Genomic DNA, 41,504 nt, shown 5'->3' with positions numbered 1-41,504 from the left:
TTGAGCTAACCAATACTAATTGCCCGTGAGGCTTGACCATATAACACCCAAGCAATTTGATGCTCCTAGTTGAAGAAACGAAAGAGACCAGATTGCGGTGTGTGAAGACGAAAGAACCGAAAGTTCGAGATACTCACAAAACACCAAACTATCACATACCCAATTTGCTGAAGCGAGGCCAACCGGTCACGACTCAGTACCCGAATTTCTTGACGACCATAGAGCGTTGGAACCACCTGATCCCATCCCGAACTCAGCAGTGAAACGATGCATCGCCGATGGTAGTGTGGGGTTTCCCCATGTGAGAGTAGGTCATCGTCAAGATTAAATTCCGAAACCCCTATCTGCGTATGCAGGTAGGGGTTTTGTTTTTTTCCGCAGGAAAGTTCGTACAGCAACAGCTCGTGTCTCGTTTTGGTTCTCAAAAGGACGTCCTTAGAGGAAATCGGGCTAAAGTGACCGCACGGTTTTTGCTATGGTGCAGCTCGTTTTTTAACGGACTGATTTCAAGCCTACGGATCGGCGCGTCCTTCATAGTCAAAGAGTTGCTGTAGAAATGCCCGAACCGATACCCATCAAGGACCACGAGAAAGAGACACGGCTGGTCAATAAAAGGCTGATGGCCTGCGGCTTGTTCGTTGCCGCTGTCACCTGTGCGCTGGTAGTGCGCATGTATGTCCTGCAAGTAGTCGAGTTCGACTATCACTCGACCATCTCCGAAAACAATCGCGTACATGTCCTGCCGATTACACCGCCCCGCGGGTTGATCTATGACCGCAACGGCGTACTCCTCGCAGACAACCGTCCCAGCTACAACCTGACCATCACCCGCGAACGTGCTTGCGATGTAAACGAAGAGCTGGACGAGGTAGTCAATCTCCTGCACTTGCCCGCTGAAGACCGCTCGCAGTTCGACAAGGCGATGAAGCAGGCGCGTCACCCCTTCGTACCCGTGACGCTGTTCTATGAGTTGAGCGAAGAGCAGATCGCGGTTCTGGCGGTAAACGAATTCCGCTTGCCGGGCCTGGATGTCGAGCCGCAGTTCGTTCGACACTATCCGTTGGGCGAGCACTTCGCTCATTCGGTCGGCTACGTCGGACGTATCAACGAGAAAGAGTCAAAGGCTCTGGATACGGTCGAGTACCGAGGTACCCAATCCATCGGCAAGACCGGGATCGAAAAATTCTACGAGACGCAACTGCACGGTCATGTCGGTTATGAGGAAGTCGAAACCAATGCCCAGGGCCGCGTGCTGCGAGTGCTCAAGCACACTGACCCGGTGCCCGGCGAAAACATTGTCCTGAGCCTCGACGTCAAGCTTCAGGAAGCCGCCGAACAAGCCCTGGGTGATCGCCGTGGTTCGGTGGTCGCGCTGGATCCGTCGACCGGTGAAGTGCTGGCCATGGTCAGCAACCCGAGTTTCGATCCGAATCTGTTCGTCACCGGTATCAGCTCCAAGGAGTACTCGACGCTACGGGACTCCATCGACCGACCGCTGTTCAACCGTGTGCTGCGCGGTCTCTATGCGCCGGGTTCGACCATCAAGCCGGAAGTGGCAATCGCCGGCCTCGATGCCGGTGTCGTCACGCCACAGACCCGTGTGTTCGACCCCGGTTATTACCAACTGCCGGATTTCGATCACAAGTACCGCAACTGGAACCACAGCGGCGACGGCTGGGTGGATATGGATGCGGCGATCATGCGTTCCAACGACACCTACTTCTATGACCTGGCACACAAGCTTGGTATCGATCGCCTGCACGACTACATGGCCATGTTCGGACTGGGTGAGAAAGTCTCCCTGGACATGAATGAAGAATCCCCCGGCCTGATGCCATCCCAAGCCTGGAAGCGTGCCACCCGTCGCCAGGCCTGGTTCCCGGGCGAGACGGTCATTCTCGGCATCGGCCAGGGCTACATGCAGGTCACGCCGCTGCAGTTGGCCCAGGCCACGGCGCTGATTGCCAACAAAGGCGTGTGGAATCGCCCGCACCTGGCGAAAACCGTGGACGGTGTCGCGCCGGTGGATGAACATCCGATGCCGAACATTCTGCTCAAGGACCCTCGCGACTGGGAGCAGGTCAACCATGGCATGCAGATGGTGATGCACGATGCCCGCGGGATTGCCCGGGCCGCAGCGGCGGGGGCGCAGTACCGTATTGCCGGCAAGAGTGGTACTGCGCAAGTGGTGGCGATCAAGCAGGGCGAACGTTACAACCGGGAGAAAACCCGCGAGCGTAACCGCGACAATGCCTTGTTCGTCGGTTTCGCCCCGGCCGAGCACCCGAAGATCGTGATTTCGGTGATGATCGAAAACGGCGAGGCCGGTGGTCGCGTCGCCGGCCCGGTCGTGCGGGAGATCATGGACGCCTGGCTACTCGATCAGGACGGGCACCTCAAGCCGCAGTACGCAGCGCCGAGCAAGGCACCGGGCGATCCTCACGTCTGAACCCTCCTGGCTTCACAGCACAGGCTCACGGATGCTGAGCATGTGCTGGAAGCTCTCTAGGAACACCGTTTCGGCCTGGCTCATCTTCTGTTCGCGATTCCACAACAGCTGGATATCGAAATCCACCACCCCGTCTTCCGGTGGCAAGCGCCAGAGCAGACCTTGCTCGACATCCCGGCGCACCAGATGGGTGGGCAAGGCGCCGATGCCGTAACCTGCGCAGATCAGGCGGTAAATTTCTTCGAAACTGGTGGAAGAGGCGACGATTTTGCCGGTGAAACCTTGCTGGTCGCGGAACAGCGTCAGGGGTGAAAGATTGCCGCCCAATTGATCGCTGGTGAAGCTGACAAAATTTTCCGCCGCCAGTTGGTTCAGGGTCAGGTTCTCTTGCCCGAACAGCCGGTGACGCTGGCCACAAAAGTAAGCATACGTCTCTCGAAACAATACCCGTTGTTCCAGCCGCGGCTGTGGCAAGCGGCACAGGCCAACTCCGATGGTCGCAGTCTTTTGCAGCAGCGAACTGATGATGTTCGAACTGCCCATCACCTCGACTTCCAGCTCGATTTTCGGATGGGTTTCATGGAAATCCGCGAGGAAATCATCGTAATGCCGCGCCTGCACACCGCTGACGGTGAGGATGCGGATCTTGCCCACCACGTCGTCGTGACGGCTCTCCACCACCGTCCCCAGGCGTGAAATGTCCCCATAGATATCCGCCGCTATGCGTAGGACTTCTTCCCCGGTTTCCGTCAGGTCAAAGCGTCGCCCACTGCGGGCAATCAACACGCATTCCAGTTGTTCTTCCAGTCGTTTCAGCGCCTGGCTGACTGCCGACTGGGTGATGTGCAGTCGCGCGGCGGCGCGGCTCATGCTGCCTTCCTGGCCGATGACCAGATAGGTGCGCAGCAGGTTCCAGTCGAGGCGGTCATTGAGAAAGCGCCGGCCGACCCACGGGTTGGAAATGGAAGGCATAAAACCTCATGCAGTAGCAGTGCTAATAGTAAAGATAAGGATTTGAAAATTGACTAATCCTGGCATGGAAGCGATAAAGCCCACAAGCGCCATAGAGTGCACCGTCATCAGCCTTAACACCTGCCCAAAAACTATAAGTACACAGGGTCCTTGCATGCACACTACTCCCCAACCGCGCCGAGCCGCGGCCGCTGCCTTCATTGGCACGACCATCGAGTTCTACGACTTCTACATCTACGCCACCGCGGCGGCGCTGGTCCTTGGGCAAGTGTTCTTCCCCAGCAGCGACCCGGTCATGAGTACCCTCGCGGCGTTCGGCAGTTTCGCTGTCGGGTTTATTGCGCGGCCGATGGCCGGGATGGTGTTCGGTCATCTGGGCGATCGTCTCGGGCGCAAGAAGATGCTGTTGGTGACCATGGCCTTGATGGGCATCGCCACCGCGGGTATTGGCCTGTTGCCGAGCTATGCCAGCGCCGGCATCTGGGCGCCCATTGGCCTGATCGTGCTGCGTTTGATCCAGGGCATTTCGGTCGGTGGCGAGTGGGGTGGGGCGGTGTTGATGGCCAGCGAGCATGCGCCGGCCAAGCGCAAGACCTTCTATGCCTCGTTCGCGCAACTGGGCAGCCCGGCCGGATTGTTGCTGGCACTGATCGCTTTCCGACTGGTGACGTCCCTTGAGCCTGAGGAGTTCCTCGCCTGGGGTTGGCGCCTGCCGTTCCTCGCCAGCGGCGTGTTGATGATGGTCGGCCTGTTGATCCGCTCCGGCGTTCACGAGTCGCCGGAATTCGCCAAGGCCAGGGACAACAACGAGACCGCCAAATACCCTGTGATGGAGGTGATCCGCACCTGCTGGCGGCAGATCCTGTTCGCCGCTGCTGCCGTGACCATCGGCTCGGCCGGGTTCTTCTTCACCAACACCTTCATGATCACCTATGTCACCCAATACCAGGGCATTGCCCGTTCGACGATTCTCGATTGCCTGTTTCTGGTGACCGTCATCCAGTTGCTCTCGCAACCGCTCTCGGCGCTGATCGCCGAACGTATCGGCGAAGGTCGTTTTCTCAAATGGGTCGCGCTACTGTGCATGGTCACGCCATATCCGATGTTCCTGCTGGTAGGCACGCAGGACATTGTGTTCATGACAGCCGGCATTGCCCTGGCGGTGGTGATTCTCTCGGCGCTGTACGCGGTGATCGCTGGCTACATGACCCAGGCCTTCCCGGTGCACCTGCGCTACTCGGGCATTTCCATCGCCTACCAATTGGCTTGCGCCGTGGCCGGCGGCACCACGCCGCTGATCGGCACCCTGCTGGCCAGCAAGTTTTCCGGACAATGGTTGCCGCTGGCGGTGTTCTTCACCTTGCTCTCGGCCCTGTCCCTGATCGGTGTTTGCGGCCTGGCCCGCCTGCGCGCCAACCCGGTCGTCACCCACGCTGCTAAAGAGGTGTATTCGTGAGTAAACCTGCACACATCGACCCGGTTGAATGGCAAGCCCGTTGTGAACTGGCTGCGCTGTATCGACTGGTCGCACACTTTCGCATGACCGACCTGATCGACACCCACATCACCCTGCGGATTCCGGGGCCTGAGCATCATTTTCTGATCAACCGCTACGGGGTGATCTTCGACCGCATGCGCGCCTCGGACCTGGTGCGCATCGACCAGGATGGGCGGGTGGTCGACCCGGAGTACACAGGCCATCGGGTCAACGCCGCCGGCTTCGTGATTCACTCGGCGATCCACATGGCGCGTCCGGACTTGAACTGTGTGGTCCACACCCACACGGCGGCCGGCATGGCGGTCGCGGCGCAGAAGCAGGGCTTGCTGCCGATCACTCAGCACGCGCTAAAGTTCTACGGCAAGCTGGCCTATCACACCTACGAAGGCATCGCGCTGTCGCTGGATGAGCGCGAGCGGTTGATTGCCGATCTCGGCCCGCACCGGGCGATGATCCTGCGCAACCACGGATTGCTGGTGGGTGGTTCGGGCGTGGCCCAGGCGTTTCAGGAAATCCACTTTCTGGAGCGCGCCTGTCAGGCCCAGGTGCAGGCGCTGGCCGGTGGTTCCGCTTTGCATTACCCGTCGCCGGAAGTGTGCGGGCACACCGCCGAACAGTTTGACCGTGATGAGCAGGACAACATCATCGACCTGGCCTGGGAGGCCGCCCTGACCCTGATCGAATCCCAGCGCGAGTCCTATCTGTCATGAACACTGTGGTTCTGCTGTCTCGCGACACCTTGCTGCTCAAGCAGTTGCAGGCGGCGTTTGCCCGCAGTGCGCCGCAACTCACTGCCGTGCTGGCCGATGATCCCCGGGCCGCCAATGCGCAGATGGCGGCGTGCTGGTTTCCCTTGCCGGGCAGTCTCGGCGCGTTGCCGAACCTGCAGGTGATTCACTCGGTGGCCGCCGGTATCGATCACCTCGATCACGATCCGTCATGCCCGGACCTGCCGGTTTGCCGTGTGGTCGACCCGGGCCATCGCCAAGGCATGACCGAGTACGTGCGCTGGGCGGTGATTCACTATCACCGCGGTTTCGATCAGGTGTTGGCGCAACAGCGGGAGCAACGCTGGGAGCGGCCGCTGCAACGGGCGGCGGAGCAGTTCAAGGTCGGAGTAATGGGGCTCGGATCGCTGGGCAGCGCGATTGCTCTGGACCTGGTCGCGGCAGGTTACGACGTGCGCGGCTGGTCACGGCGCGGCAAGGACTTGCCGGGTGTGCGCACCTTCGCCGGGGCTGATGCGTTGCATCCGTTTCTCGACGGCGTCGAGTTGTTGATCAACCTGTTGCCCCTCACCCGCGAAACCCGCAGGATTCTCGGACGAGCCACTTTCGAGCAGCTCGCCAACGGCGCGGCACTGGTCAACTGTGGCCGGGGCGGTCATTTGAACATCGATGACCTCGAACAGGCCTTGGCGAGCGGGCAATTGCGCGGCGCCTTGCTGGATGTCTTCGAACAGGAACCGCTGCCGGTCGATAGCCGGCTCTGGACAATGCCCGGTGTGACCATCACCCCGCACATGGCTTCAGCGGCCTCCCATGACTGTATTGCCGAGCAAGTGGCGGAGAACTTTCGTCGATTGAGTCGCGGCGAACCGTTATTGAACTGTGCCGACCGATTGCTCGGTTATTAAACGTAACGTCAATCCACCTATAAGTTGTGCCTTGCAAACTCGCCCACCTGGTTGGGCGAGCCATAACAACAACCTTCGCCTCAACCGTTTTACTGCCAGTCAAAACAAGCAGGCCGTCACGCTCCAACCGTCGAATCCAAAGCCGGCAACCACAAGACGCTTGAAGAATGGATGAAGCCTCATGCGTAGGTGAGGGCTTTTTCTTCCAGCAGTTCCTCATACAAGGACGCCCATTTGCGACCCATTTCGTCCGCGGTGAACAGATTTTGATAGCGGGCCTGCGCCTTCTCGCCCATTTGCGCCGCCAGCACCGGGTTTTCCCAAAGCGTACGCATCGCCTCACGAAATGCCGATGGATTGCTCGGCGGCACCACGAACCCGGTCTCGTTATGGATGTTGATGTAACTGGTGCCGGTGCCAATTTCACTGGAGATCATCGGTTTGCCATACATCGCGCCTTCCAGCAGTGAAATGCCAAAGGCTTCGGAGCGCAGGTGCGATGGGAACACGATGGCGTAGCTCAGTTGCAGCAGCGCCACTTTGTCCTCGTCCCCCAGACGCCCGAGGAAGTGAACATTGCGTAAACCCAAGGCAGCCGCCTGGGCATGCAGTTCTACTTCCAGTGGGCCGGCACCGACAATCACCGTCGGGTAATCCAGGTCCTTCAGGGCGTCGAGCAGGATGTGCAAACCTTTGTAGTAGCGCATCACACCGACAAACAGAAAAAACTTGTCGCCGAGTTGTTGTCGCCAGTGGGCCGTTCGATCACTGTCAGGCTGTGGGTAACCTGCCTTGTTCAGTCCATAGGGAATCACTCGGGTCTTGTCCTGAAACTGTTGCAGCACATCACTGGTGTGCAGGTAATTGGGTGATGCTGCGACGATCCGGTCGGCGCTGTGCAGAAAGCGATTCATCAGCGGCCGGTAAAGTTTGAGCAGCTGTTTCTGGCGGATAATGTCCGAGTGGTACGTCACCACGCTGGGTTTGTTCAGGCCGCTGGTGAAATGTACCAGGTCCATGAACGGCCATGGAAAGTGGTAATTGACCACGTCGGCCTCGGCTGCCAGCTCGCGAAACTGTTTGAAGACGCTCCAGGAAAACCCGGTGGAGGCGAACTGAATGTCGAGCCTGGCTCGATGGACTTCATGTTGGGCGATCTGCATCACCGGCGGTGTCGGATCGGCACTGAGTGTCAGCACCTTGCCTTCAACGCCGTGCAGGGCACCGCTTTCGCACAACTGGAAAATCACTTGTTCGATCCCGCCGACCGAGTCAGGCAGGTACGTCTTGAAAAAATGAAGAACTCGCATTCAACCTCCCATTGCCTGGCGGTAAGCGCTGGCCGTGACTTGCGCGCAGCGTTCCCAGGTAAAAAGCCTTGCCTGTAGCAATCCGGCCTCTCGGCATGCCTGCCAATGCGCTAGATCCTCGATCAGACGACTCATTGCATCGCACAAGCCGTCGGTTTCATCCGGTTCAACATAGTTACCTGCAGAGCCTGCCACTTCGGGCATGGCCGAACGTCTGGTCAGAATGACCGGTGTGCCGCAGGCCATGGCCTCCAGCACCGGCAGGCCAAAACCTTCGTAAAGCGATGGAAAAATCAATGCCCGGGCACCGGCCAGTAGCTGTGCAACGTGCTCGTCAGGCAGATAGCCGAGCAAACAGACATGACCGCAGGACAGGGCCTGGTGCAATTCTTCGCTGAACTGCTCGCGCTGCCAGCCGGCCATGCCGACGATCAGCAATGGAAAACGCTGACGGACTGATTCCGGCAATCGGGCATGGGCGCGCAGGGCGAGGGACAGATTCTTGCGCGGTTCCAGGGTACCGACACAGAGGAAGTATTCCCGCGCTACGACGCCATGGGTCTTGAGTACGGCGTCGATAGCCTCAGGGGACCGCGGGCGAAAACGCGCGGCTACACCCAGCGGTGCGACGACAAATCGCTCGGCCGGTAATCCGAAATGCGCCTGGGCTTCGTCAGCAATGTATTGCGAGACGGTAAGAATCAGGCTTGCCTGTCGCACGCCGTCGGCCACGCGCCGTTCGATTTCTCGCAAGCGCGCCGGTGGCTGCGTTTGCGGATAGTGCAGGTGAGTCAGGTCATGCAGGGTGATGACGGTCGGGCCGTCGAACGACAGCGGCCACAAACTTGGTTCGTGGTAAAGGTCGATGGCTTGCCCGCGGCCTTGATCGAAGCGTTTCTGCTCCAGCCACCGTCGGGCCTGATAGGCCCCCGGAATTTGCCGCAGCAATGGTGTCAGTCGGGAATAACCGGGCATGGCCGCTTCAGGCAGCACAGCACTCCAGCCCCAGCCATGAAACAGCGCCAGTTCAATATCCGGCTCACCCGCCAGGGCGTTCGCCAGTTCGGCGACGTAGTGGCCGATGCCGGTGCGCGGGGCCTGGAGGATGCGGGCGTTAAGGGCAATGCGCATGCTGACTCTCAGGCACCTTCGCATCGCTGTGCAGGTTGCGCTGGATGCGTCCGACCAGTTGCGCACTCGCCTCGCGCCAGCTCAGCCAACGCCAGTTATCCAGGTTGAGGGGGGCGGGAAATGCGCCGCCGCTTTCCATGTCGGTGACCAGGTCGGCCAGGTTCTGCGGGTCGGCGAGGTCGAAATACGCCATGTACCCGCCACCGATTTCGCGGAACACCGGGATGTCGCTGGCCATTGCCGGCAGGCCTCGCTGCATGGCTTCCACCAGCGGCAAACCGAACCCTTCGACGTAGGAGGGGAACACCAGCGATGTCGCGTGGCAATAGGCGTGTTCCAGGCTCTTGTCCGAGAGTGTGTTGAGCATGAACAAGCGCTGGTTCAATTGTGGATGCTGGCGGATACGCTCGATCAGCGCCTCGCACTTCCAGCCAATCTTGCCGACGATGCACAACCGGGCTTTGGACCCGGCCGCCCAGGCGCGCTCGAACGCGTCCAGCAGATACGCATGGTTCTTGCGCGGCTCGATGGTGCTGACCATCAGAAACACAGGGTCCGGCGTCTTGAACATCTGCAGCAGCCCCGGGTCGACGGCGGACCGGGCATCGGTCAGGTCGAGTTCGGAGCCGAGGTGAAAGTAGTCGAACCAGCGTTGCTGCACCTGCGTGGAGCCGATCCTGCGGGTCATCTCCTGGCGAACCTGGTCGCGGATGGTGGTCGAGATCGCCACGTAACCATCGGCGGTGCGGGCGATCCAGTCGAACCATTCGTTGAACACCTTCACCAATCCTGCGTCGCAGAACTGCGGGTGGGTCAGGGGAATCAGGTCGTAGACGACCGAAATGATGCCAACCCCGTCACGCTTGAGTTGCTCGGCCAGGGGGAAGAAGTTGGCGTGCCAGGACGAATCCAGCAGCACCAGTTGATCGCCGGCGCGATGCTGCAACGGCACGCAGCGCTCGGGAACCTTCTGGCCCTTGAGTGCCCGATCGAGCAGGCGCATCGGCAGGCTCAGGCAGGCGAACGCGGTGAGGCGACAACCGACATAAAGCACCCGGCGGGCGAACTTCGATGTGCTGAAAGGACGGCGCCGCTCCAGTGCGCGATGGCGCAGCCAGTACAGATTGGCGAACTGTTCCAGCTTCACCCGCAGGCTCACCAGGTCCACTTTGACGGTCGGCAAGGGCGCCAGGCTTTTCACCTCGAACAACGCGCCATTGAGCATCACCACCGGAATGCATTCACGCTGGGTGTCTGCGGCCGGCAATTGCTGAATAACATTACGAACGACCCGTTGAATGCCCGAGTTGGCATCCGGGTGTTCGAAGACGTAGGTACATTCCACCAACAGTCTGGTCATCGTATTTCTCCAATGGATTCCACCCGACTCTCACTGGAACGGGTCACGCTGGTCTGTGCTTCGAGCCAGGAGCAGCCTACGAAGTCCTCCTGGCGATTGTTGATCACGTGGAAGACCAGCCCGTAGTCACGCCATTCGAAATTGCGATCCAGGTGCGAATCCAGCCGCGACAGGCTCAGGGCCACCGAATAGTTGCCCTTGCCCAGGCGCATGTCGAAGGCAAAACGGTAGGTGATGCGTTCGCCGGCACTCAGGTCGGTGAGGGCTTTGTCGACCCGGTGGGTATTGATGCCGTACATGGGCTGCCCGAGGCGATCCTTGATCATGAAACCGAGAATCAGCCGTTCGATGTCCTGGCGTACCTCGACCTGCACTTCCAGGACCATCGCTTGACCGACTTCAGCCACCTCCACCGAACGGCCCTTGGGGTCAAGCAGGCGGACACTGAGAATGCCCGCTTCGCCTGTCCCGGAAATGGTTTGCACCTGCCCGTTGGCGAGCATTTCCTGGCGCACCGTCTGGCCCTCGCGCTGGGCGAGCATGGCGTTGTAGTAGTCCATCACTTCTTCGGGCTTGCCGCGCATGGCCATGCGCCCGTTTTCCAGGAGGATGGCGGTGTCGCAGATCGACTGGATTGCCGAGCGGTCATGGGACACGATCAGCAATGTGGTGCCGGCCTTGCGGAAGTTGCGGATGCGATCAAAGCTTTTGTGCTGGAAGTAGGCGTCACCTACGGACAGCGCTTCATCGACGATCAGGATGTCGGGCCGCCGCGCGGTGGCCACGCTGAACGCCAGGCGCATCTGCATGCCGCTGGAATAGGTGCGAACCGGATGGTCGATGGCCTCGCCGATTTCGGCGAAGCTCTCGATCTGCGGCATCAGTGCTTCGATTTCTTCTACCTGCATGCCGAGCAACTGCCCGGCCATGAAGGTGTTCTGCCGACCGGTGAAGTCCGGGTGGAAGCCCATGCCAAGCTCCAGCAGCGCCGCCACGCGACCTTGCAGCCGGATGTTGCCGCAGGTGGGCTGGGTGGTGCCGGTGATCATCTTCAACAGCGTGCTTTTGCCGGCTCCGTTGACCCCGACGATGCCCACGGCTTCGCCCGGCTGAATCTCGAAATCGACCCCTTGCAGCACCCAGTGCAGTTGATGTCGGGTGCGGGAAAACGGTACCAGCCATTCGAACAGCCGGCTCCAGCGATTCGGGTACTGCTTGTAGGCCTTGCCCAGGCCACTGACACGTATATGTCCCATCAGAGCTCGTCCACCATTTCACCGACACGCTGGCGGAACAGCCGCAGCGCCATCCCACAGAACAACAGGCCGATCACCAGCAACGGCACCAGCGAGTTCCAGTCTGGCCATTGGTTGTAGAGAAACAGGTTCTGGTAGCTGTTCATCAGCGCCGTCATCGGGTTCAGCTCGATAAAGCGCTGGATACCCGGCGGCAGGATCGACAACGGATAAACGATCGGCGTCAGCCAGAACCAGAATTGCAGGCAGATGCCGAAAAACTGCCCGACGTCGCGAAAGAACACATTGAGCACGCCCAGAATCATCCCCAGCCCCGCGGCGAAGATCACTTGCAGGACCAGCAACGGCAACAGCGCCAGCAACGCCAAGCCGGGCAGCCGCCCGCTGATCAGCAGGAAACCGAGGAACAACCCCAGGATGATCGCGAAATTGATCCCGGCATTGAGCAGCACGATGACCGGCAGGCAGATGCGCGGGAAGCTGATTTTTTTCAGCAGGTTGGCGTTTTCCAGGAACATGCTCTGGCTGCGCGTCGTGATCTCGGCGAACAGTCCCCAGGTCAGCAGGCCGGCGCACAGGTAGACGCTGTAGGCCAGCCCGTCATCCACGCCCGGCAAGCGGGCGCGCATGATGGTGGAGAAGATCACTGTGTAGACCAGGATCATCGACAGCGGATTGAGTACGGTCCACAAGGCACCGAACAGCGAGTTGCGATAACGCGCCTGAAACTCCCGTTTGACACTGCCGAAGATGAAACCCCGGTAACTCCACAGCGATTGATAAAGATTGCGCAGCATTCAAACCGTCCTGCCGTATTGATCTTCGAAGCGGACGATGTCGTCCTCTCCCAGGTATTCGCCGCTTTGCACTTCGATGATCACAAGGTCTATCACGCCGGGATTCTCCAGGCGATGCTTGTGACCGGCGGCAATGAAGGTCGACTCGTTCTTGGCCACCAGATGAGTGCCGGTGCCATTGTTGGTGACCTTGGCCATGCCTTCGACCACCACCCAGTGTTCATTGCGATGGTGGTGCATCTGCAGCGACAACTTGGCGCCGGGCTTGACCACGATGCGTTTGATCTTGAAGCGCGGGCCTTCCTCCAGCACGGTGTAGGTGCCCCATGGCCGGCTGACCGTACGGTGCAGGCGATAGGCTTCGTGCTCTTTGTCCTTGAGTTGCCTGGCCACCCGGCGCACATCCTGGGCGCGGTCGGCGTGGGCCACCAGCACCGCGTCGGCGGTGTCGACGATGATCAGGTTGTCCACACCCACGGTCGCGACCAGACGGTTTTCGCTCTGGACGAAGTTGTTGTGGCTGTCGATGAAAATCGACTCGCCGACGGCGCGGTTGTTTTGTGCATCCGCCGGTACCAGCGCGGCCACCGCACCCCAGGAACCGATGTCACTCCAGTCGAAACGGGCCGGCACGACGACCACCTTGTCGGAGCGTTCCATCAACGCGTAGTCGATGGAAATATCCATGATTTCGCCAAACAGGGCCAGCGACAGTTCCTGTTGCAGGCTCCCCGCGTTTTCCACCGCAGCGCTGGCGGCCATGCAGGTCTGCGTCTGCTCCAGCAGGGCGGGAGCATGGATTTGCAGTTCGGCCAGCAGGCTGGCGACCGAGAAGCAGAACATCCCGGAGTTCCACAGGAAGTTGCCGCTTTCCACGTAATGCGTCGCGGTTTGCAGGTCGGGTTTTTCGACGAAGCGCCGCACGCTGGCAGCGCCTTTATCGTCCAGCGATGTGCCGGCTTCAATGTAGCCAAAACCGGTTTCCGCAGCGGTCGGCACGACACCGAAGGTCACCAGGTGACCGCGCCTGGCCAATGTCACGGCATGCTCGACAGCGTCCTTCAGCGCGTCGACATTGACGATCAGGTGGTCGGCGGGCATGACCAGCATGATCGCGTCGTCACCATGCAGGGCCTGCAGGGAGAGGGCGGCGGCGGCAATGGCCGGTGCCGTATTGCGCCCCGTCGGCTCCAGCAGGAAGTGCCCGCGATGACGGCCCAGGTGCGCGTCCCGAAAGTGATCCTTGCTCTGGAAGTAGTACTCGCGGTTGGTCACCGTGACGATATCGCCCCAGCCGTCGAGCAACTCCGCGGCACGCCGATAGGTCTTGCCCAGCAGCGACTGGCCGTCAGGCAAGGCCATGAACGGTTTGGGATGGCCTTCACGCGACACCGGCCACAACCTGGTCCCGGCACCGCCGGAAAGAATCACGGGAATCAGCATGGCCTACTCCTTGGCGACGCGTTTCATGTCCGCATCCATCATCATGCGGATCAAGGTATCCAGATCGGCTTTTGGTTTCCAGCCGAGCACACGCTGGGCCTTGGCCGGGTTGCCGAGCAGCACTTCGACTTCGGCCGGGCGGAAGAACGCCGGGTCGATCTTCACGTAATCGCGGTAGCTCAGGCCCACATGATCGAAGGCGATCCGGCACATCTCGCGCACGGTGGTGGTGACGCCGGTGGCCACCACGAAGTCGTCGGGTTTGTCCTGTTGCAGCATCAGCCACATGGCTTCGACGTAGTCCCCGGCAAAGCCCCAGTCGCGCTTGGCGTCGATGTTGCCCAGACGCAGTTCCTGCTGCTTGCCCTGCTTGATGCGGGCGGCGGCGTCGGTGACTTTGCGCGTCACGAACTCGATGCCGCGCAGCGGTGATTCATGGTTGAACAGAATGCCGCTGCTGGCGTGCAGGTTGAAGCTTTCGCGGTAGTTCACGGTGATCCAGTGGCCGTACAACTTGGCCACGCCATAAGGGCTGCGCGGATAGAAGGGTGTGTTCTCGTCCTGCTGCTCGGCCTGGATCAGGCCGAACATTTCGCTGGTGGACGCCTGGTAGAAACGCGTATGCGGGCTGAACTGACGGATTGCTTCGAGCAGGTGGGTAACGCCCAGGCCGTCGACGATGCCAGTGGTCACCGGTTGATCCCAGGAGGCCGCGACAAAACTTTGCGCGGCGAGGTTGTAGACCTCGTCCGGAGCCGACTTGATCACCGCGCGCTGCACTGAACAGGCATCGGCCATGTCGCCGTCCAGGTAGACGATGTCCGCCTCGATCCCCATCTCACGCAGACGCCAGCGTGAGTCGCTGCTGCGACGCGCCACCAGGCCGTGGACTTTGTAGCCCTTGTCGAGCAACAGTTTGGCCAGATATGCGCCATCCTGGCCGGTGATACCTGTGATCAATGCACTTTTAGTCATTCTTGTCGTACTCGCTTCTCCCAGTCGGACAGGATCGCCCGCAGGGATTGTTGTGTTGTGATTTCAGACTTCCATTCGGTGGTTTGGGTCAGCCTGGCAGGGCTGCCACACACACGATGCTGATCCGCGCGGCGAAGTCGCGCAGGGTCCTGGACCAGTTGCAGGTCGACCTGGGCAAGATCTACCAGTTGTTCGATCAAACTGCGAATGCTCTGCTCGCGTCCCGAGCAAATGTTGTAGACCTGCCCCGGCGTACCTTTCTCCAGCAATGCCAGGTAGGCCGAGACCACGTCCCCGACATCAAGGAAGTCGCGCGTGACGTCGATGTCCCCGACCTCCAGTTGTGGCCCTTGCAGGCCTTGCTTGATCCGGCAGATCTGACGTGCGGCGCTGGCGATGACGAAGCAGTCTTTCTGCCCGGTTCCGATGTGGTTGAACGGGCGGGCGACCAGTACGGGCCAGTCTTCACTCAGGCCCCATTGCAGGCTCAGGAACTCTGCCGACAGTTTGCTCACGGCGTATGGGTTGCGCGGGCAGGGTGGCTGCAATTCAGTGATGGGCAAATCGGCTTCAGTGACCTGGCCATAGACATCACCGGAGCTGACGTACAGAAACGTGCCGGTGAAGCCGCGCGCCTTGAGGGCTTGCAGCAGGTTCAGGGTGCCCAGCAGATTGATGTTCAGGGTGCGCGCCGGATCACGAAAGGCCTCCGGAACGAACGTCTGGCCCGCCAGGTGAATCACTGCATCGGGCATTTCCGGCCACAAGCCTTCGAGGCTCTCCGGTACACCGAGATCGTATTGGCAAGGCACTGGCAGAAGCGCCCATTCCGAGGCATCAGCCTGCATGCGCGATTGGATGTGTTGTCCTACGAATCCAGTCAGACCCGTGACAAACAGACGCTTTTTCAAACAGCGACCCCTTGGTCATACATTTCATCCATTCCAACAGAATTAATGGAGGGGTCTCGCGAATCAACAGGATCGCTCGCAAAGACAGGTGAAATGTTTTGTTGTAGTTGTTTGGTAGCCAATTTGTGCCATTTGTTCGGCAATTTCAACAAGTCCAAACGTGACTGATCAGTTCTCGTCAGCGTGGCCCGATTTATTCTCACCGGGCGGTTCACGAACCCTCGATGGATGTGTTTAGAATGCCCCTCGTCACGATGATCCAGGGTTCGGCAGCGTCGCTTCGAAACTGCGAGAAACTGACCACTAAAACAAGAACGAAGACGGGCAGCAAGACAATGGACGAGCGCCAGTGAACACTGGCTCGAACCCTGTCCTCCCCGTCATAGCGTGAGGCTGCCGGAATGGCGGCGTCACCGTGGAGTGCCATGAATTTTATTCTTTACTCCGACGTCAACGACAGCTCCATCAGCCAGAGCCTCGGTCGTCCCGAATACAGTTACTACTTCGTGCTCAAGGCGTATCGACCGCTCTTTGAAAGCCTCGGGCCGGTGCATGTGGTGTCATCGGCCGCGGAGGTCGATCCGCTGTATCGGCAGTTGCAGCAGGCCGGTCAGGACTGCTTGTTCATTTCGTTCGCGCCACCGCACAAGACTCCCACCGACTTGCAATGCCCGATGGTGTGCGTGGTCGCCTGGGAATTCGACACCATTCCCGCCGAGCACTGGGATAACGATCCGCGTCAAGACTGGAGCCAGACACTGGCACGTCTGGGGCGGGTGATCACCTTGTCCACCCACACCGCCGAAGCCATCCGCCGGACCTTGGGCGAGGACTTCCCGGTGCTGGTGCTGCCGACGCCTTTGTGGGAACGTTTCGCCGACATTCGCCAGCAATATCCCGGTTCACCGGTGAACGCGGGTGCCACACTGCAGATCAAGGGTTGCATCCTGGACAGTCGCTCGATGGGGTTGTCCGCCGATGGCTTGATCGCACCGCTCATCGAGCAACCGCCGCAGGAAATCGTCGAACCTGAACCTGAACCTGAACCTGAACCTGAACCTGAACCTGAACCGCCGTTGCCGCCGTTGACCCTGCGTCGACGCCTCTTCATTACCAGGCATTACCTGCTGTTGTGGTATCGCGAAGCCGTTCGCGATCTGGTGCCGGATGCCGTTCGCCCATGGCTGGCCAGATTTCGGACGCCTCAACCGTTGCCGGTTGAACCCGCAGTCAGCGAAGCGCCCGTGGCGGATGAACCTGCCATCAGCGAAGTCCCTGTGGCGGATGAACCTGTCGTCAGCGAAGCCTCCGCGCAGGACGAGCATCCACAAGCGGCTTTCCCCGACACCAGCCAAACGGTCGAAATCGAGGTCGATGGCGTCATCTACGTGAGCGTGTTCAACCCTGATGATGGTCGCAAGAACTGGCACCACCTGATCACGGCGTTCTGCTGGGCGCTGGGTGATGTGCAAGACGCCACGCTCGTGTTGAAGATGACCCAGAACGACCTGTCGACCTATTACGTCGAACTCATCACCTTGCTGTCCCAGCTCTCGCCCTTCGCCTGTCGCGTGGTGGTCATGCACGGTTATCTGCAGGACGAGCAGTTCGCCCGGCTCTATGGTGCGGCGAGTTACTACGTCAACGCTTCACGCTGCGAAGGCCTGTGCCTGCCACTGATGGAGTTCATGTCCTGTGCCCGGCCGGTCATCGCCCCGAATCACACGGCGATGCGCGACTACATCGACGAGCGTGTGGCCTTCGTCGTCAAGTCCAGCCAGGAGCCGACGATCTGGCCGGAAGACGCGCGCATCCTGTACCGCACCTTGCGCCACCGTCCGGACTGGGGTTCGTTGAAAATAGCTTATGAGAACAGCTACGCGATGGCAAAGAACCAGCCGGACGCCTGGCAGGTCATGGCGGATGCGGCCAGCGAACGCATGCACCAGTACTGCAGCTTCGCGCCAGTGCAGCAGCGACTGGCGCTGTTCTTCAAACAGGAACCTGTCCGTGACGTCGTGCCGGTGGTTGCCGAAACGGGGGCTGCATCGTGCTGATCATCATTCATTCGGAAACCAACAAGAGCAACATCCAGCAGAACCTGGGACGGCCCGAGTACAGCTATTACTTCGTCCTCAAGGAGTTCCGCCCGGTGCTCGAACGGCTGGGGCAGGTGATCGAGGTCAGCAACCCGGACGAGTTGGTCGATCGGCTGTATTTCGATTGCCTGAGCCGGGGCGAAGACTGTGTGTTCCTGTCCTTTTCTCCGCCGCATCGCACGCCGGTCCACTACGCGTGCCCGACGATTCCGGTGTTCGCCTGGGAGTTCAGCACCATTCCCACCGAGAGCTGGCAGGGCGAACCACGGCATGACTGGCGGACGGTGTTGGGCTCCAGCGGGACGGCGATCACCCACTCCAGTTTTACCGTGAATGCCGTACGCGATGTGATGGGCCCAGATTACCCGATCAGCGCGATTGCGGCGCCTGTCTGGGACCGTTTTGCCGCCCGTGGCGGGCTTCTGGACAAGCGTCCGGTCGTGGGCCCCACGCGTCTGAACCTGCGCGGGCTGTTGATCGACAGTCGCACCGCGGACTTGCGCCCCTACGGCCCCGAACGCTTGCGCGAGGGCACGCCGATCGCCTTCGACCAACCGCCGCGCGACTGTGAGCTGCTGCTCGAGGGCGTGGTCTACACCTCGGTGTTCAATCCCTACGACGGACGCAAGAACTGGAAGGACATGATCAGTGCGTTCTGCACCGCCTTTCGCGACACGCCCGACGCGACCCTGGTGCTCAAGCTCACGCACCATGACATCGCCAATGCGCTGAACGACATGCTGCACCACGTCTACAAGAATCAGTCCTATCAGTGCCGCATCGTGCTGGTCCACGGCTATCTGTCCGACATCGACTACGAGCGCCTGGTCGAGGCCACCAGTTACGTCGTCAACTGCTCCTACGGCGAAGGGCAATGCCTGCCGTTGATGGAGTTCATGTCCTGCGGCAAGCCGGCGATTGCGCCGCTGAACACCGCCATGGCCGACTACATCGACCGTGACAACGCGTTTATCGTCGACAGTACCGACGAACTGACATCCTGGCCCCACGATCCTCGCGCAGCGTATCGTACCTTGCGTTACGTTACGGATTGGGACTCGCTGTGTACGGCTTTTTCCGCCAGCCATGACGTCGCCAGACAGGACGTCGAACGCTATCAACGGATGTCGGCCCATGCCGTGGGCAGCCTGCAGGGATTCTGCAGCCAGGCCGTTGCCGAGCAGCGCCTGAAGGCGGTGTTCGAGCAGTTGCTGGAACGGCGTGAAGCAAACTGCGCACAAGCGTCGGGCACATGATTCGGCGCCTGCTTGCGAAGTTGCGGCCCGCACCGGTAGAGGTCGCCCAGCCAGAAACGCGGGTATCGCCCAGGGATATCGGTTTATACGACGCCCTGCTCGACGGCTGGTTTCTCGGCGACAGCGGCGAATTGCTCAAAGGGTTTGCCATTACCGCCGACGACACCTTGCTGGATGTTGGCTGCGGCGAAGGGGTCGCGACCTTGTTTGCGGTGCGTCAAGGCGCGTCGGTGATCTTCACCGACAGTGAGCACGACAAGGTCCGCGACCTGGCGCGGCAAGTGCAAGCGCAGTCGGATAAAGCGAATCTCGGTCTGGTCAGCAACAGCCTGCCGCTGCCTCTGGCCGATGGTTGCGCGAGCAAAGTCGTGTGCATGGAAGTGCTCGAACACATCGATCAACCAGAACCCTTCATGGCGGAACTCGTGCGCATGGGCCGCCCCGGCGCGCTGTACCTGCTGAGCGTGCCATCCCCGGTGGGCGAGCATTTGCAGAAAGGCATCGCCCCGGCCAGCTATTTTCAGTCGCCCAATCACGTGCAGATTTTCAGCCCCGAGCGATTCGCCGCGCTGGTGGAAGACGCGGGGCTGGTCATCGAGCATCGCCAGGCATCCGGGTTTTTCTGGGTCATGGGCATGATTTTTTTCTGGGCCAGTGAGCGGGCTGCCGGGCGTGAATTGGGTGGGGCGGTTCGCGACCGGATTCAGGCGCCGTATCCGCCGCTGATGGAGAGCTGGGCGAAAACCTGGCAGGACTTGCTGGCCCAGCCCGACGGGTTGGCGATCAAGCAGATGCTGGATCAGTTCATGCCCAAGAGCCAGGTGATCATTGCTCGCAAACCTCATGTCCAGGAGGGCGCATGAGCAACGAAAAACGGATCATGGACATCGAGTTGCTGCGCGGCATTGCGGTGCTCGGCGTGCTGTTTCATCACCTGCAGGACAGCCTGTTCGCAGCAGCTGTGCCATTGCTGCAGACCATCACGCTGTACAGCCAGCCGTGGTGGGGCGTGGATCTGTTCTTCGCGATCTCGGGCTTCGTCATTGCCCGCAGCCTGATCCCGGCCTTGCGCCGCTGCACCACGCGTCAGGAGTATTGGCAACAGACGCGCAATTTCTGGTTGCGCCGGGCCTTTCGTTTACTGCCGTCGGCCTGGTTATGGCTGGCGCTGATGTTGCTGGCATGCCTTTTTCTCAATCGCTCCGGCGCGTTCGGCACCCTGCACGCGAACATTCAGGCGACCCTGGCCGGCGTCGCCCAGTACGCCAATTTCCGCTTTGCCGACAGTTTTTATCGCTACGAGTACGGCACCAGTTTCGTGTACTGGAGCCTGTCGCTGGAGGAGCAGTTCTACCTGCTGTTTCCGCTGATGATCGTGTTGTTTCGCAAGCACCTGGTGTGGGCGTTGCTGGCGCTGGTTGCGCTGCAATTGTTGACCTTGCGCACGCCGATCCTGATGGTGGTGCGCACCGACGCGCTGGCCCTTGGCGTGCTGTTGGCGATGTGGAGCGTACAGCCTTCGTACCGGCGCTGGGAGCCGACTTTCCTGCGTCGCCCCTGGGCCGGCTTGTCGGCATTGGTCGGGGTTTCACTGGTGCTCGGTTTCATGGCGACGGACCGTTTCACCTTTACCCATTACCGAATCGGTGTGATTGCGCTGTTGTGTGCGCTTCTGGTGTGGATCGCTTCCTACAACCGCGATTACCTGATGCCCAAGGGAATGTTCAAGAGCCTGATGACCTGGGTCGGCAGCCGCTCCTACGGGATCTACCTGATCCACATTCCGGCCTATCTGTTGGTCCGCGAATTCACCTTCCGCTTGCAGGAGGCCAACCTGCCGAACCCGGCGGGTCATCCTGTGCCGACGTTGCTCATTGCATTCGGCTTGATCGCCCTGTTGAGCGAACTGAACCACCGCTTCATCGAAATGCCCATGCGCCAGCGCGGTGCCTCGCTGGTACAACGCCTGACCCCGTCCCGTATTGCCGTCTCATCCTCTGGAGCCACCTCATGCTGAGCCTTTTGAAGAAACTCACGGCGGGCACGCCCGCGCCTGTGCAGCCAGAGACACCGCCAGCGGCGCCAGTGGCGGAGAAAGTCGACCCCTACATGCTCGGCCTGCACGATGCGATGCTCAGCGGCTGGTTCAATCAGCAAACCGGCGAACTGTTCACCGGATTCCCGGTGACCCCCGAGGACACACTGCTGGATGTCGGCTGTGGCGACGGCGGCAACGTGCATTTCTGCGGGATGCGCGGGGCGAAGATCATCATCGCCGATATCGACGCGGCCAAGGTCGAAGCGACCCGCCAGCGCCTGGGCGATACACCGGCCCGCGACGTCGAATGCCATGTCACCGACTGCAACCCGCTGCCGATAGCCGATGCGACCGCCACGCGGGTGGTGTCGACCGAAGTCATCGAACACGTGGACGATCCGGCGCAGTTCCTCGCTGAACTGGTGCGCGTCGGCAAACCGGGCGCGTTGTATCTGCTCAGCGTCCCGCATCCCAGCTCCGAAGACCTGCAGAAAGATATCGCGGCGGCCGAGTATTTCCAGAAGCCCAACCACATCCGCATCATCAGCGAGGAGCAGTTCAAGGCCATGGTCAGCGATGCCGGCCTGGAAGTGATCAGCCACAGCCAGTACGGATTCTACTGGTCGATGTGGATGCTGTTGTTCTGGGAAGCCAAGGTCGATTTCAGCAACCCGGACCATCCGTTGCTCAACCACTGGGCGGATACCTGGCAGGCGATCCTGGCTTCGCCACGGGGCACGCAGATCAAGCAGGCGCTGGATGCGGTGGTGGCGAAAAGTCAGGTGATCATTGCGCGCAAACCCTGATTAGTTAGCTGTGTGAGCGACGGTCTTCACCAGGCCGTCCGGCACCGCCATGGGGTGCCGATCCGGTTGGCGGCCCATTACTGGCTGGAGCGAACGGCCCCTCCATCAATCAACAGATTCTGCCCGGTCAGGTAGCCCGCATGGCTACTGCAAACGAAGGCACACAGCGCACCGAATTCCTCGGCTGAGCCGAAGCGTTTGGCGGGAATTTCGCTGCGGCATTGGTCAAGGAATACCTCGCTGTCCTGCCCCGCCTCCTGAGCAGCAGCGACCAGGTTGTCACGCAGTCGATCGGTGTCGAATGAGCCCGGTTGCAGGTTGTTGATCGTTACATTGCGACTGGCAATGTTTTCTTGCCGGGCAAGCCCAGCGATGAAACCCGTCAGACCACTGCGCGCGCCGTTGGACAGGCCCAGGCTTTCGATAGGGGACTTCACGGCACTCGACGTGATGTTGATGATTCGACCAAATCCACGTGTCGCCATACCGTCTACCGTGGCCTTGATCAACTCGATAGGCGTCAGCATGTTGGCATCCAGCGCCTTGAGCCAGGCGTCGCGATTCCATTCGCGGAAATCCCCGGGGGGAGGGCCACCCGCGTTGTTGACCAATATATCGAAATGCTCATGGGTCGTGAGCGCTGCCGCCCGACCCTCGGGCGTCGAAATGTCTCCGGCGACGGCGATGACCGTCACTTCAGGATTGATCGCCCTGAGCTGACGGGCTGTTTCATTGAGCGTGTGTTCGCCGCGTGCGGTGATCACCACGTTCACGCCTTCTTGGACGAGTGCCTGTGCGCAGGCTTTGCCCAGACCTTTGCTGGCGGCGCACACCAGCGCCCAGCGTCCTGCTATTCCCAGATTCATGTGCGTTTTCCTGAAAGAAGGAAGCTCAATGTAAGGGGTTGCCTATGGCAGCACCATGTTCATGCATGATCCAGCGTTGTAGACAGGCTCGGCGATCGAGTACTGATGCCCATGAAGCGCCGTACTCTTTCTCCTATGGCATCGCATCGTATGGTTTGCGGTGCGGCATCCAGTTGGATATTACCGTTCTCCATGAATACGACCCGGTCGGATATCGACATGGCAAAGTCCATTTCGTGGGTCACGATCAGCATGGTCATGCCTTCTTTGGCCAGGTCGCGGATCACGTTCAGCACGTCGTTGACCAGTTCCGGGTCGAGGGCCGAGGTCGGCTCGTCGAACAGCATGATCTGCGGCTCCATCGCCAGGGCTCGAGCGATCGCCACGCGCTGTTGCTGCCCGCCGGAGAGCTGGTGCGGGTACTTGTGGGCATGGGCCAGCAGGCCGACCTTGTCCAGTAGTGCATAGGCACGATGTTCACTCAGCTCGCCCGGCTGGCCGTGGTAACGCGGTGCGAGCGTGACGTTGTCGAGAATGGTGCGGTGCGGGAACAGGTTGAAGTTCTGGAACACCATGCCGATGTGCCGCACGCCTTTGCGCAGGCGGGAGCTGTTGGGTTTATCCGACGCTTCGATGAATTTTTCGCCGAACAACAGGATGTCGCCGGTATCGATGGTTTCCAGGCCGTTGACCGTGCGGATCAACGAAGTCTTGCCGGAGCCGGATGGCCCGATGATCGAGACCACCTGGCCATATTCGACATTCAGGTCGATGCCCATCAGCACCTTGTGGGTGCCATAGCTCTTCTGGATGTTCTTCAGTTGCAGGATGGGCGTCGCGTTGTTGCCGGCGGCTTTGCGCGCAGTGTCGGGCAACGCTTCGGCGCTAGCCCTGAACCGGTCGATGGTGGCCGTGTCGAGTGTGTGCGGCTTGCGGAAGTTCAGGTCCAGGTAGCGCTCCAGGCGCTGCAGGAAATAACCGAACACGGTGACGATCAACACGTAATAGACGCCTACCGCCGCCAGGGTTTCCATGACCAGGAAGTTGGTGGCATAGAGGCGTTGGCCGACCGTGAGGATTTCGGTCAGGGAGATGACCGAAACCAGCGATGTCAGCTTGACCACCGTGATGTATTCATTGATCAAAGTGGGCAGCGAAATACGGAAAGCCTGGGGGATCACGATCAGGCGTTGCATGCCGAACAGGCCGACACCCAGCGCGCGCCCGGCTTCCTTCTGGCCCTTGGCCACGGAGATCAGGCCGCCACGATGGATTTCCGCCATGTACGCAGCTTCCGTAACCACCAGGGCCAGCAACCCTGCGTAGAAGGGGTTGGACAGAATCGGTCCGCTGCCGGGAAACAATTGCGGCAGGTTGTAGACGAAGACCACCAGCACCAGCAACGGGATGCTGCGGAAGAACCAGATGTAGACCGCTGCGGGAATGCGCAGCAAGGGCGTTTGGGACAGCTTGGCCGAGGCCAGGACAAAACCCAGCAGCATGCCGATGAACCAGGCCAGGGCGCTGAGCTGGACCACCGTGACGCAGGCCTTCCAGAAGTCCGGCAGGGAGAACAGGGATAAGAAATACGACCAATCGAATTGCATGGGGCACCTCGATCTGCCGCCCCGGTGCAGGGAGGCAGATGACCAGACTACAAGGACAGGTTCTTAGTTGGCAGTCGGTTCTTCCAAGCCATATTTCTGGAGAATTGCGGCGTATTCACCGCTCTTTTTGCTCTCTTCGAAGGCCTTTTGCACGACCTGGAAGGTTTCGTCGTTACCTTTCTTGACGAAGATGCCCAGGGTTTGCTGATAAATCGGATGCTCGGTGGTGATCACTACCCGGCCGTTGGTCTTTTCCGCGATCATTTTTGCCGCGCCAGCGATTTCGACCTGGGCCTGGATGTTTTTGGACAGCAGGGCCTGGGTCACTTCGGGTGCCGAGGGGTATTCGCTGACGGTGATCGCGCCTTTGTTGTTCGGCACGCAGTATTCATCGGACAGCTTGCGGAATTCCTTGACCCAGGTAGTGCCCTGTTCCAGGCCCAGTTTCAAGCCGCACAGGTCTTCAGGCTTCTTTGCATTGATCTCGCTGCCCTTGGGCACCATGACCGCGGCACCAGTGTTGGCATACGCGATGGTCTGGGCCTGGGTCTGGCGCTCCGGCGTGATGTACATGCCGGAAATGACCGCGTCGTACTTGCCGGAGTTCAAGCCGAGGATCAGGCTCGGGAATTTGGTGTCGACGAACTCCACCTTGGCGTTCATGTGTTTGGCCAGTGCCGCTGCCAGCTCGGGGTCCGAACCCACCACATTCTTGTCCTTGTCATAGGACTCGAAGGGAGGGTAAGTGATTTCCATGCCGACCTTGAGCGTGTCTGGCGCGGCCATGCTCACCGAGGCACCGAACATACCGGCTGCCAATACAGCCAGGCTCAAAAGGTTTTTCTTGTTGTTTTTCATGATGTGCTGACTCCGGCGTAGGTAGGGGTTTAGTTGAAAACTTCAATCAGGACGGTTGAGCCTGATTTTTCAAATGTCCGAAACTGGCGGGCTTGCGTGCCTTGCCTGGCAGTTGAACTTCCCCATTGGCCACCCTTTGGCGCAGATACTGATAGGTCTGCAGCGCCTGGCCATACATGTGTTCGCCGATGGTGATTTCTTCGTAGTCGTTGCCTGCCTGGGCGAACCCGGGCAGCGGTCTGATCTGGGTGTGATAGTCGCAGGCATAAAACAGCGGAAAGGAATAGCGCTCCTCCTTCACGCTACGCACCCGGTGCGCGGTGGCAACGAAAGCGCCTGCCGTCATCACTTCCAGCATGTCGCCGATGTTGACGACAAAGGCATCGGCAATCGGTGGTGCATCGATCCATTGGCCAAGATTGTTCATCACCTCAAGGCCCGGTTTGTCGGCCAAAAGGATGGTGAAGCACTCGTAATCAGTATGGGCGCCAAGACCCGGTGCGTCATGGGCGGCGCCGTCGAAGGGGTAGTGGATAAGGCGCAGCTTGGACGGCGGACGGGTGACCAGGCTGTCGAAATAGTTTTCTTCCAGGCCCAGGGTCAGGGCGAAGCCACCGAACAAGCGCCGGCCCAAGGCAAAGATGGCTTCATAGTAGGCCTGTACCGACGCCTTGAAACCTTGCAATTGCGGCCAGTCGTTGGGCCCCAGCAATGGGGTGTTGGCCAGCACCAGCGGGTCATCGGCCGGGACTTCGAAGCCGACGTCGAAGGCTTCCTTGTGGTCCGGCTTGCCCTTGGAGTAGACCTCTTCGCCTTCGGGCACAAAGCCCTTGTGGGTTTGCGAGGTGCCGATGTAGTGGCGCATCTTGGCGTCCAGGGGCTGGTCGAAAAAGTCCTTGGCAGCCTGGCGCAGGTTGGCGATCAGTTGCGGGTCGATACCGTGATGGGTGATGTAGAGGAACCCGACCTCGCTGGCGGCGCGGCCCAATTGTTCGGCTACGGCCAGGCGGTGTTCCAGTTCAAAGTTGAACAGACCGGCGATGTTGACCACCGGGATGCTATTGAAGTTGGCTTTGTGTGTGTCAGTGCTGGCGCTGTTATTTTTGTTGTCAGGCATGACGCATCGGCTCCCTAAGGATTGCTTGAGTGGCTGAAACGCTCGAAGTGTTCGCGCTCGGTCTGGCCCATCCACACGTTCAATGACCACAGGTCGGCGACCGGGACATTGGTGAAGGGCAAATGATGCAGGTAGCCGTCGGCACCGAACTCCGGGGTCAGGGTGCTGACCCGGTAACCGCGGGCTTGCTGCGAGCGCCAGATGCTTTCCCAGTGCTGCTGATGGAAGGCCAGTTCCCTTGCATATTCGGGAGCCGCCGGGTGCGGAACCTGAGGCCCCTGGTCATAACCGACCCGGGCCTGGATATGGTGCACCCTCTCGATGAAGGCGCTGAGATCATCGGCCGGGTCATTCAACAGGCGCTCGCAGGTCACCACCCAATGGCTGATGTCACTGGTAAACAACAGCTCGGGCAGTTGCCGAATCAACTCCAGGGTCACCCAGGGGTTGAACAGCGAACGCGAACGGTGGGTTTCGAAACTGCAGAGCTGGCCGTGCTTGCGCGCCAGATCCAGCGCCTGGCCGAAAAACTCCACTTGTTGTGGCAAGGACCAGCGATCGTTGCCCGCCAGCACGTTGACGAAGCGCGGGCCGAGTTCGGCGGCCCAGGCGAGTTTCTGGTCGAGGTCATTGAGGTGGACGACGGGCGTTGCCGACTGGTCCGGCAGCACGTCGTACGCGGTGAAGACTGTGCTGATATAGCCCAGGCGATTGGCCTGGAGAAAGGCGCCGAACTCGGCCCGCTCACGGGCGTCCAGTGGCAGGCGTGCCTCCATGCCATCAAAGCCCGCTTGCAGCAACTCCTCGAGCGCCTGAGCCTTACTGGCGGTGTAACCCCACAGCGTGCGGAAAATTTCCAGCTTCATCGGTGATCCTCAAAAATCCCAAGGCCTACTGCAAATGCACTTCGACGGCGCCAGGCTGCCAGGAGGCTGGTTCGCTGTGGAGCCGATGTTAGGCACAGGCCGCGCACTGAAAGAATCTGAAAGTTCAAATGAATACTTCAGACTTTCATTAACAAATAGCTAGCTACTTATCCCGTTGGCCAGGAGGGGTTTTGAGGGCGAGTACGTGTCTGCGTTGGCTATTAGCGAGAGATGCCACTATTACGGCATCATTTTGAAGACTCCCAAGCGACTTCATGGAAGGTGAGGCGCGAACTTTCATCGCTTCACGCCACACACTCACCATAGATGACCTCATGTCATCCATCCCTTGAAAATCCATCCTTTGTCAGGTCCCTGTGTCGCACTCTCTAATGCCGAAAAGCTGAGTGGCCCAGATCACTCATTTCAACAATAAAAGCTCTTCAGGAGATTGTATGCACAGTGGTCCCACTCTTTTGCTGGTGTTGTTTTGCGCCATCATTCTGATCGTTTTTCTCATCGTCAAAGTTCGTGTCCATGCATTCCTGGCCTTGACCGCAGCGAGCTTTGTGGTCGGCATCGGTTCAGGCATGCCACTGGCGCAAATTGTCTCTTCATATGAAAAAGGTGTCGGTGGAACACTCGGGTTCCTGGCAACGATCATTGGCCTTGGCGGCATACTCGGCAAGATGCTTGAAGAGTCCGGTGGCGCGGAGCGCATTGCCCAGACGCTATTGAGCGCCCTGGGTAAAGAGCGTGCCTCATGGGCCATGATGCTTGTAGGGTTTATCGCGGGCATACCTGTGTTCTTCGAGGTTGGATTCGTTCTGCTGATTCCCCTGATCTATGTGGTCGCCAAAGAGACCCGGATCAACCTTCTGTACCTGGGCGTGCCCTTGGCCGTATCGCTGATGGCGGTTCATTGCATGTTGCCCCCGCACCCTGCCGCCATGGCCATCACCGGGCTGCTGGGAGCCGATGTCGGCAAGGTTATCGTGTATGGCCTCATTATCGCGCTGCCTACCGCCATCATTGCCGGGCCGCTGTGGATCAAGTTGGTCTGCAAGAGTGAAGCGCCTGACGCTCAAGAGGCTTTTCTGGAAGAACATTGCGTTGACAGCGCGACCCGGGACTTGCCAGGCCTTGGCTTGACGCTGCTGACCATCCTGTTGCCACTTCTGCTGATGGTCGGCAAAAGTCTTGCAGCCGGACTGCCCCATGACTCCGTGCTCTTCAGCATCGTTTCGTTCCTGGGGACGCCGCTGATAGCACTGTCCATTGCTGTGGTGTTCGCTTACTGGGCACTGGGTTTGCGCCGCGGCTTATCCATGCCTGACTTGCTCAAGCACACTCAGAAGAGCTTTCCTGCGCTGGCCAGCATTCTGCTGATCATCGGTGCCGGTGGGGCATTCAACGGCATCCTGGTCGACAGCGGCGTGGGTAACGCGCTGTCCGGTTCGTTGACGCAATTGAACATGAATCCCATCGTCCTGGCGTGGTTGGTGGCAGGCTTGATGCACTTCGCCGTCGGTTCAGCGACGGTGGCAATGATCAGTGCCGCCGGCATGGTGATGCCGATGCTGAGCGCTCATCCAACCGTGAGTAAGGAAATTATCTGCATTGCCATCGGTGCCGGCGCCATTGGCTGGACCCATGTGACGGACTCTGCCTTCTGGGTGGTCAAGGAGTACCTGGGTGTCTCGCTAGCCGATGCGTTGAAGAAGTTCACCTCGGCCACCGTACTGGCTTCATTGATTGCGCTGGGGCTGACCCTGCTGCTGTCGCAATTCGTTTGATCTCACCCGTATTTTCATCCTGATTATTTAAAGGGACCACGTCATGATTTTGGGAAGACCCCTTGAAAGCTGGTACACCAGTTATCCTTTGATTCGCGATCTGGTCGCGCTGCAAGAAACCACTTGGTTCAACCCTGCCGTGGCGCCGGTCGCGGAATCGATTGGCGATGTGGGGTTGACGGCCGAAGACGTCGCCGATGCCAGCGCGCGACTGGCGCGTTTTGCTTCTTACCTGCAGCGAGCGTTTCCGGAAACGCAATGCAGTGGCGGCATTATCGAGTCGGACATTCTGCCCGTGCCTCAACTGCAGCAGTTGCTTGGCGAGCGCTATGGTCAGGCACTGGAAGGGGCGCTGTGGCTCAAGCGGGACAGCCATCTGCCGATTTCGGGCTCGATCAAGGCGCGCGGTGGTATCTATGAGGTGCTCAAGCATGCCGAAGACCTGGCGTTGGCCGCGAATCTGTTGTCGCTTGACGACGACTACGCGGTGCTGGACAGCGATAAGGCGCGGGCCTTTTTCGGCCAATACAAAATAGCCGTCGGCTCGACCGGCAACCTTGGCATGTCCATCGGCATCATGGGGGCGGCATTGGGTTTCCAGGTGACCGTGCATATGTCGGCGGATGCGCGGCAATGGAAGAAAGACAAGTTACGCTCACACGGCGTTACCGTTGTTGAGTACTCCTCCGATTACAGCGTGGCCGTTGCGCAAGGCCGCCAACAAGCGGAGTCCGATCCAGCCTGCCATTTTGTGGACGATGAAAACTCGGTCAACCTGTTCCTGGGCTACTCGGTGGCTGCCGAGCGCCTGAAAAAGCAATTGGCAGCGGCTGGCATCACCGTGGATGCGCAACATCCATTGTTTGTCTATCTGCCCTGTGGGGTAGGTGGCGCGCCTGGCGGCGTGGCCTTCGGCCTGAAGCTGGCCTTTGGCGATGCTGTCCATTGCATCTTCGCCGAGCCCACACACTCGCCATGCATGATGCTGGGCGTCTATACCGGCCTGCACGACGAAGTGAGCGTGCAAGACTTCGGCATTGACAACGTGACGGCTGCTGACGGCCTCGCCGTCGGACGCGCTTCAGGTTTTGTCGGCAAGGCCATGCAGCGCTTGCTTGACGGTTTCTACACGGTCAGCGACGAGGAAATGTACAGTTTGCTGGCACTGATGGAGCGCAGCGAAGGTGTGCGCCTGGAGCCATCCGCGCTCGCCGGTGTGCCCGGCATTGCCAGAGTCCATGCCGACCGGCAGGGCTACCTGGCTCGCGCGCACCTGGACAGCCAGGCCATGACGCAAGCCACCCATCTGGTGTGGGCAACGGGCGGCAATATGGTGCCTTGCGACGAGATGGACGCTTATCTGGCCAAGGGTCGTGAATTGCTCGCCAACGGCTGATCGGGCCTGAATGGAGCGCAATGGCCAAGCCTCGACAGAGTTATCGCCGATTTAAGCGTAAACCGAATGTGGCAAGATGAACGTCTTGCCACATTCGGTACGTTTGACCGCTGCAAAGGCGTACAACGCAAAGCGGCTTTTGGGTTTGAGGGAAACTGTCGTGCTCAACCTTCCTCCTCGTATCAGCTCCAGGCTCAACAGCAGCCAGTTCGCGAACCTTCACACCTTTTTGGTTGCCGCTCGTCATCTGAGCTTCACCCGTGCGGCGCAGGAACTGTGTTTGACTGCAAGCGCCGTGAGCCACCGTATAAGTCGGCTGGAAGCCGCGTTATCGATGAAACTGTTCCAGCGTCTGACCCGGCAGGTCAGCCTGACCGACGAAGGCGAGCGTATCTTCGAAATACTCCAGAATGCGATGGGAGAGTTGTCCGAGGCACTGGAGCAATCGTCACAGGCGGAAATTGCCGGCTCGATCGCGCTCTATGTAAGGCCTTCCATCGCCCAATGCTGGCTGGTTCCGAGGCTGGCTGACTTTATTGAGCGTTATCCTCTGGTGTCACTGGACCTGCGGTCAGGCAATGACAATGTCGATTTTCGAACCCGTAAAATTGACCTGGCCCTGTACTACGCCAATGGCGAGTTTCCCGGGCTGACGAGCCATCGGTTGATGCGCGAACGGCTGGCCCCCGTGTGCAGTCCTGACTATGCGCGACGCCATCGCCTGGAGGAGAACCCGGACAACCTGAGGTACTGCACAACCTTGCATGACTCCCTGGCCTGGGATCATGCGGCTTATGATGCCGAGTGGACGCTTTGGGCAGAGCAACACAACCTGCTCGCGGCACTTCCCAAGCGTAGCTTGACCTTCGATCGCTCTGATTTGAGTGTGACAGCGGCCATGAACCACGCCGGCATTGCGATTGGCCGTCAACAGCTTGTGCAGAAGCGAGTTGATCGCGGCGAGCTCGTTCTGCCGCTCGCTGAATTCAGCCGCTCAGGCCACTACGATTATTATCTGGTTCACCCACCGCTCGGTACTGTTCCCAAGCGATTGCTGGTTTTCATGAACTGGCTACGAGAATGCGCGCGTCAATCATCACCCCTGGATGAGAACGACGACCTGTTCTGATGCGGCATGCGTACAGGTGGCTGGTCAGGCCAGCCTCCAGTCGGTGAAGCCGCCGCTGTCGAGCGCCACGCCTGAGTCAAATATGCAGATAGGGAAGTCACCGGGGGAGGAAGGTGCCCAATGACGCCGTTTGTCATCAAATGTGACGGCGCTGTCGTTTGATGAGACGCGTTCGGAAAGCCTGCAGCTTACATTCCAGTCAACGTAATCGCCGCAGTGCACCCAGAACGCTGATTGGAGAAAAAAAGCATGGCTCAAGTCGTACGATTTTATGAAACCGGTGGTCCCGAGGTTCTTCGTTTTGAAGAGGTCGAGGTTGGCGACCCTGGTCCTGGTGAGGTTCGACTTCGCCACGTAGCGGTCGGCCTCAACTATGCCGACACCTACTTTCGCAATGGCACTTACCCGATCCCGATGCCCAATGGCATCGGCGTTGAAGCCGCCGGTGTGGTGGAGACGGTGGGCGAGGGCGTGAGCAATGTGGTGGTCGGGGATCGGGTCACCTATACCGGCTTTACCAACACCCTCGGCGCCTACAGCACCGAGCGCCTGATCCCGGCTGCGCCGTTGATCAAGCTGCCGGAAAACATCTCTTTCGAGACAGCGGCGGCCATGACCATGCGCGGGCTTACCTCGGCGTATCTGATGCGTCGCATCTATGACTTCAAGGCCGGTGACAGCATCCTGCTGCACGCTGCCGCCGGTGGTGTCGGCCTGATCGTCTCGCAGTGGGCCAAGCTGCAAGGCCTGAAGGTGATCGGCACCGTGTCCAGCGAGGCCAAGGCTGAGCTCGCCCGTGCCCATGGTTGCGACCATGTGATCAATTACAGTCATGAGGATGTGGCCAGGCGCGTGCGTGAGTTGACCGACGGCGTGGGTGTCAACGTGGTGTTCGATAGCGTTGGCAAGAGCACGTTCGAGGGCTCGCTGGACTCTCTCAAGCGTCGTGGCCTGATGGTCTGCGTCGGTACTGCATCCGGTCCGATTCCTCCCTTCAGTCCAGCGCAGCTGGCGATGAAAGGCTCGCTGTTCATGACGCGTCCGGCACTGGCAGATTACATCGCCGACCCGGCAGAAAAGGCTGACCTGGCCGGTGAGCTGTTCGGCCTGGTCGGGAGCGGCAAGATCAAGATCGGGATCAACCAGCATTACTGCTTGCAGGACGCCGTGCAGGCTCACCGTGATCTGGAGTCGCGCAAGACCACTGGCTCATCGATTTTCGTCATCTGAGGAGGTCTGCCGCCATGCAAGTCGAACAACTCACCTGCAGCATTGGCGCAGAGCTGACGGGCGTCAACCTTGCCGATGCCGTCCATGACGACGGCCTGTTCGCCGAGATCCGCGTCCAGTTGCTCAAGCATCGCGTGCTGTTTTTGCGCGACCAGGACATCGGTCGCGCCGAGCATGTGGCCTTTGCCCAACGCTTCGGCGAACTGGAGGATCACCCGGTCATCGGCAGCCACCCGGATTATCCTGGCCTGGTCCAGGTCTACAAGAGTCCGGACAGCCCGATCGACCGTTACGAGAACTCCTGGCACACCGACGCCACCTGGCGCGAGGCGCCGCCGATGGGCAGCGTGCTGCGATGCCTGGAGTGCCCACCAGTTGGTGGTGACACCATGTGGGCCAACATGGTGGAGGCTTACAAGCATCTGCCAGACGAGATAAAAGCGAAGATCGAAGGCCTTCGTGCCCGTCATAGCATCGAGGCGACCTTCGGTGCGGCGATGCCGATCGAACGGCGCCTGGCGCTCAAGGCCCAGTACCCGGACGCTGAGCACCCCGTGGTGCGCACTCATCCAGAGACTGGCGAGAAGGTGCTGTTCGTCAATTCCTTCACGACTCACTTCACCAACTTCCACACGGCCGAACGTGTGCGTGTCGGCCAGGATTTCACCCAGGGCTCGTCCGAGCTACTGCGTCACCTGACCAGCCAGGCCCACATTCCGGAGTATCAGGTGCGCTGGCGCTGGAAGCCTAACAGCATCGCCATCTGGGACAACCGCAGCACTCAGCACTACGCCGTGATGGATTACCCACCCTGCCATCGCAAGATGGAGCGTGCCGGGATCATTGGCGAAAAGACCTACTGAGCAACCTCACCGACACCCGTGCCAGCGCTCGCTCCGTACAGTCCGTCGGGCGGGCCACAATAAAAACAGGAGATAAGCATGCAGTTTTTCGACGATTCCCTGCACCCGGAAAACATGGAAAAAGTGGTGATTACTGTCGCCCCTTACGCCCCACAGTGGATGCCGGGAGACTTCCCTGAAGACATTCCGATGACCATGGACGAGCACGTGCAGGCGGCTGTCGACTGCTATGAAGCAGGCGCCACTGTGCTGCACTTGCATGTGCGCGAACTGGACGGTAAAGGCTCCAAGCGCCTGTCCAAGTTCAACGAGTTGATCGCCGGTGTGCGTGAAGCCGTGCCGGACATGATCATCCAGGTCGGCGGCTCGATTTCCTTTGCCCCTGAAGGCGAAGGCGCGGAAGCCCTGTGGCTCTCCGATGATACCCGGCACATGCTGGCGGAGCTGACGCCGAAGCCGGATCAGGTCACCATCGCCATCAACACCATTCAGATGAATATCGCGGAGCTGCTGTTCCCGCAAGGCATTGAAGGCACCTCCCTGCTTGATCCGGTGACCAATGCCGCGTATAGCGAAATGACCGTACCGGCAGGTCCTGCCTGGGTCGCCGAACACCTCAAGCGCCTGCAAGCCAGCAATATCCAGCCGCACTTCCAGCTGACCGGCATTCATGCCTACGAAACCCTCGAGCGCCTGGTGCGCAAGGGCATCTACAAGGGCCCTTTGAACCTGACCTGGATCGGCATTGGCGGTGGTTTCGACGGCCCGAACCCGATGAACCTGATGAACTTCATCAATCGCGTACCGGATCGTTGTACCTTGACTGCCGAGTCGCTGCTCAAGAACGTCCTGCCACTTAACACCATTGCCCTGGCCATGGGCTTGCACCCACGGCTCGGTAATGAAGACACCATTATCGATCAACACGGCAAGCGCTTCTCTTCCGTAGAGCAGGTCAAGCAGACGGTGCGTATCGCTCACGAGCTGGGGCGTGAAATCGCCACCGGTAAAGAGGCGCGCGACATCTACCGTATCGGTGTGCAATACAAGACTGTTGAAGAAACCCTGTTGGCCAACGGCATGGCACCGAACCGCAAGCCGAGTCAGAAGGGCGTACCACAGCGCGGGTAATCCAGATGGCGGGGCAGGAAGCCAGTGGCGTTCTGCCCTTACCCACCTGAACGCGTGAGCAAGACCAAAAACAATAACAAAACGGGTGCTAGACACCGAGGAGGCAGCATGGCGATTCACCACAGTACAGTGGCCGATGAAATGGATACTTCGATTGGCATTCCGCGACGGTACGCCTGGATTGTGTTTGTGCTGACCTTTGGCTTGTTGATTTCCGATTACATGTCACGGCAGGTACTCAATGCCGTGTTCCCGATTCTCAAGAACGAGTGGACGCTGAGCGACGGCCAACTCGGTCTGCTGAGCGGTATTGTCGCCCTGATGGTTGGCCTGCTCACTATTCCCCTGTCGATGCTGGCCGACCGCTTTGGCCGGGTCAAGAGTCTGGCGCTGATGGCCTTGCTGTGGAGCCTGGCCACCCTGGGCTGTGCCCTGGCACAGAACTATCAGGAGATGTTGATTGCGCGCTTCATGGTGGGTGTCGGCGAGGCTGCCTACGGTAGCGTCGGCATTGCCGTGGTGGTGTCGGTGTTCCCCAAGAACATGCGTGCGACCCTCGCCAGTGCCTTCATGGCGGGCGCCATGTTTGGCTCGGTGTTGGGCATATCCATCGGCGGGGCGGTAGCCGTCAAGCTGGGGTGGCGTTGGTCGTTCGCCAGTATGGCGCTGTTTGGCCTGCTGCTGGCGGCGCTTTACCCGATCATCGTCAAGGAAGCGCGAATTGCCCCGCAGCGCCTCGCCGAAGTCGGGAGCAAGACTAAAGTGGCGGTCAAGCGTCCGCTGCGCACCCTGTACGGCACCCGTTCGGTTATTGCCGCGTATATCGCCAGCGGCCTGCAGACATTCGTTGCCGGTAGCATGATTGTGTGGATGCCGAGCTATTTCAACCGCTACTACGGGATGAGCGAGGGCAAGGCCGGTGCCATGGCAGGCGTCATGGTGCTGTGCTGCGGTACCGGGGCGATTCTCTGCGGCATGCTCAGTGATCGCCTGTGCCGTCAATCGCCGCTGCGCAAGATCGAGATTTCCATGGTGTTCTGCCTGGGCAGTTGCCTGCTGATGTCGCTGGCTTTGGTTCAGTCGGTCGGTCCTGTCCAGTTGGGGCTGATCGGCCTGGCCATGTTGTTCGTGACGGGCACCAACGGCCCGACCATTGCCACGATTGCGAACCTGACTCACTACAAGGTGCACGGCACCGCTTTTGCCACCCTGACCCTGGTCAATAATATGCTCGGCCTGGCCCCGGGGCCTTTCGTCACCGGCAGGGTGTCCGATCTTATCGGACTGCACGGGGCCTTCCAGCTGGTACCGCTGATGAGCATTGCGGCAGCGGCGGTGTTCTTCTATATCCGCTGTCACTATCTCGATGACATGGCCCGTGTGCAGGGTGAGGCGGTCGATCAAGCGCCCGCTAAAGCGGTGATGGAGGTGTCGCCGTGACGAGGGTATTGCGTGTTGATGCGTTCTTCGACTTCATTTGCCCCTGGTGCCTGATCGGCAAGCGTCAGCTCAATCGCGCACTCGCGAAGTTGCGCGCCAGCCACCCGGAGATCGAGTTGGAGCTAGTCTGGCATGGCGTGCAGTTGCTGCCGCACCTGCCGGCGCAGGGTGTGCCTTTTGTCGAGTTCTACCAAAAGCGCCTGGGCAGTGCCGAGGCCGTGCAAGCACGCCAGGCGCAAGTCCGGCAGGCCGCAGCCGCCGTAGGCTTGAGCATCGACTTCAGTAGCATCAAGACGATGCCCAATACCGCCGATGCCCATCGGCTGTTGGAGTGCGCCACTGAACTGGGGAGCGTGGCGCAGCGTGACGCCTTGCTGGAGCAGCTGTTCGCCGCCTATTTTCATCGCGGCAAGGACCTCGCAGACAGTGCCACCCTGTTGGCGATCGCCGAGTCCTGTGGCTATCCGCGCGCGGCCCTGGCCGACTGTCTGCTGGGTGCTCGCTGCCCCTTCGATGATGACGGGATGGGCGCCCGGGGGGTGCCTTATTTCATCTTCAACCGGCGCCAGGTGGTGTCCGGTGCGCAGTCGGCCGAGGTGCTGTTGCAGGCCATGCACCAAGCCCTTGCGCAAGACGTGACCGGGAGTCAATCGGCATGAGCCGGCGCATTGCGGTGCCGCCCGAGAAAGTCCCGGCACTTGGCATGCGCACGCTGTTCGAGCCGGCGGGCAGCAGCCTGGCATTGTTCAATGTCGCCGGCCAGCTCTACGCCATCGACGACAGCTGTCCGCATCAGGGGGCTTCACTGTGCGGTGGCCGACTTGAGGGCCGGGTGATCCAGTGCTGTGCCCATGGCCTGCGCTTCGACCTGGCGAGCGGCTACCTGCTCAATTCAAACAGCGTGAAGGTTGCCAACTACCCGGTCGAGGTGGTCGACGGCCAAGTGTTCATTGTCATCACTTCCAGGGAGACCGCGTTATGAGTGCCATTGCTCTGGCCTATGTCCATGGCCGCGTACAAGAACGGCTCCCCGGTTTTATCGTCAGCCTGATAGTTGCTGCAGCGGCGAGTTTTCTATCCGAGCACTATGGTGCGCCGGTCATGCTGTTCGCGCTGCTGCTCGGTATGGCACTGAATTTTCTCGCCAGCGACGGCAAGTGCAAGGCCGGTATCGAGTTCACCTCACGAACCGTGCTACGCATCGGCGTAGCGTTGCTGGGCATGCGTATCACCCTCGAACAGATCGCCGCGCTGGGCTGGAAACCGGCGGCCCTGGTGGTGATCTCGGTCGTGGTGACCATCCTCGTCTCGATGGTGGCGGCCAAGGCCATGGGGTTCCAGCGTCTGTTCGGCATGCTCACCGGTGGCGCTACGGCCATTTGCGGTGCCTCCGCGGCGCTAGCGCTGGCGGCGTCTTTTCCCAACCATCCGCAGAAAGAGCGCGCCACGCTGTTCACCGTAATTGGCGTGTCGGCACTGTCGACCCTGGCCATGATCGTCTACCCGATGATCGCCAACTGGCTCGAGCTGAATCCCCAGTTGGCCGGGGTGTTCCTCGGCGCCACCATTCACGACGTTGCCCAGGTGGTGGGTGCCGGCTACAGCATGTCTACCGAGACTGGCGATACCGCCACTGTGGTCAAGTTGATGCGAGTGGCCATGCTCCTGCCGGTGATCGTTTGCGCAGCGATGATTTCCCGTACGCAGGGCGTCGATCCGACGGGTAAACGACCGCCGTTGCTACCCTGGTTCGCCGTGGGCTTCCTGATTCTCGCGTGCGTCAACAGTACTGGCTGGGTCGTCCCGGCAGTGCAGGGATTGACCAACGAACTGTCGCGCTGGTGCCTGGTCATCGCCATTAGCGCCCTGGGCATGAAGACCCGGCTCAAGGAGCTTGCCGCGGTGGGTATCAAGCCCATCCTGCTGATGGTGGGGGAGACGGTCTTCCTGATTGCTCTGGTGCTGTTACTGATGCGCTGGGGTTTGTAAACCTACGCGCTATCGAGGATTGCGCGACTCACTGGACAGCGCGAACGTGAGTCAAGTGTCGTACCCCGCAAGTGCTCCATTTACGGTCGTCTGTTCCAGCAGATGACCGTTTTTTTTTGCTGCGGGGCGCATCAGCTGTCTTTGCGCGGCACGATCTTGCGCTCACTGCGCCAGGCGGCTGGCGGCATGTTGAACTGGGAAATGAACCAGCGCGTGAATGAATTGGGCATGGAGTAGCCGAGCATGTCGGCGATCCGTCCCAGCGAGTACCCGGGGTTCTCCAGGTAGCGAACCACCAGGTCGCGGCGCACGCTACTGATCAACTCACTGAAGCTGGCCCCTTCTTCGTCCAGGCGGCGCTGCAGGGTGCGTACGTTCATACCCAGGCTCTGGGCGATCTGCGCAATGGTGGCGCGACCCATGGGGAGCAACATGTAAATGGATTTGCGCACGTCGAATGCCACGGAGTGGTCGTTTTTGCCCAGCAGCGAATCCATGTAGCGCTGCGCGTGACGGGCCATGGCCGCATTGGCCAGAGGGTTGGCGGTGTCGAGGTTGGCGGCATGACAAACGATGCCGTTGAACTCGCAGCCGAACTCCACCTTGCAGCCGAAGATCCGTCGATGCACGGACAGGTCTGTCGGAGCTTCATGGGAGAAACAGACATTGATCGGGTGCCAGTGCGCGCCGAGCAGGGCTGCGCAAAAGCGGTGCATCACGGCGATGGCCAATTCGATGGATTGGCGATTGTTGGTGCCCATGTCGGTAACCAGTTCTTCGCGAATGATCACCGTACTACCAGTTTCCTCAATGTAGATCGCCAGTGACTCATTGATCTGCTGACGATAGTGCACGATCACATTCAGCGCATCGCGCAGCGTGTTCTGGTGACTGAGCAGCAGACTCACTTCACCAAAGTCCGCGAGTTGACGCAGCTCGGCCATGCGCAGGCCGAGGGTTTCACAACCACTCAGGCGCGCCGACTTCTCCAGCAGGATGATGCTGGCGGTGGCCGGGATGCGTTGACTCGGATCACTCAAAAGCGCAGGGCTCAAGCCCACTTCGGCTAACAGGGTGATCGCGTTCAGCCGTAGATGGCGAGCCACATCCAGGTAATTGGTCAGTACGGCGGTTCGTGCTTGTACGGGCATGGCGTGGATACATTCCATGTTGTGACAAATGAGATCTCGCTGTCGCAGTTGCCTGCCAGTTATAGAGGCTTGGCCGTGAAATGAAAAGCGCTTGGCGTCGTAAAGCTGTCGGGTCGATTCTGAGGCGCTGTCATCAAAAGGGAAGTGGCTGACGCTAAATGTAACCCGCTCCGACAAGGCGAATCCTACTGTGCTGCTGGCAGGGTTCGAAATATTGGCGGACCCGCTCGATGGATTGTTCAAGGGTGAATAGCGCGATGAATGACACCACGATTTTGATAGTTCCGGGCTTGCGCGATCATGTGCCGGCACATTGGCAAACGCTGCTGGCAACCAGGTTGGACAAGGTTCGCTCAGTACCGCCACTGGAAGACAACAAGCTCAGTCTGGCGGCACGAGTGGACGCGATCCAGCACGAGCTGGAGAAGATTTCCGGCCCGGTGATCCTGGTGGCTCACAGTGCCGGTGTGCTGATGGTGGTGCACTGGGCCGCCCGTCATGACCGCCCGATCAAGGGCGCCTTGTTGGCCGCACCGCCTGACCTTGAGGCCAAATGGCCAATAGGTTATCCGACCTCCGAGAGCCTGCGGGCCAATGGCTGGGATCCGCTGCCAAAAGGGCCTCTGCCATTCCCTGCGATCGTCGCGGCCAGTACCAACGACCACCTTGCGAGCCTGGAGTCGGTGACCCAAATGGCCCGTCACTGGGGCAGCGAACTGGTCAACCTCGGTGCCGTAGGCCATCTCAATCCAGCAGCCGGATACGGCGAGTGGCCGCAGGCCGAAGACTTTATCCGCACGCTGGATCGCTAGACGCAAGCACCTGAATAAAACCACCTGAAGAAGCTCGCATCACCGCCAGGACCTGATGTGGGCCGTTGTTAGAGCCAAAAAACAAAAACAACAAAAAACGGAGACAACGTAATGCACACCACGACAGGGCAGAGCCCTCTGCGTCGCAGTCTGCTGGCTACCGCCACGCTGCTCGCTTCCATGCCGGCTGCCTATGCCTTTGAACTGAACAATGGCAGTGAAGATTGGGCCGTGCGCTTCGATAACACCCTCAAGGCCAGTTACGGTCAACGGGTGCAAGGTCAGAATTCGAAGATTGCCAACGCCGCCAACTATAACGACGGCGACAAAAACTTCAGCGTCGGCAGTGCTGTGACCCAGCGGGTCGATCTGCTGACCGAGCTCGATGTGGTCTACCAACGGAAGATGGGTTTTCGTGTCAGCGCCGCGAGCTGGTATGACCATGCCTATGACGATGTCGGTTCCAACTCCAACCCTTTTCCAGGGCAGGCGGGCAATGCGGGTAACCTGGTTGCGGCTCGTCAGTCCGGCTCTATTCAGCCTGGCGACTCGCTGAACGGCCACGTTGCACGCAAGCATGGGCTGAGCAACTACAGCGACCGTTATTACAACGGCCCCTCCGGTGAGATCCTTGATGCCTTTGTGTTCTACAGCACCGAGGTCGGCGAGGAGTCGATGTTCAGCAGCAAGCTCGGCAGGCACAACATGTTCTGGGGCGAGACCCTGTTCAACGCGGCCAACGGCATCAACTACGGTCAGTCGGCCCTGGACCTGGCCAAGTTGTACAACGTGCCGGGCACCGAAACCAAGGAACTGTTCCTCCCGCGCAACCAGCTTTCCATGTCGTTCACCGTCAATCCAGAACTGACCCTGGGCGCGCAGTACTTCCTGGAGTTCCGCAACACCCGTCTGCCTGAGGGTGGGACCTATATGGGCGGCTACGACATGTTCGGCGAAGGTGGGGAGGTGTTCTGGCTGCCGGTACCGACGGCGCTGAACGGGGCCGGTGCTTTTTTCGGTACGCCGCGCGGGCATGACGTCAAGCCAAACAACTCCGGCGACTTCGGGCTGATGGCCAAGTGGAGTCCGGAGTGGCTGGACGGCACCTTGGGCTTCTACTACCGCAACACCTCGGACCCGATGCCAGTGGTGCTGGTCAATGCGCCCAACCTGCAACAGCCAGGTCTGCCGGGGCTCGCGGGTGCCGAATACCTGGCCGCTTATGCCGATGACATCGACATCTACGGCATCAGCCTGTCGAAAAATGTGGGTCCGGTCAGCGTCGGGCTTGATGTGAACTATCGCGAGAACATGCC

General features: G+C 59.9%; 36 protein-coding genes and 1 rRNA gene (1 of these 37 only partly in view). 22 read left to right on the top strand and 15 right to left on the bottom strand.

Annotation, left to right across the window (positions count from 1 at the left end; all coding sequences use genetic code 11):
• Positions 1–208 precede the first annotated feature (208 nt).
• Positions 209–324: ribosomal RNA gene (gene rrf, locus KGA85_RS11065) — 5S ribosomal RNA — on the top strand.
• A gap of 232 nt (positions 325–556) precedes the next feature.
• Entirely contained in the window at positions 557–2,449 is a 1,893-nt protein-coding gene (gene mrdA, locus KGA85_RS11060; protein ID WP_223531946.1) for a penicillin-binding protein 2, read from the top strand.
• 12 nt (positions 2,450–2,461) lie between these two features.
• Here the strand turns inward: mrdA and KGA85_RS11055 are convergent, their stop codons facing one another.
• A complete protein-coding gene (locus KGA85_RS11055; RefSeq protein WP_223543111.1) occupies positions 2,462–3,421 on the bottom strand; it encodes a LysR family transcriptional regulator in 960 nt (319 codons plus the stop codon).
• A 154-nt stretch (positions 3,422–3,575) separates the two neighbouring features.
• Between KGA85_RS11055 and KGA85_RS11050 the strand changes: the two genes are divergently transcribed.
• Genes KGA85_RS11050 through KGA85_RS11040 form a run of 3 tightly spaced genes read left to right on the top strand, consistent with a single transcriptional unit; the run spans position 3,576 to position 6,555 of the window.
• Entirely contained in the window at positions 3,576–4,877 is a 1,302-nt protein-coding gene (locus KGA85_RS11050; protein WP_223543110.1) for an MFS transporter, read from the top strand.
• Positions 4,874–5,629 (top strand): class II aldolase/adducin family protein, encoded by a 756-nt coding sequence (locus KGA85_RS11045; RefSeq protein WP_223543109.1) that lies wholly within the window; start codon positions 4,874–4,876, stop codon positions 5,627–5,629. The genes KGA85_RS11050 and KGA85_RS11045 overlap by 4 nt, the downstream gene beginning before the upstream one ends.
• Positions 5,626–6,555 (top strand): 2-hydroxyacid dehydrogenase, encoded by a 930-nt coding sequence (locus KGA85_RS11040; protein ID WP_223543108.1) that lies wholly within the window; start codon positions 5,626–5,628, stop codon positions 6,553–6,555. Before KGA85_RS11045 ends, KGA85_RS11040 begins: the two co-directional genes overlap by 4 nt.
• A gap of 179 nt (positions 6,556–6,734) precedes the next feature.
• Here KGA85_RS11040 and KGA85_RS11035 read toward each other — a convergent pair whose 3' ends face one another.
• Genes KGA85_RS11035 through KGA85_RS11000 form a run of 8 tightly spaced genes read right to left on the bottom strand, consistent with a single transcriptional unit; the run spans position 6,735 to position 15,738 of the window.
• Positions 6,735–7,865: a glycosyltransferase family 4 protein gene (locus KGA85_RS11035; RefSeq protein ID WP_223454647.1), complete on the bottom strand. Its 1,131-nt coding sequence runs from the start codon at positions 7,863–7,865 to the stop codon at positions 6,735–6,737.
• The gene (locus KGA85_RS11030) at positions 7,866–8,996 is read right to left on the bottom strand and encodes a glycosyltransferase family 4 protein (RefSeq protein ID WP_223454645.1); all 1,131 of its coding nucleotides are present in this window, start codon (positions 8,994–8,996) and stop codon (positions 7,866–7,868) included.
• Positions 8,980–10,356, bottom strand: coding sequence for a glycosyltransferase family 4 protein (locus tag KGA85_RS11025; RefSeq protein WP_223531941.1), 1,377 nt, complete (start codon positions 10,354–10,356; stop codon positions 8,980–8,982). Before KGA85_RS11025 ends, KGA85_RS11030 begins: the two co-directional genes overlap by 17 nt.
• Positions 10,353–11,612: an ABC transporter ATP-binding protein gene (locus KGA85_RS11020; protein ID WP_223454641.1), complete on the bottom strand. Its 1,260-nt coding sequence runs from the start codon at positions 11,610–11,612 to the stop codon at positions 10,353–10,355. The genes KGA85_RS11025 and KGA85_RS11020 overlap by 4 nt, the downstream gene beginning before the upstream one ends.
• Complete coding sequence (locus tag KGA85_RS11015) at positions 11,612–12,409, bottom strand: ABC transporter permease (protein WP_223454639.1); 798 nt, start codon at positions 12,407–12,409, stop codon at positions 11,612–11,614. Before KGA85_RS11015 ends, KGA85_RS11020 begins: the two co-directional genes overlap by 1 nt.
• Complete coding sequence (locus tag KGA85_RS11010; protein WP_223454637.1) at positions 12,410–13,852, bottom strand: mannose-1-phosphate guanylyltransferase/mannose-6-phosphate isomerase; 1,443 nt, start codon at positions 13,850–13,852, stop codon at positions 12,410–12,412.
• A gap of 3 nt (positions 13,853–13,855) precedes the next feature.
• Positions 13,856–14,827 (bottom strand): GDP-mannose 4,6-dehydratase, encoded by a 972-nt coding sequence (gene gmd / locus KGA85_RS11005; RefSeq protein ID WP_223454635.1) that lies wholly within the window; start codon positions 14,825–14,827, stop codon positions 13,856–13,858.
• On the bottom strand, positions 14,824–15,738 hold the full coding sequence (locus tag KGA85_RS11000) for a GDP-mannose 4,6-dehydratase (RefSeq protein WP_223454633.1): 915 nt from the start codon (positions 15,736–15,738) through the stop codon (positions 14,824–14,826). The genes gmd and KGA85_RS11000 overlap by 4 nt, the downstream gene beginning before the upstream one ends.
• A 425-nt stretch (positions 15,739–16,163) precedes the next feature.
• On the opposite strand from KGA85_RS11000, the gene KGA85_RS10995 reads away from it, so the two are divergent.
• From KGA85_RS10995 to KGA85_RS10975, 5 genes are read left to right on the top strand one after another with little or no spacing between them, the layout of a single operon-like run.
• The gene (locus KGA85_RS10995; RefSeq protein ID WP_223543107.1) at positions 16,164–17,795 is read left to right on the top strand and encodes a glycosyltransferase; all 1,632 of its coding nucleotides are present in this window, start codon (positions 16,164–16,166) and stop codon (positions 17,793–17,795) included.
• Positions 17,789–19,093 carry a glycosyltransferase gene (locus KGA85_RS10990; RefSeq protein WP_223454629.1) on the top strand — a complete coding sequence of 435 codons (1,305 nt, stop codon included), beginning with the start codon at positions 17,789–17,791 and terminating at the stop codon, positions 19,091–19,093. Before KGA85_RS10995 ends, KGA85_RS10990 begins: the two co-directional genes overlap by 7 nt.
• Positions 19,090–19,956: a class I SAM-dependent methyltransferase gene (locus tag KGA85_RS10985; RefSeq protein WP_223454627.1), complete on the top strand. Its 867-nt coding sequence runs from the start codon at positions 19,090–19,092 to the stop codon at positions 19,954–19,956. Before KGA85_RS10990 ends, KGA85_RS10985 begins: the two co-directional genes overlap by 4 nt.
• A complete protein-coding gene (locus KGA85_RS10980; protein ID WP_223454625.1) occupies positions 19,953–21,110 on the top strand; it encodes an acyltransferase family protein in 1,158 nt (385 codons plus the stop codon). The genes KGA85_RS10985 and KGA85_RS10980 overlap by 4 nt, the downstream gene beginning before the upstream one ends.
• Positions 21,104–21,937, top strand: a complete 834-nt coding sequence (locus tag KGA85_RS10975; RefSeq protein WP_223454623.1) for a class I SAM-dependent methyltransferase — start codon at positions 21,104–21,106, stop codon at positions 21,935–21,937. The genes KGA85_RS10980 and KGA85_RS10975 overlap by 7 nt, the downstream gene beginning before the upstream one ends.
• Positions 21,938–22,014: 77 nt before the next feature.
• Here the strand turns inward: KGA85_RS10975 and KGA85_RS10970 are convergent, their stop codons facing one another.
• The 5 genes from KGA85_RS10970 to KGA85_RS10950 all read right to left on the bottom strand — a co-directional run bounded on the left by KGA85_RS10970 (position 22,015) and on the right by KGA85_RS10950 (position 27,251).
• On the bottom strand, positions 22,015–22,803 hold the full coding sequence (locus tag KGA85_RS10970) for an SDR family oxidoreductase (protein ID WP_223454622.1): 789 nt from the start codon (positions 22,801–22,803) through the stop codon (positions 22,015–22,017).
• Between the two features lie 59 nt (positions 22,804–22,862).
• Positions 22,863–24,410, bottom strand: coding sequence for an amino acid ABC transporter permease/ATP-binding protein (locus tag KGA85_RS10965; protein ID WP_223454621.1), 1,548 nt, complete (start codon positions 24,408–24,410; stop codon positions 22,863–22,865).
• 63 nt (positions 24,411–24,473) lie between these two features.
• On the bottom strand, positions 24,474–25,268 hold the full coding sequence (locus KGA85_RS10960; protein WP_223454619.1) for an ABC transporter substrate-binding protein: 795 nt from the start codon (positions 25,266–25,268) through the stop codon (positions 24,474–24,476).
• 46 nt (positions 25,269–25,314) lie between these two features.
• Entirely contained in the window at positions 25,315–26,385 is a 1,071-nt protein-coding gene (locus KGA85_RS10955; protein WP_223454617.1) for an isopenicillin N synthase family dioxygenase, read from the bottom strand.
• A 14-nt stretch (positions 26,386–26,399) separates the two neighbouring features.
• The gene (locus tag KGA85_RS10950; protein ID WP_223454615.1) at positions 26,400–27,251 is read right to left on the bottom strand and encodes a sugar phosphate isomerase/epimerase family protein; all 852 of its coding nucleotides are present in this window, start codon (positions 27,249–27,251) and stop codon (positions 26,400–26,402) included.
• A 455-nt stretch (positions 27,252–27,706) separates the two neighbouring features.
• On the opposite strand from KGA85_RS10950, the gene KGA85_RS10945 reads away from it, so the two are divergent.
• From KGA85_RS10945 to KGA85_RS10900, 10 genes are all read left to right on the top strand, one after another.
• Positions 27,707–29,047, top strand: coding sequence for a gluconate:H+ symporter (locus KGA85_RS10945; RefSeq protein WP_223454613.1), 1,341 nt, complete (start codon positions 27,707–27,709; stop codon positions 29,045–29,047).
• A gap of 43 nt (positions 29,048–29,090) precedes the next feature.
• Positions 29,091–30,443, top strand: coding sequence for a D-serine ammonia-lyase (gene dsdA, locus KGA85_RS10940; RefSeq protein WP_223454611.1), 1,353 nt, complete (start codon positions 29,091–29,093; stop codon positions 30,441–30,443).
• A 160-nt stretch (positions 30,444–30,603) separates the two neighbouring features.
• Positions 30,604–31,572, top strand: coding sequence for a DNA-binding transcriptional regulator DsdC (gene dsdC, locus KGA85_RS10935; RefSeq protein ID WP_223454660.1), 969 nt, complete (start codon positions 30,604–30,606; stop codon positions 31,570–31,572).
• A gap of 249 nt (positions 31,573–31,821) precedes the next feature.
• Positions 31,822–32,802 carry a quinone oxidoreductase family protein gene (locus KGA85_RS10930; protein ID WP_223454610.1) on the top strand — a complete coding sequence of 327 codons (981 nt, stop codon included), beginning with the start codon at positions 31,822–31,824 and terminating at the stop codon, positions 32,800–32,802.
• Between the two features lie 14 nt (positions 32,803–32,816).
• Complete coding sequence (locus tag KGA85_RS10925) at positions 32,817–33,665, top strand: TauD/TfdA dioxygenase family protein (RefSeq protein WP_223454608.1); 849 nt, start codon at positions 32,817–32,819, stop codon at positions 33,663–33,665.
• A 78-nt stretch (positions 33,666–33,743) separates the two neighbouring features.
• Positions 33,744–34,796, top strand: coding sequence for a 3-keto-5-aminohexanoate cleavage protein (locus KGA85_RS10920; protein WP_223454606.1), 1,053 nt, complete (start codon positions 33,744–33,746; stop codon positions 34,794–34,796).
• Between the two features lie 108 nt (positions 34,797–34,904).
• Positions 34,905–36,236, top strand: coding sequence for an MFS transporter (locus KGA85_RS10915; protein ID WP_223454605.1), 1,332 nt, complete (start codon positions 34,905–34,907; stop codon positions 36,234–36,236).
• Positions 36,233–36,895 (top strand): DsbA family oxidoreductase, encoded by a 663-nt coding sequence (locus KGA85_RS10910; protein WP_223454603.1) that lies wholly within the window; start codon positions 36,233–36,235, stop codon positions 36,893–36,895. Before KGA85_RS10915 ends, KGA85_RS10910 begins: the two co-directional genes overlap by 4 nt.
• The gene (locus KGA85_RS10905) at positions 36,892–37,218 is read left to right on the top strand and encodes a Rieske (2Fe-2S) protein (protein WP_223454601.1); all 327 of its coding nucleotides are present in this window, start codon (positions 36,892–36,894) and stop codon (positions 37,216–37,218) included. Before KGA85_RS10910 ends, KGA85_RS10905 begins: the two co-directional genes overlap by 4 nt.
• A complete protein-coding gene (locus tag KGA85_RS10900; protein WP_223443405.1) occupies positions 37,215–38,225 on the top strand; it encodes a YeiH family protein in 1,011 nt (336 codons plus the stop codon). The genes KGA85_RS10905 and KGA85_RS10900 overlap by 4 nt, the downstream gene beginning before the upstream one ends.
• 131 nt (positions 38,226–38,356) lie before the next feature.
• On the opposite strand, the gene KGA85_RS10895 is transcribed toward KGA85_RS10900, so the two are convergent.
• Positions 38,357–39,376, bottom strand: coding sequence for an AraC family transcriptional regulator (locus KGA85_RS10895; RefSeq protein WP_223443402.1), 1,020 nt, complete (start codon positions 39,374–39,376; stop codon positions 38,357–38,359).
• Positions 39,377–39,633: 257 nt separating this feature from the next.
• Between KGA85_RS10895 and KGA85_RS10890 the strand changes: the two genes are divergently transcribed.
• Complete coding sequence (locus tag KGA85_RS10890) at positions 39,634–40,188, top strand: RBBP9/YdeN family alpha/beta hydrolase (protein WP_223454600.1); 555 nt, start codon at positions 39,634–39,636, stop codon at positions 40,186–40,188.
• 111 nt (positions 40,189–40,299) lie between these two features.
• Positions 40,300–41,504, top strand: partial view of a DUF1302 domain-containing protein gene (locus KGA85_RS10885; protein WP_223531931.1) — the 5' portion only. It continues 667 nt past the right edge of the window; only the first 1,205 of its 1,872 coding nucleotides appear in the window; the start codon lies at positions 40,300–40,302; its stop codon lies beyond the right edge, outside the window.

The organism is Pseudomonas sp. GL-B-12 (assembly GCF_019955895.1).
In the GTDB taxonomy this organism is placed as follows: domain Bacteria; phylum Pseudomonadota; class Gammaproteobacteria; order Pseudomonadales; family Pseudomonadaceae; genus Aquipseudomonas.
This window is presented reverse-complemented; position numbering and strand designations above follow the sequence as displayed.

What these genes read in the sequence shown, in the direction of transcription:
- KGA85_RS10930 (WP_223454610.1), top strand. Translation starts at nt 31,822, where the DNA reads ATGGCTCAAGTCGTACGATTTTATGAAACCGGTGGTCCCGAGGTTCTT.
- KGA85_RS11055 (WP_223543111.1), bottom strand. Translation starts at nt 3,421, where the DNA reads ATGCCTTCCATTTCCAACCCGTGGGTCGGCCGGCGCTTTCTCAATGAC.
- mrdA (WP_223531946.1), top strand. Translation starts at nt 557, where the DNA reads ATGCCCGAACCGATACCCATCAAGGACCACGAGAAAGAGACACGGCTG.
- KGA85_RS11020 (WP_223454641.1), bottom strand. Translation starts at nt 11,612, where the DNA reads ATGGGACATATACGTGTCAGTGGCCTGGGCAAGGCCTACAAGCAGTAC.
- KGA85_RS10965 (WP_223454621.1), bottom strand. Translation starts at nt 24,410, where the DNA reads ATGCAATTCGATTGGTCGTATTTCTTATCCCTGTTCTCCCTGCCGGAC.
- KGA85_RS10975 (WP_223454623.1), top strand. Translation starts at nt 21,104, where the DNA reads ATGCTGAGCCTTTTGAAGAAACTCACGGCGGGCACGCCCGCGCCTGTG.
- KGA85_RS10950 (WP_223454615.1), bottom strand. Translation starts at nt 27,251, where the DNA reads ATGAAGCTGGAAATTTTCCGCACGCTGTGGGGTTACACCGCCAGTAAG.
- KGA85_RS11040 (WP_223543108.1), top strand. Translation starts at nt 5,626, where the DNA reads ATGAACACTGTGGTTCTGCTGTCTCGCGACACCTTGCTGCTCAAGCAG.
- KGA85_RS10895 (WP_223443402.1), bottom strand. Translation starts at nt 39,376, where the DNA reads ATGCCCGTACAAGCACGAACCGCCGTACTGACCAATTACCTGGATGTG.
- KGA85_RS10960 (WP_223454619.1), bottom strand. Translation starts at nt 25,268, where the DNA reads ATGAAAAACAACAAGAAAAACCTTTTGAGCCTGGCTGTATTGGCAGCC.
- KGA85_RS10955 (WP_223454617.1), bottom strand. Translation starts at nt 26,385, where the DNA reads ATGCCTGACAACAAAAATAACAGCGCCAGCACTGACACACACAAAGCC.
- KGA85_RS10900 (WP_223443405.1), top strand. Translation starts at nt 37,215, where the DNA reads ATGAGTGCCATTGCTCTGGCCTATGTCCATGGCCGCGTACAAGAACGG.
- KGA85_RS11050 (WP_223543110.1), top strand. Translation starts at nt 3,576, where the DNA reads ATGCACACTACTCCCCAACCGCGCCGAGCCGCGGCCGCTGCCTTCATT.
- KGA85_RS10980 (WP_223454625.1), top strand. Translation starts at nt 19,953, where the DNA reads ATGAGCAACGAAAAACGGATCATGGACATCGAGTTGCTGCGCGGCATT.
- gmd (WP_223454635.1), bottom strand. Translation starts at nt 14,827, where the DNA reads ATGACTAAAAGTGCATTGATCACAGGTATCACCGGCCAGGATGGCGCA.
- KGA85_RS10945 (WP_223454613.1), top strand. Translation starts at nt 27,707, where the DNA reads ATGCACAGTGGTCCCACTCTTTTGCTGGTGTTGTTTTGCGCCATCATT.
- KGA85_RS10995 (WP_223543107.1), top strand. Translation starts at nt 16,164, where the DNA reads ATGAATTTTATTCTTTACTCCGACGTCAACGACAGCTCCATCAGCCAG.
- dsdA (WP_223454611.1), top strand. Translation starts at nt 29,091, where the DNA reads ATGATTTTGGGAAGACCCCTTGAAAGCTGGTACACCAGTTATCCTTTG.
- KGA85_RS10890 (WP_223454600.1), top strand. Translation starts at nt 39,634, where the DNA reads ATGAATGACACCACGATTTTGATAGTTCCGGGCTTGCGCGATCATGTG.
- KGA85_RS11025 (WP_223531941.1), bottom strand. Translation starts at nt 10,356, where the DNA reads ATGACCAGACTGTTGGTGGAATGTACCTACGTCTTCGAACACCCGGAT.
- KGA85_RS10920 (WP_223454606.1), top strand. Translation starts at nt 33,744, where the DNA reads ATGCAGTTTTTCGACGATTCCCTGCACCCGGAAAACATGGAAAAAGTG.
- KGA85_RS11030 (WP_223454645.1), bottom strand. Translation starts at nt 8,996, where the DNA reads ATGCGCATTGCCCTTAACGCCCGCATCCTCCAGGCCCCGCGCACCGGC.
- KGA85_RS11015 (WP_223454639.1), bottom strand. Translation starts at nt 12,409, where the DNA reads ATGCTGCGCAATCTTTATCAATCGCTGTGGAGTTACCGGGGTTTCATC.
- KGA85_RS10985 (WP_223454627.1), top strand. Translation starts at nt 19,090, where the DNA reads ATGATTCGGCGCCTGCTTGCGAAGTTGCGGCCCGCACCGGTAGAGGTC.
- KGA85_RS10925 (WP_223454608.1), top strand. Translation starts at nt 32,817, where the DNA reads ATGCAAGTCGAACAACTCACCTGCAGCATTGGCGCAGAGCTGACGGGC.
- KGA85_RS11010 (WP_223454637.1), bottom strand. Translation starts at nt 13,852, where the DNA reads ATGCTGATTCCCGTGATTCTTTCCGGCGGTGCCGGGACCAGGTTGTGG.
- KGA85_RS10970 (WP_223454622.1), bottom strand. Translation starts at nt 22,803, where the DNA reads ATGAATCTGGGAATAGCAGGACGCTGGGCGCTGGTGTGCGCCGCCAGC.
- KGA85_RS10905 (WP_223454601.1), top strand. Translation starts at nt 36,892, where the DNA reads ATGAGCCGGCGCATTGCGGTGCCGCCCGAGAAAGTCCCGGCACTTGGC.
- KGA85_RS10915 (WP_223454605.1), top strand. Translation starts at nt 34,905, where the DNA reads ATGGCGATTCACCACAGTACAGTGGCCGATGAAATGGATACTTCGATT.
- KGA85_RS11035 (WP_223454647.1), bottom strand. Translation starts at nt 7,865, where the DNA reads ATGCGAGTTCTTCATTTTTTCAAGACGTACCTGCCTGACTCGGTCGGC.